47 protein-coding genes, 2 pseudogenes and 1 other annotated feature (2 of these 50 only partly in view) are annotated in these 57,671 nt (G+C 43.8%); of the genes and pseudogenes, 8 read left to right on the top strand and 41 right to left on the bottom strand.

Annotated features, from left to right (window positions below; all coding sequences use genetic code 11):
- Positions 1 to 554 carry the 5' portion of a YicC/YloC family endoribonuclease gene (locus FYJ57_RS01445; protein ID WP_154431250.1) on the bottom strand. Its footprint begins 325 nt before the window's first position, so only the first 554 of its 879 coding nucleotides appear in the window; it begins with the start codon at positions 552 to 554; its stop codon lies beyond the left edge, outside the window.
- Positions 555 to 690: 136 nt separating this feature from the next.
- Between FYJ57_RS01445 and FYJ57_RS01450 the strand changes: the two genes are divergently transcribed.
- Complete coding sequence (locus FYJ57_RS01450) at positions 691 to 2,430, top strand: Rqc2 family fibronectin-binding protein (protein ID WP_154431251.1); 1,740 nt, start codon at positions 691 to 693, stop codon at positions 2,428 to 2,430.
- Between the two features lie 123 nt (positions 2,431 to 2,553).
- Complete coding sequence (locus FYJ57_RS01455) at positions 2,554 to 4,890, top strand: cation-translocating P-type ATPase (RefSeq protein WP_154431326.1); 2,337 nt, start codon at positions 2,554 to 2,556, stop codon at positions 4,888 to 4,890.
- 297 nt (positions 4,891 to 5,187) lie between these two features.
- On the opposite strand, the gene FYJ57_RS01460 is transcribed toward FYJ57_RS01455, so the two are convergent.
- Complete coding sequence (locus FYJ57_RS01460) at positions 5,188 to 5,739, bottom strand: cysteine hydrolase family protein (RefSeq protein ID WP_154431252.1); 552 nt, start codon at positions 5,737 to 5,739, stop codon at positions 5,188 to 5,190.
- A gap of 255 nt (positions 5,740 to 5,994) precedes the next feature.
- Here FYJ57_RS01460 and FYJ57_RS01465 point away from each other — a divergent pair, with 255 nt between their 5' ends.
- From FYJ57_RS01465 to FYJ57_RS01480, 4 genes are all read left to right on the top strand, one after another.
- Entirely contained in the window at positions 5,995 to 6,735 is a 741-nt protein-coding gene (locus FYJ57_RS01465) for a nucleoside phosphorylase (RefSeq protein ID WP_154431253.1), read from the top strand.
- A 108-nt stretch (positions 6,736 to 6,843) separates the two neighbouring features.
- Positions 6,844 to 7,446 carry an ECF transporter S component gene (locus FYJ57_RS01470; RefSeq protein ID WP_154431254.1) on the top strand — a complete coding sequence of 201 codons (603 nt, stop codon included), beginning with the start codon at positions 6,844 to 6,846 and terminating at the stop codon, positions 7,444 to 7,446.
- A 3-nt stretch (positions 7,447 to 7,449) separates the two neighbouring features.
- The gene (locus FYJ57_RS01475) at positions 7,450 to 8,226 is read left to right on the top strand and encodes an energy-coupling factor transporter transmembrane component T family protein (protein WP_154431255.1); all 777 of its coding nucleotides are present in this window, start codon (positions 7,450 to 7,452) and stop codon (positions 8,224 to 8,226) included.
- Positions 8,214 to 9,860 (top strand): ABC transporter ATP-binding protein, encoded by a 1,647-nt coding sequence (locus FYJ57_RS01480; RefSeq protein WP_154431256.1) that lies wholly within the window; start codon positions 8,214 to 8,216, stop codon positions 9,858 to 9,860. Before FYJ57_RS01475 ends, FYJ57_RS01480 begins: the two co-directional genes overlap by 13 nt.
- An 89-nt stretch (positions 9,861 to 9,949) precedes the next feature.
- Here the strand turns inward: FYJ57_RS01480 and FYJ57_RS01485 are convergent, their stop codons facing one another.
- The 7 genes from FYJ57_RS01485 to FYJ57_RS01515 all read right to left on the bottom strand — a co-directional run bounded on the left by FYJ57_RS01485 (position 9,950) and on the right by FYJ57_RS01515 (position 19,416).
- Positions 9,950 to 11,581 (bottom strand): alpha-amylase family glycosyl hydrolase, encoded by a 1,632-nt coding sequence (locus tag FYJ57_RS01485; protein ID WP_154431257.1) that lies wholly within the window; start codon positions 11,579 to 11,581, stop codon positions 9,950 to 9,952.
- Between the two features lie 205 nt (positions 11,582 to 11,786).
- Complete coding sequence (locus tag FYJ57_RS01490) at positions 11,787 to 13,469, bottom strand: phospho-sugar mutase (protein ID WP_154431258.1); 1,683 nt, start codon at positions 13,467 to 13,469, stop codon at positions 11,787 to 11,789.
- Between the two features lie 206 nt (positions 13,470 to 13,675).
- Complete coding sequence (locus tag FYJ57_RS01495; protein ID WP_022172422.1) at positions 13,676 to 13,960, bottom strand: hypothetical protein; 285 nt, start codon at positions 13,958 to 13,960, stop codon at positions 13,676 to 13,678.
- Positions 13,961 to 14,042: 82 nt separating this feature from the next.
- Entirely contained in the window at positions 14,043 to 16,457 is a 2,415-nt protein-coding gene (gene leuS, locus FYJ57_RS01500) for a leucine--tRNA ligase (RefSeq protein ID WP_154431259.1), read from the bottom strand.
- 59 nt (positions 16,458 to 16,516) lie between these two features.
- Positions 16,517 to 16,761: a binding site (T-box leader), on the bottom strand.
- A gap of 173 nt (positions 16,762 to 16,934) precedes the next feature.
- Positions 16,935 to 17,534, bottom strand: coding sequence for a sugar O-acetyltransferase (locus tag FYJ57_RS01505; RefSeq protein ID WP_106492964.1), 600 nt, complete (start codon positions 17,532 to 17,534; stop codon positions 16,935 to 16,937).
- Between the two features lie 139 nt (positions 17,535 to 17,673).
- On the bottom strand, positions 17,674 to 18,471 hold the full coding sequence (locus FYJ57_RS01510) for a hypothetical protein (RefSeq protein ID WP_154431260.1): 798 nt from the start codon (positions 18,469 to 18,471) through the stop codon (positions 17,674 to 17,676).
- Between the two features lie 153 nt (positions 18,472 to 18,624).
- Positions 18,625 to 19,416, bottom strand: coding sequence for a helix-turn-helix transcriptional regulator (locus tag FYJ57_RS01515; RefSeq protein WP_154431261.1), 792 nt, complete (start codon positions 19,414 to 19,416; stop codon positions 18,625 to 18,627).
- A 170-nt stretch (positions 19,417 to 19,586) separates the two neighbouring features.
- On the opposite strand from FYJ57_RS01515, the gene arfA reads away from it, so the two are divergent.
- Complete coding sequence (gene arfA / locus FYJ57_RS01520) at positions 19,587 to 21,086, top strand: arabinosylfuranosidase ArfA (RefSeq protein ID WP_154431262.1); 1,500 nt, start codon at positions 19,587 to 19,589, stop codon at positions 21,084 to 21,086.
- 80 nt (positions 21,087 to 21,166) lie between these two features.
- On the opposite strand, the gene FYJ57_RS01525 is transcribed toward arfA, so the two are convergent.
- From FYJ57_RS01525 to FYJ57_RS01595, 15 genes and pseudogenes are all read right to left on the bottom strand, one after another.
- Complete coding sequence (locus FYJ57_RS01525) at positions 21,167 to 22,063, bottom strand: YitT family protein (RefSeq protein ID WP_154431263.1); 897 nt, start codon at positions 22,061 to 22,063, stop codon at positions 21,167 to 21,169.
- A gap of 274 nt (positions 22,064 to 22,337) precedes the next feature.
- Positions 22,338 to 22,778: pseudogene (locus FYJ57_RS01530) on the bottom strand (AAA family ATPase); the annotation flags it as partial.
- Between the two features lie 238 nt (positions 22,779 to 23,016).
- Entirely contained in the window at positions 23,017 to 24,399 is a 1,383-nt protein-coding gene (locus FYJ57_RS01535; RefSeq protein ID WP_154431265.1) for an alanine/glycine:cation symporter family protein, read from the bottom strand.
- A gap of 342 nt (positions 24,400 to 24,741) precedes the next feature.
- A complete protein-coding gene (locus FYJ57_RS01540) occupies positions 24,742 to 26,337 on the bottom strand; it encodes a CvpA family protein (protein WP_154431266.1) in 1,596 nt (531 codons plus the stop codon).
- Between the two features lie 190 nt (positions 26,338 to 26,527).
- Complete coding sequence (locus FYJ57_RS01545) at positions 26,528 to 27,127, bottom strand: hydrolase (RefSeq protein WP_154431267.1); 600 nt, start codon at positions 27,125 to 27,127, stop codon at positions 26,528 to 26,530.
- A 165-nt stretch (positions 27,128 to 27,292) separates the two neighbouring features.
- The gene (locus tag FYJ57_RS01550) at positions 27,293 to 27,523 is read right to left on the bottom strand and encodes a DUF6718 family protein (RefSeq protein WP_154431268.1); all 231 of its coding nucleotides are present in this window, start codon (positions 27,521 to 27,523) and stop codon (positions 27,293 to 27,295) included.
- Positions 27,498 to 28,121, bottom strand: coding sequence for a nucleotidyltransferase family protein (locus tag FYJ57_RS01555; protein ID WP_154431269.1), 624 nt, complete (start codon positions 28,119 to 28,121; stop codon positions 27,498 to 27,500). Before FYJ57_RS01555 ends, FYJ57_RS01550 begins: the two co-directional genes overlap by 26 nt.
- Positions 28,122 to 28,137: 16 nt before the next feature.
- Positions 28,138 to 28,398 (bottom strand): helix-turn-helix domain-containing protein, encoded by a 261-nt coding sequence (locus tag FYJ57_RS01560; RefSeq protein ID WP_022172410.1) that lies wholly within the window; start codon positions 28,396 to 28,398, stop codon positions 28,138 to 28,140.
- A gap of 169 nt (positions 28,399 to 28,567) precedes the next feature.
- Entirely contained in the window at positions 28,568 to 30,568 is a 2,001-nt protein-coding gene (locus FYJ57_RS01565; protein WP_154431270.1) for a right-handed parallel beta-helix repeat-containing protein, read from the bottom strand.
- 187 nt (positions 30,569 to 30,755) lie between these two features.
- Positions 30,756 to 33,896, bottom strand: coding sequence for a 3'-5' exonuclease (locus FYJ57_RS01570; RefSeq protein WP_154431271.1), 3,141 nt, complete (start codon positions 33,894 to 33,896; stop codon positions 30,756 to 30,758).
- A 102-nt stretch (positions 33,897 to 33,998) separates the two neighbouring features.
- Positions 33,999 to 34,646 carry an HAD family hydrolase gene (locus FYJ57_RS01575; protein WP_154431272.1) on the bottom strand — a complete coding sequence of 216 codons (648 nt, stop codon included), beginning with the start codon at positions 34,644 to 34,646 and terminating at the stop codon, positions 33,999 to 34,001.
- Between the two features lie 237 nt (positions 34,647 to 34,883).
- Complete coding sequence (locus FYJ57_RS01580) at positions 34,884 to 35,084, bottom strand: phage holin (RefSeq protein WP_022172406.1); 201 nt, start codon at positions 35,082 to 35,084, stop codon at positions 34,884 to 34,886.
- A gap of 169 nt (positions 35,085 to 35,253) precedes the next feature.
- A complete protein-coding gene (locus FYJ57_RS01585) occupies positions 35,254 to 36,564 on the bottom strand; it encodes a Na+/H+ antiporter NhaC family protein (RefSeq protein WP_154431273.1) in 1,311 nt (436 codons plus the stop codon).
- A 190-nt stretch (positions 36,565 to 36,754) separates the two neighbouring features.
- On the bottom strand, positions 36,755 to 37,165 hold the full coding sequence (locus tag FYJ57_RS01590) for a peptide deformylase (RefSeq protein WP_154431274.1): 411 nt from the start codon (positions 37,163 to 37,165) through the stop codon (positions 36,755 to 36,757).
- Between the two features lie 471 nt (positions 37,166 to 37,636).
- Complete coding sequence (locus FYJ57_RS01595; protein ID WP_235904322.1) at positions 37,637 to 38,878, bottom strand: adenine deaminase C-terminal domain-containing protein; 1,242 nt, start codon at positions 38,876 to 38,878, stop codon at positions 37,637 to 37,639.
- A gap of 60 nt (positions 38,879 to 38,938) precedes the next feature.
- Here FYJ57_RS01595 and FYJ57_RS01600 point away from each other — a divergent pair, with 60 nt between their 5' ends.
- Positions 38,939 to 39,718, top strand: a complete 780-nt coding sequence (locus tag FYJ57_RS01600; RefSeq protein ID WP_205839885.1) for a LysR family transcriptional regulator — start codon at positions 38,939 to 38,941, stop codon at positions 39,716 to 39,718.
- A gap of 42 nt (positions 39,719 to 39,760) precedes the next feature.
- Here FYJ57_RS01600 and FYJ57_RS01605 read toward each other — a convergent pair whose 3' ends face one another.
- The 17 genes and pseudogenes from FYJ57_RS01605 to FYJ57_RS01685 form a co-directional block, all read right to left on the bottom strand.
- Positions 39,761 to 40,363: a class I SAM-dependent methyltransferase gene (locus tag FYJ57_RS01605; RefSeq protein ID WP_154431277.1), complete on the bottom strand. Its 603-nt coding sequence runs from the start codon at positions 40,361 to 40,363 to the stop codon at positions 39,761 to 39,763.
- 92 nt (positions 40,364 to 40,455) lie between these two features.
- Positions 40,456 to 41,616: an MFS transporter gene (locus tag FYJ57_RS01610; protein WP_205839886.1), complete on the bottom strand. Its 1,161-nt coding sequence runs from the start codon at positions 41,614 to 41,616 to the stop codon at positions 40,456 to 40,458.
- A gap of 213 nt (positions 41,617 to 41,829) precedes the next feature.
- Positions 41,830 to 42,225 carry an 8-oxo-dGTP diphosphatase MutT gene (gene mutT, locus FYJ57_RS01615; protein WP_154431278.1) on the bottom strand — a complete coding sequence of 132 codons (396 nt, stop codon included), beginning with the start codon at positions 42,223 to 42,225 and terminating at the stop codon, positions 41,830 to 41,832.
- Between the two features lie 12 nt (positions 42,226 to 42,237).
- Positions 42,238 to 43,035 (bottom strand): annotated as a pseudogene (locus FYJ57_RS01620) (DUF3427 domain-containing protein); the annotation flags it as partial.
- A complete protein-coding gene (locus tag FYJ57_RS01625; RefSeq protein ID WP_154431280.1) occupies positions 43,036 to 43,341 on the bottom strand; it encodes an ATP-binding protein in 306 nt (101 codons plus the stop codon).
- A gap of 17 nt (positions 43,342 to 43,358) precedes the next feature.
- Positions 43,359 to 45,371 carry a restriction endonuclease gene (locus tag FYJ57_RS01630; RefSeq protein ID WP_154431281.1) on the bottom strand — a complete coding sequence of 671 codons (2,013 nt, stop codon included), beginning with the start codon at positions 45,369 to 45,371 and terminating at the stop codon, positions 43,359 to 43,361.
- 75 nt (positions 45,372 to 45,446) lie between these two features.
- Positions 45,447 to 47,573: a DEAD/DEAH box helicase gene (locus FYJ57_RS01635; protein ID WP_154431282.1), complete on the bottom strand. Its 2,127-nt coding sequence runs from the start codon at positions 47,571 to 47,573 to the stop codon at positions 45,447 to 45,449.
- A complete protein-coding gene (locus FYJ57_RS01640) occupies positions 47,570 to 47,965 on the bottom strand; it encodes a hypothetical protein (protein ID WP_154431283.1) in 396 nt (131 codons plus the stop codon). The genes FYJ57_RS01635 and FYJ57_RS01640 overlap by 4 nt, the downstream gene beginning before the upstream one ends.
- Positions 47,966 to 48,253: 288 nt before the next feature.
- A complete protein-coding gene (locus FYJ57_RS01645; RefSeq protein WP_154431284.1) occupies positions 48,254 to 48,874 on the bottom strand; it encodes a DUF3786 domain-containing protein in 621 nt (206 codons plus the stop codon).
- A gap of 283 nt (positions 48,875 to 49,157) precedes the next feature.
- Complete coding sequence (locus FYJ57_RS01650; protein WP_154431285.1) at positions 49,158 to 50,885, bottom strand: Na/Pi cotransporter family protein; 1,728 nt, start codon at positions 50,883 to 50,885, stop codon at positions 49,158 to 49,160.
- A 172-nt stretch (positions 50,886 to 51,057) separates the two neighbouring features.
- Positions 51,058 to 51,573 carry a GNAT family N-acetyltransferase gene (locus FYJ57_RS01655; RefSeq protein WP_154431286.1) on the bottom strand — a complete coding sequence of 172 codons (516 nt, stop codon included), beginning with the start codon at positions 51,571 to 51,573 and terminating at the stop codon, positions 51,058 to 51,060.
- Between the two features lie 135 nt (positions 51,574 to 51,708).
- Positions 51,709 to 52,485, bottom strand: coding sequence for a sulfite exporter TauE/SafE family protein (locus FYJ57_RS01660; protein WP_154431287.1), 777 nt, complete (start codon positions 52,483 to 52,485; stop codon positions 51,709 to 51,711).
- Positions 52,482 to 52,919, bottom strand: coding sequence for a MarR family winged helix-turn-helix transcriptional regulator (locus tag FYJ57_RS01665; protein WP_154431288.1), 438 nt, complete (start codon positions 52,917 to 52,919; stop codon positions 52,482 to 52,484). The genes FYJ57_RS01660 and FYJ57_RS01665 overlap by 4 nt, the downstream gene beginning before the upstream one ends.
- 196 nt (positions 52,920 to 53,115) lie before the next feature.
- Complete coding sequence (gene bsh / locus FYJ57_RS01670) at positions 53,116 to 54,090, bottom strand: choloylglycine hydrolase (protein WP_154431289.1); 975 nt, start codon at positions 54,088 to 54,090, stop codon at positions 53,116 to 53,118.
- 51 nt (positions 54,091 to 54,141) lie between these two features.
- On the bottom strand, positions 54,142 to 55,707 hold the full coding sequence (locus FYJ57_RS15745) for a 2-dehydropantoate 2-reductase (RefSeq protein WP_154431290.1): 1,566 nt from the start codon (positions 55,705 to 55,707) through the stop codon (positions 54,142 to 54,144).
- A gap of 84 nt (positions 55,708 to 55,791) precedes the next feature.
- Positions 55,792 to 56,475: a polysaccharide deacetylase family protein gene (locus tag FYJ57_RS01680; RefSeq protein WP_205839887.1), complete on the bottom strand. Its 684-nt coding sequence runs from the start codon at positions 56,473 to 56,475 to the stop codon at positions 55,792 to 55,794.
- Positions 56,476 to 56,540: 65 nt separating this feature from the next.
- Positions 56,541 to 57,671, bottom strand: partial view of an AAA family ATPase gene (locus tag FYJ57_RS01685; protein ID WP_022172372.1) — the 3' portion only. The gene runs 354 nt beyond the window's last position; only the last 1,131 of its 1,485 coding nucleotides appear in the window; its start codon lies off the right edge, out of view; it ends in the stop codon at positions 56,541 to 56,543.

The following is a 57,671-nucleotide window of genomic DNA, read 5'->3' on the forward strand; positions in this document are numbered from 1 at the left end:
CGGTACTCCTGGAGAATCTGCGGTGAACGCTCCTCCACCATTCCAACTTTTTCAAACATCTGATCAAGTTTCTGCAAAAGATCAGTCCGGAGGTTCTCCCCTTCCGTCTTCCGTGTCTCAACAAACTGTTCACAGGCTTTCCGGAGTACCTGTTCCAGAAGTCCCCATAATTCTTTTTCATCCGAATCCACTTCTTCCATTGTAAATACATCCTGGAACCTGCCAAGCTCCGCTGCGGTGATGTCGTTACAGATACCAAAGGTATCTGCCATCTTCTTAAAATATGCCATATACTGGCTGGCTACTTCATGATTATACTGCAAAATCATGTGAGACTGTGTAAAATCCTCGTAACTGATAAAGATATCGACCTTTCCTCTCAGCATGTACTCTTTTAACAGTGTACGGATTGCACTGTCGAAAAAGCTGAGCTTTTTCGGCATCTTGATGTTAAAATCCAGATACCGATGATTTACAGATTTGATTTCGACCGTAAATTTATGCTGCTCGTCCTGTGCCTCGGCTCTTCCAAATCCTGTCATACTTTTAATCATAATAGTTTTCTCACCTTAAATAATTTCTTAATTATTGCTTAATATGCATATGTTTTTATTATAAGTCATTACAAAACCCTAGTCAAATCCTTTTTTTCTGTTATAATAAAAATATTCAAAGAAGGAGTGTGTTTTTATGGCTTTTGACGGGATCACAATTGCAAATATTGTAACAGAATTAAATCAGACCATCACCGGCGGTAAGATCAACAAGATCGCCCAGCCGGAAAATGATGAGTTGATCATAACCATTAAAAATCAGCGGAAACAGTACCGTCTGTTTTTATCAGCCAGTGCTTCTCTCCCGCTGATTTATCTGACGGAAACTAATAAACCAAGTCCACTGACGGCACCCAACTTCTGTATGTTGTTAAGAAAACATATCGGGAGTGGCAAGATCATCGCGATTGAACAGCCGGGTATGGAGCGGATCATCCGTTTTACTATTGAACATCTGAATGAACTCGGTGATCTGTGTACCAAATATCTGATTGTGGAGATCATGGGAAAGCACAGCAACATTATCTTCTGTAACGAAGAGGATCAGATCATCGACAGTATCAAACATGTGTCAGCTCATATGAGTTCTGTGAGAGAAGTCCTTCCCGGGCGTCCGTATTTTATACCGGAAACACAGTCAAAACTGAATCCGTTTGTATTAACGGAAGAAATCTTTCAGGAAAAGATTTTTCCGCGTCCTGTGAATGTGGCAAAAGCAATCTACACTTCTATCACGGGAATCAGTCCTCTGATGGCAGAAGAAGTTTGCTATCGCGCCGGCATCGATGGCGGTATTCCAACCGACGGACTTGAGGATGTGGAGCGGGTACATCTGGCACATACTTTTCTTCGCATGGTAGATGACATCAGGGACGGGCATTTCGAACCAAACATTATATATAAAGGAAAAGAGCCGGTAGAATTTGCCTGCTTTCCACTGTCTCAGTATCAGGATTACCGTGCTGTCTCTTATCCATCGATCTTCCCGGTGTTAGAGACATATTATGCTGAAAAAAATATTGTCACAAAGATGCGTCAGAAAACAGTAGATCTGCGAAAAATCGTACAGAATGCACTGGAGCGAAATGTAAAAAAATATCAGTTACAGCAAAAACAGTTGAAGGATACAGAGAAAAAAGAAAAATACCGTGTCTGGGGAGAGCTGCTGAATACTTACGGCTATGAAGTGGAGCCCGGTGCAAAGTCCATGGAGGCGTTGAATTATTACACCAATGAAATGATTCAGATTCCACTGGATGAAACGATGACCCCACAGGAAAATGCCAAGAAATACTTCGATAAATACAGCAAGTTAAAGCGAACCAAGGGAGCACTGGATACACTGTTGCAGGAAACCGGAGATGAGATCAAGCATCTGGAATCCATTGCCGCTTCTCTTGATATTGCCTCATCGGAAGAAGATCTTGTACAGATCAAAGAAGAAATGATGGAATATGGATATGTAAAGCGGAAAAATACAGGAGGAAAAAAAGTAAAAGTCACCTCTCGTCCATATCATTATATTTCCAGCGATGGATATGATATCTATGTCGGCAAAAATAATTTTCAGAACGATGAGCTTTCTTTTAAGTTTGCTTCCGGCAATGACTGGTGGTTCCATGCCAAAGGGCAGCCGGGATCCCATGTGATCGTAAAATCAAAAAATGAAGAACTTCCGGATCGCACCTTTGAAGAAGCAGGAAAGCTGGCAGCTTACTATTCCAAGGGCAGACAGGCACCGAAGGTGGAAATTGATTATACACAGAAGAAAAATCTCCGGAAGCCAACCGGCGGGAAACCGGGATTTGTTGTATATTACACAAACTACTCCCTTCTGATCGAACCGGACATTACGGGACTTCAACAGATACAGTAAAAGGAGGCAACGCCATTGAAGAAAACAAAGGATTCTCAGGAAACAAAGATCCTGAGAAAACCGGTTGCACGGATTGAGACAACCGCGGATACCGGACTTACTCAGGCACAGGTGAAAGAACGGATGGAAAAAGGATGGAGCAATGCCCCGGTGGATTCTCCTTCCAAGACGACCAAGGAAATTATTATCAGCAATGTATTTACGTATTTCAACCTGATTTTTCTTGTGATTGCAGTTCTGCTGCTTCTGGTCGGTGCATTTCGTGATCTGACTTTTCTCCCGGTCATTATCTGTAACACTCTAATTGGTATTATTCAGGAGATCCGTTCCAAGAAAGTACTGGACAAGTTGAGTGTGTTGAATGCGCCTAAAGCTACTGTTGTGCGTGAAGGAAAGCTTCAGACGATTCCCGCAGAAAAGGCGGTGCTGGATGATGTTGTAAAATTTCAGGCGGGAAATCAGATCTGTGCCGATGCTACTTTGATTGACGGGGAGGTACAGGTCAACGAATCCCTTCTGACCGGTGAATCTGATGAGATCACCAAAAAACCCGGGGACACGTTGATGTCCGGAAGTTTTGTTGTTTCCGGCTCCTGTCTCGGACGACTGGAACAGGTAGGTGCAGACTCTTATATCTCAAAACTGACACTGGAAGCAAAGGCAACCAAAGAAGGGGAACAGTCTGAGATGATCCGTTCCCTGGATAAACTGGTTCAGATTGTTGGATTTCTGATCATTCCGATTGGTATTGTTCTTTTCGGACAGCAGTATCTGCTTGGTGACAGTTCCATCAAGACCAGTATGCAGGCTATGGTTGCGGCCATCATTGGTATGATTCCGGAAGGGTTATATCTGCTGGCCAGTGTAGCTCTGGTAGTCAGTGTAATGCGATTGGCCACGAAAAAAGTTCTTGTACATGATATGAAGTGTATCGAGACGCTTGCCAGGGTCAATGTGCTGTGTGTTGATAAAACCGGTACCATTACCGAAAATACCATGAAGGTTCATGATGTGGTTTCTCTGGAACCATATGATAAAGAAGAACTTCCCCCATTGAAAGAACTGCTGGGTGATTTTGCCCACGCTATGTCGAAAGATAACATTACAATGGCAGCAATGCAGGAATATTTTACACAGGGAAGCGGACAGGTAGCTACTTCAGTAACTTCATTCTCTTCCGCTTTCAAATACAGCAGTGCTACTTTTCATACGACTTCTTATGTGCTTGGTGCACCGGAATTTGTTCTTCGGGATGATTATGAAATATATAAAGAAACAATAGAATCTTATGGAAGCGAGGGTTATCGTGTCCTGGTTTTCGGTCGATACGAGGGAACTCCGGACGGAAAAGCACTGACAGAAGCAGTGATTCCTTATGGTCTTGTATTGCTGGCCAATCCGATCCGTAAAGAAGCCTGGGAGACATTTCAGTATTTTGCAGATCAGGGTGTGGATATCAAGGTTATATCCGGTGATAATCCGGTTACAGTATCAAAAGTAGCTTCTCAGGCGGGAATCGCCAATGCGGATAATTACATCGATGCCAGTCAGTTAAAAACACCGGATGATATCAAGCGAGCAGTGTTAAAATATACGGTTTTCGGTCGTGTGACACCGGATCAGAAGCGACAGTTTGTCCGTGCATTGAAAGAAGCAGGGAAAACCGTTGCAATGACCGGTGATGGTGTCAACGATGTACTTGCACTGAAAGACGCTGACTGCAGTATTGCGATGGCCTCGGGAAGTGACGCAGCAGCACAGGCTTCTCAGCTTGTATTGCTGGAATCTAATTTTTCGTGTATGCCTTCGGTTGTACTGGAAGGACGTCGGGTCGTTAATAATATCGAACGATCTGCAAGTTTGTTTCTGGTAAAAAATATTTTCAGCTTTCTGCTGTCGTTGTTTTCTATGGCGTTTATGATTACCTATCCGCTGGAACCATCTCAGATTTCCATGGTGGCCATGTTTACCATTGGTATTCCGGCATTCCTGTTGGCAATGGAACCGAACAAGAAGATGATTGAAGGCCATTTCCTTACGAATGTGCTTTTAAAAGCGCTTCCGGCCGGACTTACGGATGTACTGATTGTAGGATTCCTTACAGTATTCGGGCAGACGTTTGGAATGTCAAACGAGGAAATTTCCACGGCTGCTACTCTTCTGCTTGCAATTGTCGGACTGATGATTCTGTTTAAAATCAGCAAACCGATGAATGTATTCCGCTGGATTGTGTGGTCGGCTATGGTGGCTGGATTGTTGTTCTGTGTGATTTTTTTGAAGAATCTGTTTGGAATTGGAGTGATGACACGGAAGTGTTGTATGACGCTGATCGTGTTTGCGGTTGCTACGGAGCCGTTGTTGAGGTATATTTCGCAGATTGTGACGGGGATTCGGAAACGGGTGTTGCGCAGACGGGAAAAACGGCTGGATAAAAAGTATCCTAGGAAACGTGGAGAATAAAAAGGTATTAACAAACGGACGCAGTAAGGAGTCGAAGCCCGGTTGGAACAACGTTGGCAGGTGAATTTTGAACTATGTGCTAAGTGCGACTAGGCTCTTCGCGGAGAGCCGCTCAGCGCCAAGTCTTACTAAGCACAGGATTTCAAAATTTCACCTAACCGCCAACAAAGTGTTGTTCCAACCGGGCTTCGACTCCTTACTGCTGTTTATTAATAACCGGAAGAAATGAAATAGTTCCAATTTTATCACATATATCATCGCGATGATTAATGCGGAATTTCCTAGAGTGTGTCTGAATCAGGATTGTTGTGTCAGGTACTCTTCGGTTGTCATGAACTCTACGTGGAGCGGTGACAATCCCTGTAAGATGTGCAGGGTTTCTGCTTCAAGGATCGGGTTCAGGCCGGAGGTGGCATCGGTGAGCCAGATGAGTTTGCAGCCGAGGTCGATGCCTTCAAAGAAAGTGGAAAGGACACAGCATTCGGAGACAACGCCGGTGAGGATGATGCGGTCGGCTTTTCGGGCAGCCTGACGGATGGCGGGTACCTGAAAGGAGGAATATGTGCTTTTGTCGTAGATGAGGTACGTTTCGGCTGCTTCTTTGATTCCATCCATCAGTTCATTCATCCAGGGATCTTCATTAATTTTGCGATTCAGCTCGTTATAGGTTTTCCAAGTTCCAACCGGGTGATCGGCGGCGATATAGCGGGTGAAAATAGTCTGATTTTTTGGATGTTTTTCCAGAAGTTTCAGGATATTTGCCTTTGTGTGCGCTACAGTCTCACATGCCCATGGCTGGTCGGGAAGGTATACATTTTGCATATCGATTACTAATAATAAATCATTCATGATACAAATCTCCTTTTATTAGATATTCTGCTTTTCTATCTTATCAACAAAACAAAGAATCTAAATTTGTAACTGTTCAGTACACTTACAGTCACCTGAATTTCACTATAAAGATATCTATGGGAAAAGTCAATCCTGTTTTCTTATTCAGTAACCTGTTGCAGAACATTCCATTGCTTTATATTTACAATTGACAAGACAGTTGTAAAGTGTTAAGGTAAACAGGCAAATATTTTTAGAAAGAAGGTTTTGATTATGTCTGAAAACCTGATGCCGCATATCCGTCTTCCGAAGGATCTGGATGTGGACTGTGTACTGTTACCGGGAGATCCGGCACGGGCAGATACGGTAGCTTCTCATCTGGAAGACGCCAGACTGCTTGCATCAAACCGGGAATTTCGTAGCTGGCAAGGCACATATAAGGGCAAAAAAATGTTGGTTACTTCTACCGGAATAGGTGCTGCTTCCTGTGCGATTGCTGTGGAGGAACTGATCCAGTGTGGTGTTCATAACCTGATCCGTATTGGAAGCTGCGGAGCCCTGCAGCCGGAATGTGCTCTGGGCGATCTGATCTTTGTAACCGGGGCGATCCGGGACGATGGCACTTCTGCTGCTTATGTGGAAGCACAGTATCCTGCGATACCTGATTTTGATCTCCTGAGTGCCTGTCGGGAAAGTGCAGTTGCTGAAAATATTCCTTATCACCTGGGAATCTGTCGCAGTCACAGCTGCCTTTATAGTGATCGGAACCCGGAACTTTACAGTTATTGGGCCGGAAAACGAGCAATTGCTTCTGATATGGAAACCGCAGTGTTATTTGTACTCGGTTCCCTTCGTGGTGTGCGTACTGCATCGATTTTAAATGTTGTTGCCGCCTCTCAGTCCTCTGTCGCGGAAGATATTGGAAAATATGCCGCCAAAGAGGCAATTTCCATGAGTGGGGAAGAAAGAGAAATTCTTACAGCGCTGGAAGCATTCACCAGAATCCAGAAATAATCAAAACCAAAATATCTGAAAATCATCCGAAAAACAGATGGTATACAACTTTTGTATCCTGCATTTCTGATGATACAGATAAAAAATCACATCGAGGGAGGATGAATCATGAAAAAGATTTTTAAAACACAACTGAATGCCGCCGTCATCGTTCTGATACCGGCATGTATCGGAATCAACTATCTCGGAAAACTGTTCGCCAGTTTCCTGAAACTGCCGTTATGGCTGGACAGCATCGGAACCTGTATCGGTGCAGCACTTGGCGGACCTATCATCGGAGCCATCTGTGGTGCTGCAAACAACCTGATCTACGGATTTACCACCGGTGATAATATTACACTGATCTATGCACTGACCAGTCTTTTCATCGGTCTCGTTGTCGGTATCATGGCACGTATCGGATTTATGAAAACATTCCCAAAAGCTCTGTTAACTGCATGTGCGGGCGGACTGGCAGCTGTTGTGGTTTCCACACCACTGAACATTCTGTTCTGGGGCGGAACAACCGGAAACGTATGGGGTGATGCAGTATTTGCCGCAACACAGGCAGCAAAACTTCCACTGGCACTTGGTTCTCTGCTGGATGAGATCGTTGTAGATGTACCGGATAAGTTGATCACACTGATCATCGTATTCCTGATTCTCAAAGGTCTTCCAAAGAAACTTACCACCCTGTATGATACAGAAGAAACTATCGAAAGTCTGGATTAATTTATGAAAACCATCAGTTTATACACAAATAACGGAAGCTGGCTGACACAGCTTCATCCATTTACCAAATTATGGTATCTGGCAGCAGCAATCTGCATTCCCCTTCTGACTGGTTCAGTGTGGGGATTTGCAGTGATGATCATAATCAGTTTTGTACTGCTAAAAAGCGGCAGGCTTATTAAAAAAGCCCTGCCGCTGATTGCATTTTCTTTTACAATTATTCTTACAATTTTTCTGATTCATGGTCTGGTCAATCAACAGAACAAGAATGTACTGTTTGCCATCGGATTTCTCAGGTTTTATAAAGAAGGATTATTGTATGCAGCGCATATCGGATTAAATATTCTGAATATGCTTCTGTCTTTCGCAATTGTCGTTTTATCCACCCGCCCTTCCGAGCTTGTGGATGAGTTGGAGCGAAAGGGATTTTCTCCGCGATTTGGTTATATTATCAATTCTGTGTTTCAGATTATTCCGCAGATGATGGGGACGATGCATACCATCACCGATGCCCAGAGAAGCCGCGGTATGGAAACAGAAGGTAGTCTTCTGGTTCGTATCAAGGCGTTTCTCCCACTGATCTCGCCGGTTGTTATGAGTGCGCTGACAGCTACCAGAGAACGGGCAATCGCATTGGAAGTACGTGGATTTGGTGCAAAAGGATTAAAAACCTGGATGCATCCCCATCAGAAGACAAAAGCAGACCGGATCTTCAGCTGGCTGTGTATTGCAGGGTTGATTCTGGCACTGGCAGGGAGGATTTATTTATGGCTTTCTTAGAAGTAGAACATTTGAAATATCGCTATCCCCATACAAAAAAGCTGGCGTTGGATGATATCTCCTTTACTGCTGAGAAAGGAGAATTCATTGGAATTATCGGAGAGAATGGTGCGGGAAAAAGTACGCTCAGCCAGGCTTTCTGCGGACTGGTTCCTCAGTTTTACAAAGGTGCTTACGGAGGTAAAGTGACTGTTGATGGAATTGCTGCTGCTACCACACCTACTGCGGAACTTTGCAAAAAAGTCGGGCTGATCTTTCAGAACCCTTTTAACCAGCTTTCCGGAGCGAAAGATACTGTTTGGGATGAAGTAGCCTTTGGGTTGGAAAACTTTGGCGTACCGGCTGAACAGATCCATGAACGCCTGGATAAGGTTCTGCATCAACTGGACATCTGGCAGTTTCGGGAGAAGAACCCATTTGATCTGTCCGGTGGACAGATGCAGCGTGTGGCCATTGCTTCAGTTCTTGCCATGGAACCGGAGATTCTGCTTCTTGACGAGCCGACATCCCAGCTGGATCCACAGGGAAGCGAAGAGGTTTTCCATACAGTAGAGTTACTTGCCCAAACGGGTATTACTATTTTTATGATTGAACAGAAAATGGAGAAACTGGCATCTTACTGTGACAAAATATTACTCTTACATGAAGGTAAGCAGATTGCTTTTGACACACCGGAAAAGATCTTCTCAAGACCTGATCTTGCAGAATTAGGTATTTGTCCTCCCTATGTAACCCGTTATTGTGTCGAACAGCATATTTTTCGTCCGGATGGTACGTATCCTGTAGTTGTTGAGGATGTGAAAGAAGCTTTGAAAAGAGACAAAGAAAGAAAGGTTACACTACCGCAGCTGGCAGATACTGTCCTGGCAGAAGCACCAGAAAATCGATTTGATGTGAGAAATCTTAAGTTTTCCTATACAGAAGATCATCCTATTTTTGAAAACTTCCAGTTGTCTCTGGATCAGCGCCCTACGGCAATTATCGGACAAAATGGTGCCGGAAAAACCACACTGGTGCGTTTACTGAAAGGTCTGTTAAAGCCTTCTGCCGGAACAATCCTCTACCAGGGAGAAGATATTTCCAGGCGTACGGTGGCCTCTCTTGCCGGACAGGTGGGTTATGTTTTTCAGAACCCGGATGACCAGATTTTCAAGTACAAGGTCATTGATGAGGTTATGTTTGGTCCGTTAAATATCGGTATGCCAAAAGAAAAAGCTATGGAAAAAGCCATGGAAGCGTTGGCACTGACAGAATTGACTCCCTATGCGGGTGAAAACCCGTATGATCTGGAACTCTCTCAACGGAAACTGGTTGCGATTGCTTCTGTTCTTGCGATGGATACAGATGTAATTATTCTGGACGAACCGACGATTGCACAGGATTACAGTGGAAAAGAGATTATACGGAACATTATTGCCAGTCTTTCCGAGCAGGGAAAACTGGTATTGGCGATTCTTCATGATATGGATTTTGTAGCGCAGTGTTTTTCGAGAGTTGTAGTTCTTGCCCATGGACAATTACTGGCAGACGGTACACCTTCGGAGGTATTTGTACAAGAGGACGTATTGAAAAAGGCTGCTCTTGATATGCCACATCCGTTACAGCTTCGGAAAGCATTGGAACAGATACAATGACAGAGGTCTGTAACGATATATAAAAAGTCGAAACTGAAATTCACGAAAAGTGATTTCAGTTTCGACTTTTTGATTTACGCGTTACACATCTAATGAAAACTCTTCAGCCAGTTTACCAGTGAATCATGCCAGATGTTGTCAGCTACGGTCTTCTTCATCTGATCGGTCACCGGACCGTTTCCGGCCATCTTCTCAAGGATAGCCGCCTGAAGTTCGGATACCGTCATCTCGTCCGGTGTTTTACTCCAATCTGTTTTCAAAGCAGTTGCATGCTCTGTTTTCTCTTCAAAGACAATGGTTTCATTTTCTGATGTCTTCTGCTCTTTTACGGTTACCGGTTTTACTTTTTTCATTATTGCAACCGGGACCGGAGTTTCGTTCTTCAACTGTTCTTCCGGAATCCAGATATCGCCGCTGTTCGCAGGAATCGTCACATGGATTCTTCCACCCTGTACTTCTGCCCGGTTACCGGAAAGTGCACCGATATATATGGCAGTATTACCTGCAGGCAGATTCATATCTGTGGCATTGTCATCGTTGTTGACGGTGACAATCACACGTACATTGTCCAGATCCCGTGCAAAAGCATATTGCCGGTTGGTAAGCATCAGTTCATAATATTTTCCATAGCTTAATGCCGGTGTGCCCTGACGGATCTTTCCGAGTGCAGCAATCAGCGCTGTACAGGGATTTTCAGTGACGGCATTTTTGTAATTTTCCAGATCCAGTGCCGGACGAAGGCTTACATCTGAGAATTTTTCTTTCTTTCCTTCAATTCCAAATTCCGATCCGTAATAAATACTCGGAATACCAGGCAGAGTATACAACAATATATGGATCGGTGCAAAATGCGCTTTGTTGCTGAGTTTGGTATAGATCCGTTCTACATCATGATTGTCCACAAAATTGTAAAGATCCAGATCACCCATATTCTGCAGATATTTAACGGTATGTGCGATTTCAAAATAATTATGGTCGTTATGCCCGCTGTACAGGGCTTTATGCAGAGCATAGTTTGTTACACTGTGCAGAGTATCGCCGTTAACCCAACGGCTGTAATCACCGTGGATAACCTCTCCCATGAGCCAGAAATCCTCTTTTACTTCATCAGCAGTACGGCGCAGGGCATGCATAAAGTCAAAATCCAGGACATCTGCAGCATCCAGACGAATACCATCAATATCAAATTCAGACACCCAGAAACGTATCACATCACAGATATAATTCTGTACTTCCGGATTGCGCTGATTCAATTTTACCAGAAGATTATATCCTCCCCAGTTTTCGTAGGAAAAACCATCATTATACTCTGTGTTTCCGCAGAAATTTACATTGCAATACCAGTTGACATAGCGGGAATGTTCCCGGTGTTCCTGGATATCTTTAAAAGCAAAGAAATCACGTCCGGTGTGATTGAAGACACCATCGAAAATCACACGGATTCCTTTTTTATGGCAGGCAGCTACAAAGTTCGTAAGATCCTCATTGGTTCCCAGACGAGAATCCAGTTTCTTATAATCTGTAGTCTCATATCCATGTCCAACGCTTTCGAATAACGGACCGATATACAGTGCTGTACATCCAATCTTCTGGATATGATCGATCCATGGCAACAAGGTATTCAACCGATGTGCCGGAGCACCATAGTCATTCTGTGCCGGAGCACCTGTAAGACCCAGGGGATAAATATGATAAAATATAGCTTCATTGTACCAACTCATGTGAATGCACCTCTATTTCTACAATTTATTTAACTGTTCAGTACCTTTGTGATCATAGTATATTTACTTTTATTATAATACCACACCTTCTTACAGAAATCCAGCAATTTATTTACCGTTCGGTATATAAATTATCTAAACAGAAAAAATGGGCAATACAGATTTCTCTGTATTGCCCATTTGTACAGCGTATTTTTTCGTTGCCTTATGCCATGATCGGTTTTAAAGCTTCAGCCAGTTTTTCTTTCTCTGCTTCTGCTTCTGCCAGATCTTTACCCAGCGTGGTGTAATAGATCTTGATCTTTGGTTCTGTACCGGATGGACGAACGATAACGGTTTCGTTGTTCTCCAGTTTGTAGATCAGAACGTTGGCTGCCGGAAGACCGGTTTCTTCCGGTTTTTCATAGTCTGTTACGCTGGCAACTTTATTGCCTGCGATTTCGGTCAGAGGATTCTTTCTGAGTCCTTCCATGATACCTGCCATAGTATCCATACCACTCAGTCCCGGGAATTCAAAGCTGTCTACTTTGTTCAGGTAACGACCATATTCTTTGTAAATCTCTTCCAGTCTCGCTTTCAGAGAACTTCCGGTGCTTCTGTAGTAAGCAGCCATCTCACAGATCAACATGGAAGTGATGACTGCGTCTTTGTCACGTACATAAGGACCAGCCAGATAGCCATAACTTTCTTCGAATCCGAAGATGAAACGATCAACTTCACCTGCTGCTTCCAGCTGAGCAATCTGATCACCGATCCATTTGAAACCGGTCAGGACACTTCTCAATTCCACACCGTAATGTTTTGCAACGGCATCTGCCAGCGGTGTGGATACAATAGATTTTACTGCTACCGGATTCTGTGGCATCGTGTCTTTTTCAATACGTCCTGCACAGATATAATCCAGGAGCAGAACACCCACTTCATTTCCGCTGACCAGTTCATAAGAACCATCGGGACATTTCATAGCGATACCTACACGGTCAGCATCCGGGTCTGTTGCAAGCATCAGGTCAGCACCGGATTCTTTTGCAAGATTCAGTCCCAGTTCAAGAGCCGCAAAGATTTCCGGGTTCGGATAACTGCAAGTTGTAAAGTAACCGTTTGGATATTCCTGTTCCGGGACAATGGTGATATCAGTAATTCCGATGTCTTTCAGTACCTGTGTGACAGGAACCAGACCGGAACCGTTTAACGGACTGTATACCAGTTTCAGTCCTGCAGTTTTACACAGACCCGGACGAACCTGTCTGGACTCGATAGCATCATACAGGGCACGTTTGCAGTCATCTCCTACGAAACGGATCAGTCCTTCTTCTACACCTGCTGCAAAAGACATATATTTTGCACCGGTCAGAACATCAGTTTTCTGAATCTCATTGTAAACGATTGCTGCAGCATCATCTGTCATCTGGCATCCGTCCGGACCGTATGCTTTATAACCATTGTACTTTGCAGGGTTATGAGAAGCAGTTACCATGATACCTGCATTACAGTTGTAATATCTGGTTGCGAAAGAAAGGGCCGGAACCGGCATCAGAGCATCATAGATTCTGACTTTGATTCCGTTGGCTGCCAGTACACTTGCAGCAGTCTTTGCAAATACATCACTTTTCAGACGGCTGTCGTAGCTGATGGCTACAGTTTGTGTGCCGCCCTGTGTTTTTACCCAGTTGGCCAGTCCCTGTGTTGCCTGACGGACCACATAAATATTCATACGATTGGTACCTGCTCCCAGGACCCCACGAAGACCAGCAGTTCCGAATTTTAATGCGACCGCGAAACGTTCTTTGATCTCATCATCGTTTCCTTCGATCCTGGACAGTTCCGGGTTCAGATCGGCATCCTCAAGATCTGCTGCCAACCAGCGTTTGTATTCTTCCTGATACATTATTTACCACTCCTATTATCTTTATTTTTGTCACTTAAAAAGTTATATAGATTGTAACATGTTTTCACAAAAACAGCAACTGCTTTGTGAAACTTAAACGAATGTCAACAAATAATTTCGGTGAAAACGACAAATTCTACTATATTATCAGAAAAATTGCATGTCATTTTCCAATGACAAAACACGCCAGATATCATATCATGTTCTCAATTTTCCAGAGTGGCGAAAAATAATTCATAAAAATCGTCTTCGCCTTCCAGTTTTGGCGAATTTTCTCCCCCACCGTTGGTACTGCGACGCATGGAAGCATAAAACTCTTCCCCTGCCTGAATCAGATCCATCGTATAGATTGGATAACCTTCTTCCTGACATTTTTTACAGAAAGCATCGACAGGATTCTTCTCACTGCGGGTTGCAAAGAGTGCTTTTCGAAGTTCCGGGTCTTTCTTGGCTTTCAGCTGCAGTGCATCCAGTAGTTCAATCGTATTCATAAAACATCCTCCTTTATCCCGTGATATGCAAAAGAGGCCTGCCAAATACGATGCAGACCTCCTTGTCTTTTACTGTTTTTAATTATTTCTGAACAATGTTGATGATTTTCTTCGGTACATAGATCTCTTTTACGATTGTACCTGTCAGTTTGTCAGCAACGGCTTCTTTTCCTTTTGCGATTGCATCTTCTTTGGAAATGTCAACCGGGATACTGATGACTGCACGGGTTTTTCCGTTGATCTGTACCGGTACCTCTACTTCGTCATCTTTCATAGCGTCTTCATCATGTTCCGGCCATTTTGCTGCAAATACGGATGTGTCATGACCCAGAACCTGCCACAGTTCTTCGGCAATGTGCGGAGCGAACGGAGAAAGCAGAATTACATAGGTAGACAGTGTTTCTTTGTCAATACCACCGGTCTTCTTAACCATGTCAATCATCTTGTTGTTATATTCCATGAATTTGGAAACAACGGTATTCAGGCTGAAGCTTTCCAGACGTTCTGTGATATCGTGAATCAGGCAGTGACGCAGTTTTACCATCTCTTTAGTTTCTGAAACATTTGCTTCTGCGCTGTCCTGTACCAGTTTCCAGAAACGATTCAGGAAACGGTATACACCGTCGATTCCTCTGTCATCCCACTCTGCATCCAGTTCCGGCGGTCCTACGAACAGCTCATAGATACGCAGAGAGTCACATCCGTAATCTCTTACCAGATCATCAGGAGAAACAACGTTTCCTTTCGATTTACTCATCTTGATACCGTTCTTACCGGTGATCATACCCTGGTTGAACAGTTTGTGGAATGGTTCATCAAAGTCAATAGCTCCGATATCATACAGGAACTTGGTATAGAAACGGGAATACAGCAGATGCAGTACCGCATGTTCCACACCACCGATGTACATATCTACCGGCAGATATTTGTCAGCTTTTTCTTTGGATACCAGCTCTTTGTCATTTTTGTTATCTACATAACGCAGGAAATACCAGGAAGAACCTGCCCACTGTGGCATAGTGTTGGTCTCACGTTTTGCAGGTCCTCCGCAGGCCGGGCACTTGCAGTTAACCCATTCGTCAATAGCAGCCAGTGGAGATTCACCCGTTCCTGTCGGTTCGTAGGATTCTACATCCGGTAAACGAAGCGGAAGTTCTTCTTCCGGTACCGGAACGTTTCCACATTTCGGGCAGTGAACGATCGGAATCGGCTCGCCCCAGTAACGCTGACGGGAGAATACCCAGTCACGCAGTTTGAAGTTTACGGTTTTACGTCCGATACCCATCTTTTCGATCATCATCGGAGCTTCTTTCTTCAGTACAGAAGATTCCATACCGTTCCAGTCACCGGAGTTGATCATAGTTCCAGAAGCCTCGGTATATGCTTCTGTCATATTTTCGATTTCTTTTCCATCTTTTGCGATTACCTGAATGATTGGAATATTGAACTTGGTTGCAAATTCAAAGTCACGGTCATCATGGGCAGGTACACACATGATTGCTCCGGTACCGTAATCAGCCAATACATAGTCAGACAGCCAGATCGGTACTTTGGCACCATTTAACGGGTTGATTGCATAAGATCCGGTAAATACACCAGTCTTTTCTTTGTCCTGCAGACGATCCACGTTAGACTTCATGGATGCATCGTAGATATATTGCTCCACAGCTTCTCTTGTTTCATCGGTGGCCAGTTCTTTTGCCATGGCATGCTCAGGAGCCAGTACCATGAAGGTTGCACCGTGAAGGGTATCCGGGCGGGTGGTGTATACAGTGATCTTCTCGTCTCTTCCTTCAACCGGGAATTCAACTTCTGCACCATAGGATTTACCGATCCAGTCACTCTGCATCTTTTTAACTTTTTCCGGCCAGTCCAGTTTGTCCAGATCATTCAACAGACGGTCTGCATATTTTGTGATACGCAGCATCCACTGACGCAGGTTTTTCTTAGTTACTTCAGAACCACAACGTTCACATTTTCCGTTGACAACTTCTTCATTTGCCAGACCTGTCTTACAGGATGGACACCAGTTGATCGGGAATTCTTTTTCGTAAGCCAGACCTTCTTTAAACATCTTTACAAAGATCCACTGGGTCCATTTGTAGAACTCAGGATCTGTGGTGTTTACTTCGCGATCCCAGTCATACAGAGCTGCGATCTCGTTGATCTGACGTTTGATATTTGCTACGTTGTCTGCGGTTGATTTTGCAGGATGTACACCCATTTTGATCGCATAGTTTTCAGCCGGCAGACCGAAAGCATCCCATCCCATCGGGTGAATGATATAGTAACCGTTCAATAATTTGTAACGGCTCCATACATCAGAAATTACATATCCTCTCCAGTGTCCGACATGAAGACCATTTCCTGACGGATATGGGAACATGTCCAGACAATAATATTTTGGCTTTTTGCCATCATCCACATTCACCGGGTGTTCTTCCCAGATATCATGCCATTTCTTTTCTACTGCCCTATGATTATAAGGTACTGTCATGGTTTCTTCCTCCTAGGTATTGCTTGAAATATAAAAAGTCCTTTTGTTTCTGTTTTTCAACTAGAGACGAAAGGACTTTATTTCCGTGGTACCACTCTACTTCATGAAGCATAAGCCTCATGCACTTATGGATTCTGTAACGGGAACTCCCGCTTTTTCTTACTTGCATCTTCTACAAATTATGAAAATGTTTCGGAAAAAGGACTCCGGGGCCAGTTCAAAGCTTTCTTCTGCTGACTCGCACCAACCGACAGCTCTCTGAAAGAACGATACCGCTTTTACTCTTCCCCTTCCAGGTCGTATACTTTATAAAACATAAAATATTTTAACTGCAAAGACAGTGTTTGTCAAGGCTTTCCTGTTATTTACACGGGCGGCAAGCCAAAGTGTTACTGTTCACTCCATTCCCGGTAACACACCTCGCGATGCAAAGAATTTATACCAATCGTATAAATTCGCGAAGCATATTTTATCTCGTTAGGGCTGCTCATCAAAACGATGGTTTTTAAAATAGTATTCTTTATCGTGCTCATTGATTTCACGATATACCTTGCATGGACTTCCAAAAGCAATACAGTTTGCCGGAATGTCTTTTGTTACGATAGAACCGGCACCGATCACGGAATTTTCTCCGATAGTTACATCCGGAAGAACGACAACATTGGCTCCCAGCCATACATTATCACCAATGGTGATTGGGAATGAATACATTCCGTCCCCCCGGTGTTCCGGATCAATGGGATGTCCGGTGGTACACAAGGTTACATTCGGTCCGATCAACACATTTTTTCCGATGGTGATCTTCCAGTCATCGATCAGTGTCAGATTCATATTAGAATAGGTGCCGTCTCCGATGGATACATATTTTCCAACAGCTGCTGTAAGCGGTGGAGTGATCCATACATTTTTTCCTACTTTTCCGAAAATATCGTGAAGAAGTGCTTCTCTTCCTTCCATATCTTCCGGTGGCATACTGTTGAATTCTCTTACCAGTGCTTTTGTGTGAGCCTGCAGACTCATATTTTCATCATCATCCTGCCATACATACCCCTGTTTCATTCTCTCCTGCTCAGTCATAGTTTTTCTACCTCCCAGTTAATATTACTACAGGGTTAAGTGTAACATATTTGTGTGGAAAAAGCCATCTGCTCTCAAAGAAAAATATTGCCACGGTACATAACAGTAACATATAACAGTCAGGTGCTTTTTCATAGCATCAGTTGTCTATCGAATCGGAAAAAAACAGACGTGGGAAAAGATCTTGTCCGAGCTCTTCCGCGGTATAATCCGCATTGCAGGATACGCTGGGAGCATACAGGTACGTATATCCATCCCGTATGACCATAAATGCCAGCCAGAAATTGGTATCCTCGTTGTTTCCGCTGGTAAAGGAAACAATATACACCGGATAGGAAAGACTCTCAGTATAACCATCGTCCTGGTAAACGGAAAGAATGTTATATATGCCACCGTCGGTCAGTTTTTCTGCTGCAAGGGTTGCGTATGCCTCCGGAGTGTCTGGAAGATCTTCCGGGTTGACATAGCAATAGTCAACGATGCAAGACATCCCGTCTTCTAACATATCGTCATATCGGTGAGTCCCGTCTTCATAATTTTCATTTAGTATAGAAATCATACCGGTATAAGGAAGAGCACCTCCCATGAGAACCGGTATGTCCACAGAATTCTCCTGACCGGACGGCGCATCAACAGGGTCTTCATCTGGTTGTGACGGAGAAGGATCTGCCTCATCAGGTGTATGAGATCCATGATCATTATCTGATTGAGTGTTTTCCGTGGTGTCGATATTTTCAGGAACTTCAGGTTCGTCCGTTATTATCGGATCAGTGGTTTTTTCCGGGTCAGACGGACCCTCGTCGTTTTGTTTGGTGTTTCTATCTGCAGTAATGAATGGAATCTTGAAGGGTAATTCGACCGGAAGTTTAAAAGAACAGGATGTCATGGTCAATGCTGCTGTGAGGAGCAGTGAAGCAAAAAGCCATTTTCTTTTCATAAGCGTAGTCTCCTTTCTTCTGATTATAGCAAATAGAATGATATACAGAATTCCTTTTTTACATTGTACCATATATTGTGCGGTTTGTGTGACTTTGCCTTATAAAATGATCCACTGGTCTTTCGATTATTGTTATCGGTAAACAGTGATTTTTCATTGAGGAGAAACGCTGGAGATCCAGTCTTTTGGCGAACAACCGCACTGCTGTTTAAAATATCGGCTGAAATGAGACATGTTTCGAAATCCGCAGGAAAGAGCCACTTGTTGGATCGGCAGCGCTTCATTTGTCAGTAGATTTTTGGCCTTGTCAAGACGGACCTGTAGCAGGTCGTTGTGTGGGGTACTGTGAAAAAACTGCCGGTAATAAGCGTAGAACTGACTTTTTTCCAGGTTTATCTGATTGCAGAGTTGTTCGGTTGTCCAGTGTTTTTCATAATGGCGGAGCATCTCCATGCGAAGTGCCTGAAAATCCCGGTACAACCCTTCTTCTTCCGGGTTATGTCGCTGCCCTTTTTCAAGTCCACGGGCTGCCGTGACCAGAAGCTGGCAGATCAGTGCACTCTGCATTGCTTCCGTATGAGAACCGCGGGTGATGTATTCCTGCTGCAGCTTGCGGATGATTTCTTCTATTTCTTCCGGATTTTGCGGATAAAATATCTGGTTTTGCGGAAGCTGAAAATATTCTGCCGGATTCTCCTGTGCAACAAAATGAAGATAACTGTTCCGGAACTTCTGTACTGCCTGATAGTGCTGCATCTGTCCTGGTGTGTACAGGATGCAGGCATTTTCTCCGGTAATCAGTATACCATTCTCCTGATAAACTTTCATCGGAGTTTTCAGCAATAAAAACAAATAATCGCCGCTCCCCTGTGGACGGTAGATCCGGTCAGTATCTGGGTTGGAGCGGTTGTATTCGCAAAACTGTATGGAAATATCTGAAATCATTACTTCATCACCCTCTCGTATTTTCTACAAAAAGCATACCTGACACCGGAAAAAAAGTCAATTACTTCGGACAAAAACCTCTGGTATTCTTCCAATGTTCTGTTACAATCATAGACAGTACAGACAGTACATGTCGAGAGCACATTATATAACCACAGGAGGTTTTTACAATGAAAAAAGCTGAAATTATTGTAGACAAATATTTCCTCACCGGCGCGGTAGACAAAAGGATCTTCGGTTCTTTTATTGAACATCTGGGAAGAGCCGTGTACGAAGGAATCTATCAGGAAGGCAACCCGAACTCCGATGCACAGGGATTTCGGAAAGATACCCTGGATCTGGTCAAAGAACTGCAGGTTCCGATCGTTCGTTATCCGGGCGGTAACTTTGTATCCGGTTTCCGCTGGGAAGACAGCGTAGGACCAAAAGACAAACGGCCATCCAGACCAGAGCTTGCCTGGGGTGTGATCGAAACCAATCAGTTCGGATTAAATGAATTCGCCGACTGGTCAAAAAAAGCAGGAAGTGATATCATGATGGCTGTCAATCTGGGAACCCGCGGACCGGAAGATGCCAAGAATCTTCTGGAATACTGTAACTTCAAAGGCGGTACTTACTACAGTGATCTGCGAAAAGAACACGGTTACAAAGATCCGCACGATATCAAAGTATGGTGTCTGGGAAATGAAATGGATGGTCCGTGGCAGATGGGCCATAAAACGGCTACAGAATACGGAAGAATCGCAGCTGAGACTTCCCGTCTGATGAAATTCATGGATCCTACGATCGAGACCGTAGCCTGCGGAAGCTCCAATCTGGATATGCCAACCTTCGGTTCCTGGGAATACACCGTTCTGGATGAGGCTTATGATGAGGTTGATTATATGTCCCTGCATCAGTACTATGGAAACCGTGATGGCGATACCCCTGATTTTCTGGCAAGTTCCAAAGGAATGGATGATTTTATCTCAGGTGTCGTAAGTATCTGCGATGCTGTCAAAGCAAAGAAACACGGCAAAAAGAATATTAACCTGTCCTTCGATGAGTGGAATGTCTGGTATCACAGCAATGAAGCAGATGAAAAACTGGAAAAATGGATCCAGGCACCCCATCAGCTGGAAGATATCTACAATTTTGAAGATGCCCTGTTAGTCGGAAGTATGCTGATCACACTTCTTCGCCATGCAGACCGTGTAAAAATTGCCTGCATGGCACAGTTGGTCAATGTTATCGCACCGATCATGACCTCTGACACCGGTGCATGGAGACAGACTATTTTCTATCCGTATTTCCACGCAAGTGTATACGGAAGAGGTACTGTTCTGAACACCCAGGTACACACCCCGGTATATGAAAGCAAAACTTACGGAGAAGCTCCGTATCTGGATTCTGTATGCATCTGGAATGAGGAAGAAGATACTCTGACAATCTTTGCTGTGAATAAGAGCCTGGAAGAAGATATGGAAGTCAGCTGTGACCTGAGACAGTTTGAAGGTTACAAAGTAGCTGAACATATCGTTCTGACCAACGATGATCTGAAAGCGGTTAATACAGAAGCCGCTCCGAACACAGTAGCTCCGACACTCTCTTCTGCTACCAAACTGGAAAATGGCAAATTACAGACCGTCTTTGGGAAACACAGCTGGAATGTAATTCGACTGAGTAAATAATTTCTTTTAAAAATGCTCCTGGAATCCCAGGAGCATTTTTGATAACTGTTCTGTAACTATTCAAAGTTCTTGTTATTCTTTTATTCTAACGGTTCCTCATAGAATCTTCCCGCGATTCCCTCGGATTTGATAATGTTGATAAATGCTTCCGGATCCAGGCTGTGAACCAGTGCAGTCACTTCTTTCACTTCATCTTCTCCAAGTACTGTGTACAGCATGTCTTTGTCCTCTTTCAGATAGCAGCCCTGAACGGCAAGATGTGTGATTCCATGCCTGGTACATTCCATAATCTTCTGCTCCAGCATTGCTCCGTGACGGGTGACAATGAACATGGTTGCTTTTTGATCTCTTCTGTGAAGTGTGTTGATCGTCTGTGTGGAAACGAACTGGAAAATGATGGAATACATCGCAGCTTCAAATCCAAACAGAAAACCTGCGGTCGTAAGTATCACCACATTGATACCAAAAACAAAATTCCAGGACGGTTTATGCAATCTGGAGGAAAGATAAACCGCAATAAAATCCGTTCCACCGCTGGAAGATTTTCCGAACAAAGCAATCGAGATTGCTGTTCCGTTCAAAATCCCGCCAAATACAGACACCAGAAGCGGATCATATGTAATCGGCGTTACCGGGATCAGATCGACCAGAAAAGAGTTCAGTACGATCATCAGTACCGTATATGAGGTAAACTTTTTCCCGATCATCCGAAAACCGATGATCGCCGGTATCGCATTCAATGCAATATTGATCACCGAATATGGCAATGAAATTCCGAAAAATGTTTCCGCCGTACGCTGTAACAAAAGTGATAAACCGGTAAATCCTCCCGGAATCAGATTTCCCGCCCGGACGAAAGATTTGATGTTGACAGACATCAGTAACGATGCGAAAAGTACGCAGCCTGTCGATATCAGTGGCTGCTTCCATCTTGGGGATGTTCGTACAGTTGCCGGTTGTTGATTTGTAGTTTTCATTTTGTTCTCCATTATAAAAAATTATAAAAAACTATTGTTGCCTTCACTTAAGGAAGTTTTAGCAGCGTGTTCTATTATAGTATAGCTCTTTTGAGATGTTTCATCAATGGGAATTCATTGGACTTTATTTGTAGATATCTTCTAACATATCAAGTATATGGCTCTCAGGCAGTTCTGTGAACTAATTCCGCAAACTTTTTATATCGTTCGTACATCCTGTCATAAATTTCCATATACTCCGCATTTGGCAAATCACCGGGTTTTGGCTCTTGTTTAAAGAAATCAATTCGCGATACATTTCTTTATTGTCATCATCCAGTTTATTACTTTCCAGTAAGAATTTAAACCGTCTGGCTTCTGCTGCAATCAATTCTGCAAGATTGAGTCTGGCTTCTTCAAATGTGGTTCCGTCCACACCTTTTAATGTAAGAAACACAACCGGGAACTTGCCCATATATTCTTCGCAGAATTGCTTATTCTGTGAAATATAAAGACCATCAAACAATGTCTTATCTGCACCTATTTCAAAAAAGTAGCGGAGCATACTCATATTTAATGTCTTCCCGAAACGGCGCGGTCGTGTAAAAAGATTAACCTTTCCCCAGCTATCAAGTAGCTGTTCAATCAGTCTTGTCTTATCAACGTAGTAAAAACCCTGTCGGCGAATTTCCCTAAAATCTTCGATTCCAACAGGAAGCTTCAACACTATTGCCATTTTTTCATGCTCCTTTCCGAAGCTATACTACTGGAACGGAAGATACTCTGCCCCAATGTACTTTGATTTTACCATCTAACAGGCCAAATAACAAGTTGATACCCCGGCACTGTTTTACAGACTAATATTATTATTTTACAGTTAAGCGACAACCTCTATCATACAAGCAAAAAAGTGAGCATACACCACGACAAAATAATCGGTATATGCTCGCTTATTTACTCATCATCATCTTTTGCTATTTTTTAATCACCGGAATCTCCGTATCATCTTTCGCGTCCAGGTCATCCAGGTATTTTTTCGTTTCTTTCACAATAACCGGGGAAAGGAGCAGTACGGCGATCAGGTTCGGGATTGCCATCAGGGCGTTCAGGATATCGGCGATGTCCCATACTACATCAAGGGCTACTACCGGGGCGATCACAGCTACGGCGATATATAACACACGATAAGGAATCAGTCCCTTTTTCCCTGCAAAGTATTCCACACAACGTTCCCCATAATATGCCCATCCAAGGATCGTAGAGAATGCGAAGGAAACGATTCCAACGACAAGGATCAAAGGTCCGATGATCGGAATCTGATCGAAGGCAAGGGAGGTCAGTACACCGCCATCGGTGATCTCATTGGCATTGATAGCCGGGTTTTTCATAATCGTAGAAACCAGTACCAGACCGGTCATCAGACATACGACTACAGTATCCCAGAAAGTTCCGGTGGAGGATACCAGTGCCTGGCGTACAGGGTTTCGAGTCTGTGCTGCCGCTGCGGCAATCGGTGCAGAACCCATACCGGATTCATTGGAAAACAGTCCACGGGCAACTCCGTAACGCATCGCCATCATGATACCGCTTCCTACCAGACCGCCGGCTGCTGCCCCCGGTTGGAATGCCAGGCGACAGATAGTTGTGATTGCAGGTATGATATAGTCATAATTAATTCCAAGAATCACGATACAGCCAAGCACATAGAAAAGTGCCATAAACGGAACCAGTCGTTCACAGACCCTTGCGATGCTTTTGATTCCACCAAAGATGACAACTGCTGTCAGAACGCCAATGATGATTCCGACAACTGCTTTATTGATGTGTAGATTCTCATTGCAGACAGTAGCGATGGCGTTAACCTGTGTGGCACATCCGATACCGAACGAAGCAAACCCGGCAAATACAGCAAAGATCAGCCCCAGCCACCGCATATGCAAACCGCGTTCCAGTGCGTACATGGCACCACCCTGCATTCGTCCATCTTCGGTTTTGACACGATATTTTACTGCCATCAGTGATTCACTGTATTTCGTCGCGATACCGAACACACCGGTAAGCCAGCACCATAAAACGGCACCAGGACCACCTAAGGCAACGGCAGTTCCCACACCGATAATATTTCCGGTTCCGATCGTAGATGCCAGCGCAGTGGCAAGTGCTCCGAACTGACTGACTTCACCGTCTGCATCCGGTTCTTTGGATACAGAAAGCTTGATTCCTTTTGTGATTGTTTTTCTCTGGATAAACCCGGTTCGGACGGTCATGAAAAGATGAGTTCCGAGAAGTAACAGAATCATCCCCCAGCCCCAGACTTTTCCGTCCACCCAGGTTACCAGTTGACTGAACTTTTCCATATGTTTGTTCTCCCTTCTGTGGTGTAGATATGTAAATCTCATAAATATTTCGTATCTTCATAGTTGCTGAGCGTTTAAAAGGATTCTGTATGTTTTCCAGGTGCTCTGATTCCTGTACAGGATATATCAGTTTATGGCATATAGCGGAATATTATGCCGGCAATAAGATAACATAGGCTTCGCGATCTTGATATGCAGGAAGATACTTTCCTGTATATCGAAAAAAGGCAGACACCCTCTCGGATGTCCGCCCTTGGACTTACATATCTCATCTGTATTTTGTTTATCAGTTGATTTTTCTTATTATATCATGAAACTCTTTTGCTGCCAAGTGAAAATTTTCTACTCCAGGTTCAATACCGTACAAACCGGAGTTCCTTCCAGGTATTCTACGGTAACCGTGTCTCCCTCCTGCAATGTTACGACCTGCAGATAATCCTGAACCGGGACATCGAAGATCTCGGAATGTCCATTTAATACCAGGTAGAAATGGGAATTGCCGTCGATAACGCTCTGCGCGATCCGCTGGATCGTTCCGGTGACAGTTTTGAAATCGCTCTCATTTCCGGCAGTAATTCCACTGGTATTCAGGAGTTTCACATAAGCGTCCTGGCAGGCGGATACGGTATCTCCGATGGCAACATTCTGGTATTTCTGGATATTTACCATCGCGTATTTTTTTACCAGTCCGGCACCGTCTTTCAATGCCATAAAGTATGTTGGTTCATTGGAAATATTCAGAAGGATCGGGAAAGTTGCCTTGTACCCAAGGTTCTGAACCTGCCCTTCCGCGGATCCCATCGCCGAATACTCTTCTGCTCCGTTTACCTTATAATATCGTGTCTCTCTGGTACGTTGATTGATCAGAACAAATCCTACGTTGGACTGATCTCCGCTGACAGAAGTTACACCGGTGTATACCCATACATCGTCTTCCATCGCCATGTAATTATATCCGTCTGTAGATTTCAGACAGCCTTTCTGTCCGAAGATGCTGTTGATATAACCGTTCACCAGTGTTCCATAGTAATTATACTGTTGAATCAGAAGATCTGCCGGATTGGCACGGTCTACCCATTCCGGACAGTCTTTTAACGTGTAATCCTGGCACTCTCCTGTCTGGGCATTACACAGGACAACTCTGCCGATTGTTGCACCACCAAAAAGTCCAATTGTATACTTCCGCACTGGGCAGACCCAGTAAGGAGTGCCATTATCGTCAATCTCGAAACTTAACTGATCGAAGATGTAGGTTGGATAATGAAAACGCAGATGGCGATAAATATTCCGGTTCAGATATTCTGCCTCGGAATAACGGATTGGTTTGTCCAGTTTTACCAGCGAGGTATCCTGTGTCGTCATATCGATCATAATATACGCCGGGATTCCCTGTGACTGGTTGGTCAGCCATTTGATCGGGCTTGCGTAGACCAGTGGAGTCACGCGAACCGGTTTTTCCTGATAATTGATCTGCGAATACAGATCGCTGACCTCAAACTGAGAAACCATATCTACCATACTTCCCATTTTTCGGTTTCCAAGAATCATCGCACTGTCTTTGTCAAGCAACGGAATCTGACTGAAATTCACCGGCTGGATATCTTCCGAAAAGTCGCGTTCCTCGATGGTCAGCAGATTTCGATACTGTTTTGCGTTTACGATGGGGGAAGATAAGATGCTTCCTGCTGCAAATACAAGCAGTACAGCCATCATTACGATGCCTCCGATTTTCAGAAACTTGCTGCTTTTCACCTCACGGATGCTGGTAAACTTCTTTTTAGCTGCATAAGCTGCCAGAATCAATACGAGTACAAACAGGATAAAAATCCAGATTCCCGTAGAATGAATGTTGATCGCCGGGATTGTTGCATAATAATAAATCCCCGCAAGAACGATCACCAGCAGCACTAGAAGCGCTTTGATTTTTCCTTTTTTCATATTGTCTGCTCTCCTCTTTGGAACTGTTGTTTTTTGTACTATATCAGTATACGCTGTTTTTCGCAAGTATAACCCACAAGAATTCACGAATTCTTAAGAAAACCGCGGTCACAGGAAGTATAAAAATATCCGAAAGTAAACCAGTTGTCAAATAGCCGATTCACTTTCGGATTAAGTATCTCGATTTGTTTTACAGAGATTCACACTCCGCATTAATCGTATCTTCGGTTGATTTCATTGCTTCCATTGTCATCGTCAGCAGTTTTTCCAGTTCCCAGCCGAGCTGATCGGCTCCGCGCTGGATGACTTCTCTGGAGCATCCTGCAGCGAATCCTTTGCTTTTATATTTTTTCTTTAAGGATTTCAGTTCCATGTCTTTTGTACTTTTGGAAGGACGCATCAGCGCTGCCGCCCAGATCAGTCCGGTCAGTTCATCGGCTGCAAACAGTACTTTTTCCATCTCATGTTCCGGTGCTACATCAAGAGTAGCACCACATCCGATCGTGATACCATATCCATGGGAAACTACACTGTGGATGATATCTTCACCAACGCCTCCCTCTCTTAAAAGTTCCGGTGCTTTCAGGCAGTGCTCTTCCGGATACTGTTCAAAATCAATATCATGCAGAAGTCCTACGATACCCCAGTATTCTGCGTCTTCAGCATATCCAAGTTCGTTAGCATACCATTTCATTACAGCTTCCACGGTAAATGCATGCTGCAGATGAAACGGATCCTGATTGTATCTTTTTAATAATGCCAGTGCATCTTCTCTTGCTATATATTCCATATTTCTTTCTCCTGTCCGGTGTGCACTGCGCCTGAAACACACCATTTGTAATTCATAGATTTCTTAAAAATATTTTTGAAATGATTTCACGCATAAATGCATTATAACACGAAATCGCTTCAAAAACAGAAGCTTTTTCACACAATACCTTTGTGGGTATATATATCAGGAAAAACTGTTTTTCACTTCCTGTGCAAAATGATCCGGCGTATCCATAAAGCAAAACGGTTCATACTCCGTATATGCAGATGGACGGCTGACAGTAAGCAGCTGTATTTCTTCACCGGGAAGATCCGAGAGAAGTTTCTGCTTTAATTTTGCCAGTTCTTTTCCATGCATCATTTGGATCGCCAGACTGCTACCACCCTTATTATTTTTCGCAATCAGATAACACATCCCGAAGTACCTCCTCACATTCACATTCTGTTCGGATTCTTCCTCTCTCATACTCTCTTCGCAGGGTGATTCCTACATTTGCCGGATGATGTTTACTCCATACATATTTATGCAGCCAGTTGTTCATCTGACGGTCATAGTAGGTATTATATTGAATCTCGATCGGGTAATGTCGGTGGCCATACTGATAATAGATATACACACCACGGTATCCGTCATCGTGTGTTTTCCCGTTGGACATGTCTGCAACGGAAATATTCTTTGCTTCTCTCAGACGTAAAATTTCCTCGTAATTATCGCATAATGTCCGAAAACCGAGGATATCGTTAAATACCCGCTCTACCCGGCTTTCCCCGGATGCCCGTTGATATTTCCGCAGGATCGCCTGAAGACTTTTAATGCGGTAATCAATCGGAAGTCCGGATAAAATATCACTGGAATCATACCAGACGACGATATTTTTCAGTTCTTCTGTAAGAAACGCTTCATCCAGACAGCTGATTGCCTGAGCCAGGTTCTCTTCCAGTCTGGTTCGAAAGGACAACTTTCGCAGCAGGGCAAAAGACAGTCCGTCTTTCTTCAAAATATCTTCTACCATTGCTACTGCCCCCTGATTAATCTTCCAGAGTAACTTTCACTTTTTTACCCATAGCTCCGGCAATCTTTACCAGGAATTCCAGACTGGGGTTGTAATTTCCGCTTTCAAAACGGGTGATGTTCGGCTGAGAGATACCGGCACGTTTTCCAAGTTCACTCTGTGTCAGTCCCAGTTCTTTGCGGTACTGTTTGTAAATGTCGACGGTTCGCTGAATCGTCACTTTCTGCTGAGTTTCCAAAAGAATTTTTTCTCCGTTTTCCATAATGATATAATCCATTTTTTCACTTTCCTTTCATGTTTTTATCAATACCGTATGTGATATTCATATGATAACCTATACGGTATGAAATGTCAATAGTAATACGATACAAAATAAAAAAAGTACAGAAATCCCGGAAAAAATATTTTCCAGGATTCCGTACAGTTCTTAATCGTAGAAATATTTGCTATTTTACATAAAGCATTTTTTCAGCATCTTCTGCTTCGGCAAATGGTCCGGGCACAGTTGCCACACTGCGGTGATTTCCGAAATAATCTTCGTCAAACCGGATCGGTGTTCCATCTGCATTTTCGAACGGCTGTTCCGGTTCGAAGGCATTTCCAAGCACTTCAGTGTTGATCATTCTTCCGGTAAAGCCCTTCAGGAACTCATAGATATTGGTTTCCAGATGATATCCGTCTTCTTTTTCCACCAGTTCAACCTTCACATCCTCCCTGTTCTCTGCTGCGGTCAGACCATTTCTTTCCTTTTTCCATGCTTTTGCTCCTCCGAGATACACATTGCCCTCGCTCCATACCGGCAGATGACCAAAGTGTACCGGTTCCAGTTTTACCATATCCACCGGTTTAGTAAAGTCAAACTGTGAGATCCATTCCTCATATGTCGGATACTCGTCGAATGTCCAGGTACCAGCCAGACGATTTTCCGTGTCATATCCATCATCGGAATCGTGAGGGGTAATCACATCTTCTTTCGGCCATTTCTGTACAAAAATATTGTTATAGAAACGGTCATCCCCGTGAAGAATCGTCATGAATCCCATCACCTCTGTACGGTGCGGAATATGATACGGTGTATATCTCCAGCCGGTTCCTTCACCAACACAGGTCAGAGAACCACAGATCAGGTTATGTACCATTGCTACACCCTGTGTTGCGAAACGAAGGGCAGCATCAGACAGAAGAATATTGTTGTCGATCAGTGTCGGTCCATGTCCCACTTCCACAAACAGATCCTGAGACATCATACCGCCCTTCAGATTCTTTGCAAAGGACGGACGCTGGTTGTCATGAAGCAGATTCTGCGTGATTCGTGTTCCCTGTGCTTCCCAGTCACACCAGATACCCATGGTACAGTGATGAATATGATTACGCTGATACAGAACATCAATCGCTGCATGCATCTTGATACCTGCAATCTCTGCACCGCCCTGTTCCATCATGTTGTTGATGTGATGAATATGGTTGTCTTCGATCACACTGAACACACCGCCCATACGACCGATGATACCGCCCTGTTCACAGTGATGAATATTATTTCTGCGGATAATATGACTTCCTACCTTTTCTTTCAGCCAGCCATGATACTGTCCGCGGCATACGGCATCACGTTCCATCTGTGTCGGACTCTTAACATACTTATATGTAAAATAATGATCGTTATCCGGATCCAGATATTTACCTACGGAAATACCTGCGCATTTGCTGTTGGAGATATCGCAGTCCTCGATGATCCATCCCTTGCTCCAGTGTGGACCGATCATACCGTCCTGAAATGCTGCCGGCGGTGCCCAGGTGGTTGCGGCCTTGCAGATGGTAAAGCCGCTGACAGTAATATAACTTACTCCTGTTTTGGAAGGGAAGAAGCATTCACGACGCACATTGATTTCCACATTTTCCGCGTTCGGATCTTTTCCCTGGAAATTAGCGTAAATGATTGTTTCATCCGTTTTGGAATCCTGTTCGGCATACCATTTGTAGACAGAATCTTCCGGAACCCAGCTGCATGGATACACTTCTCCGCGAAGACACTCATCCAAAGTTACTGCCTCATACATGGCGCGACCGTTCAGATATACGCAGCCGGTATGTTTGTCTGCCTTTGCAAAATACCAGTCACCATATACTGCAGTCGTATATGGGTTATAAGAACCGAACACACTATTTGCCACACGACATACCCAGGTGTTGTCCTGATACGGTGTCCAGGTTTTAATCTCCTCCGCACCGGTAATCACAGCACCCAGTGGCTTTACACTGCGATAGGTGATCCGGGCATCTTCACGTCCGGCATAGATTGGATCTACATATTCACGGTAAGTTCCCGGGAACACTAAAACCTCATCACCCGGTTGTGCGATCTTTGCAGCATCATTGATTTTTCGAAAAGGAGTTTGTTCGGTTCCGTTTCCGTTACGTGCAGCATTCACATCTACATAGATTTTCATGTTCATAACCTCCATTGTACTTCATCTTTTATAAAAATCAGTTATTATGTAGATTTCTCAATTATGTTTTGAGAAATATGGCCATTTATGGTTATTATACTATAGACTCTGATCTGATAAAAGATAAATCTGACAGTTTCAGAGAATTAGTTTTCCGTACATGAATTCAAAACGGCTGGGAAAGAAACTACACCGGGAGATTGCGGTATTGCTCGATGTTTCTCTCCTGATTTTCATCGTAAATGAAATAATAATCGATTTGACCGGTTCCCTGGGTATAAATATATTGTCCATAGGTTCTCACGTTACAGAATAATACGGTACTTCCCGCCGCAACACCGATGGCATATCCCTTATTGGACAGTACCAGTGGCATCCGAAGTTTTTTCTGTCCAAAAGAGATATACCGCGCTTTCGTACTCAGATCCATAAAATCATCTGCAAGAACACCTTTGGATTTCAGGCGCTCATTTTTATCCCAGACGAAAAAGTTCCAGGTCTGACTATCCAGAAGCAATCGAGGTTCCGAAGGATTTTCCGCAAGCAGTTTTTTACCGTCTCTGCTTAAAAACTGCACAGCGCCATTGGCTTTTTCCACCCGAATCAGGATACGATCAGTCAGAAGCTGTACTTCAGAACGGGACTCTTTTGCGCCCCATATTACTGCGGTATCTGCCTGTGCTTTCCAGTTCGTATCCTGGATCGTGCCGGTAACACCTTTTACAAAGCTGATACGGATCGTCGACAGTGTGATCGGTGTCAGCCGAAGAAGTCCGGCTGCACTGGCGATCTCCAGATACTGCTTTGTCTTTTTCACCCATTTTACAGAAAAATTCCCTCTGGAATGTCCTTTGACCTGAAGATGACTCTCCGGTGGGAAGGTTCCATATGTATACGGGGATGGATTCACCAGTCCGTCGATGGCGGAAGATTTTAATTTTTTATCCGTTGATTTTTTTAACTGATTTCTGTTTTTTGGAATCAGTGCCTGATGTACTTCAAACGGTTTTGGAATTAGCACCGGTGTCTCTGTTCCGGCAATTTCCTGTTCCTTTTTCAACTGGATCTTTCGAGGACCCAGATAGCCTCTTGCCTGCCGTTCCCTGTCACCCTCTTCTCTCCGCTGCTGTTCGATCTCTTTCTGTGTGTGTACCGGTTTTGCGTATTCTTTCGCTTTTTGCAGACTTTCGGTCTGAAATTCCTGCATATGTTTTTCTTTCGGCACTTCGGTTCCTATAATGTCCGTAAGAGAATCCTGATACAGTACGGTCAGTTCATGGAGCGCACGGGTAGCGGCAACATACAACAGTTTGATATGCCCGTTATCCTGTGGATATTGTTCTTTTGTCGGATTCCACAGAAGTACCGCGTCAAATTCCAGCCCCTTGGTATACACCACCGGGAGAATCATGATTCCCTCTCCGAACTGACTGCGTTCCGGTGTGTAACTCATCAGATTCGGAGTATCCTGTAACAGATCCGACACCTCTTTGGCTTCCGTCTCATCGCGGCAGATTACAGCGATCGTTTCGTATCCGTTTTTTTGCCATTCCTGAATCTGGTTTGCTGCTGCATCTTTCATAGCAACTGTATCTGCACTGGCTTGCACCTTCACCTGCTTTCCGTGGCGAATGATCGGTTCCACCGGATAGATCGGGAAATCTCCATGCCGAAGGATCTCTGTGGCAAATTCTGAGATTTCCACCGTGTTTCGATAGCTTTTCCGAAGCAGTCCGAATGCATCGTATGTTCCCCGCAGGATCAGTCTGCGAAGTTCTTCCCAGTCATTTAACCCCTGTCCAAAATGGATATTCTGAGAAGTATCTCCCATAACAGTATAGGTGCATCCCCGCATACAGTAGTGCAGGCAGCGATATACCATCATACCAAAGTCCTGTGCTTCATCGATGACCACATGGCTTGCTTCCCTCACCGGATCGGTTTCCTTGATCCGTTTATAGATATATGCCATCGCCGCAAGGTCGTACACATCAAACGATGTATCTGGTATTTCGATAGGAATTCCCTCTTGCTGCTGTGCACGGAGAAAATCCTGATAAAAAGTTCGCACGGAACCATTCCATTTTCCGTTGCCAAAGTAAGTGCTGTATTTTTTGTCCAGTTTTTTCCGCTCTTTTTCTGTGAAAGAGATCACTTTTCCCGTGATCACATTTTCATAGCGGGCATACAGCATTTTATTCAGCATCAGGATCTTGCTTTCCATCGAAAGGAGCGGATTGTCACGCAGATACTCCCGGATCATCGCAGGACGCATCAGACGCACACCCGTTTTTTCCATCACGATCGCCTCCTGTGGAATCTCCTGATTTTCGTATGCCTGACAGTACGCTTCCAGTTTTTCGAACCAGGCAGTACTTCCTTTCTGTTCCTGCCAAGCCTCCTGAGATACCGGATGAACTCTGTATATTTTTCCATTCCATTCCTCATACAGAAGGCGGATAAACAGCTCTTCCATCGTCATCTGACGAATCCCGTATACATCCAGCTCCGGCAGAACACCGGTGATATAATTCAGCAAAATTTTATTGCTCCCGATAACATAAAAATCTTCCGGGCGGAAATCCTCTTTGTAATTATAAAGAATATAGGAAATCCGGTGCATCGCCACTGTGGTCTTTCCGGAACCCGCCACACCCTGAACAATCAGATTAGTCCTGGGGGAGCGACGGATCAGCAGATTCTGTTCTTTCTGAATGGTTGCAATGATCTCTCCAAGTACGTTTTTTTTGCTTTTGGCAAGGTATTTGGTCAGAAGTTCATCATTGGCTACCACATCCGAGTCAAAGTAGTCTTTCAACCGATCATTTTCAATCTCATACGTCCGTTTTCTTTCCAGATCGATCGTATGCGTCCCCTCGGAAAGAACGGTATACGAACAGGGACCAAGACCGCTTTCATAATAAACAGAAGCAATCGGTGCACGCCAGTCCAATACTAACGGCTGCGCATCATCCCCGGAGATTCCAACACGACCGATATAATACGCTTCTTTTTGTTGTTTTTCTTCTGCAAGAAAATCAATTCTGCCAAAATACGGTTTCTTTCTGGCTTTTTCCAGGCGCACCATATTCTGCTTATATTCTTTCAGACGCGCCGTAGCATTGTTCCAGAGTGTCAGACCTTCTTTATCTTTTGCATCGTAAACTTCCATCAGATCGGCAAGATCTTCATTTGCCTCCCGGATGGCTTTACGCGCCTGTACCAGATGTTCCTGGGCAACCCCGATCACATATGCCAGCTGGTGTTCTTCTGCTTCTCTGCTGATACCGGGAAGTTCTGCTGCATCCTTTTCCATTTTTTCTGCCATAGCTCTTCTCCATATTTTTATATTTTTCACATACGACAGTGCCCATCCCCTGCAGATCTCTCGTATTTTCTGTATTACATTTACATTAGTGTGTTATTGCCTTTATTGAAACAGTGCTTTCATCTGATCCAGCGAATCCACACATGCGGTTAACATGTTCTTAAGTTCCGCGTCCGGTTTTGTCTGATCCGGTACCATGACAACCTGACAGCCTGCACGGTACGCACTGGTCACTCCGTTCGGTGAATCCTCTACCGCCATGCATGCAGACGGATCCAGTCCCAGCTGTTGGCAGGCATAGATATAAATATCCGGTGACGGTTTTCCACACTTGACCATATTTGCACAGATGATCCGGTCAAAGTACTCGTACAGTCCGATCTGTTTCAGATATCGTGCCGCGCGTTCCGTATCAGTTGCCGTAGCGATCGCACGCTGGATCTTCTTTTCTTTCAGATATTCAAGAAGTTCTACAGCTCCCGGTTTGATCTGGATTCCATCCCGTTCCAGATATTCTTCCATCAGCTGTTTCCGATATACACGAATCGCCGGATAGTCCAGATCGGGATCCTGAAACATTTCTTTCAGATGCTCCGGCGCATATGGCTGTCCCAGCGAACGCATGGAAAGTGCCTGCTCATCACTCATCGTATAACCAAAATGCGCCAGTGCCTGTGGCCAGCAGATCCGGTAATATTTTTCTGTGTCAATCAGTGTTCCATCCATATCAAAAATTACTGCCTGTATCATTCTTTATACTCCTTGCTGTTCTTTTCCTGTAGTCGCAAATATACCAGTTTGCATCGACAATCGTTCTTATATTTTACTACACACCTGCACGAAAAGGAATATGAAGATCGTTGATTTGACTGAAAAACCAGTGACTGCCAGCTTTTTCAGATACATCGCAGCATAAAAAGAACTCCTGCCAGCTCTGTCCGCCTGCAAGAGTTCCCGTGTTTTCAGACACGCTCTGGTATGAAGTTGTTAGTGACTGCATTTGTTATATTTTGATTTGCTGATTCCAAGAATCACACCGAGAAACGTATCGATTGCCGTGATGGTTCCCACCAGCTGTTCTCCATAGGGAAGTCCCCAGATTCCAGCCAGTGCAAAATACAACGTTCCCAGAGCCGGCAGAAAATACATGGCGAGCCATTTTAATCGATCATATGTTTTGTTACTCATATTGCATTCCCCGCTTCCTGATATGTCCCACCGCATCTGTGAGACGATACCCAGCTATCTATCTGATTTACCATATGCGTGAAATGCGTTTTCTGTCACTCTTCTTATTTTGCAAGTGCAACTTTTTTGCGCTGTCCTCTTTCCGATGCTCTGCCGGTTATATCGGATGTTACCTCTGTTTTTTCTCGACTCCAAAGATAGCGATCAAAGAACACAGAAGCAGAAACATCGGATAAAACAGCCGTGGCATGATCTGGAAGGCGGAAATCTCGTATCCAAGTTCATGTGCCGCCGAGATGGCTACCAGCATCTGTGCACCGTAAGGGATGACTCCCTGGAAGATACAGGAAAAAGTATCCAGTAACGAAGCTGTTTTCTTCGGTGTCACGCGGTATTCCTGGGCCATTTCTTTTGCAATCGGATTCGCCATTACGATTGCAACAGTATTGTTGGCAGTTGCAATGTCCATCGCTCCGACCAGCAGTCCCATACCCAGCTGCCCTCCTCGTTTTCCCTTAAAGATCCGGTGGATCCAGCCGAGCAACGCATCAAATCCGCCATATTCCCGGATCAGCGCACACATGGCTGCAACAAGGATCGCCACCATACAGGTCTCAAACATGCCCGAGACGCCGGAACCCATATTTGCCAGCAGATCGGTCGGTGTGGTATGTCCGCCAAGCAGCATGATCAGTGCACCGGAGGCAATGCCGGTTAGAAGTACCACAAATACATTGATACCGATGATTCCACCGATCAGAACCAGCACATAGGGAAGTACCTGCAGCAGATGGTACGACTGATCGACTCTTCCGTGAATCTCTGTCTGAAAAGACAGAATCAGGATCAGAGCCAGTGTGATCACCGCCGCCGGAAATGCGATCCAGAAGTTTTCCCGGAATTTATCTTTCATCTCGCAGCCCTGTCCGTTACAGGCTGCGATTGTTGTATCGGAAATAAAGGAAAGATTGTCCCCGAACATTGCACCCCCCATGACCGCTCCGACACAAAACGGAAGATCAAACCCGGATGCTGCAGATACCGCAACTGCGATCGGTGTCAGCAGGGTGATCGTTCCCACGGAGGTTCCCATTGCCACCGACACGAAACAGGCCACTACAAACAGCACTGCAACCGAAAACCGCGCCGGAATCAGCGCCAGCATAAAATAGGCCACACTCTCCGCACTGCTTCTTCCGACAACGCCGACAAAGCAGCCGGCGGTCAGAAAGATCAATAACATCGTAATGATATTCTTATCGCCCACACCCTGCGCCATCAGCTCCAGTTTTTTATCAAAATTTACTTTCCGATTCTGTACACACGCCACCAGAATCGCCGCCAGAAAAGCAACGACGATCGGCACGTTATAAAATCCCATCGGAATCTTTAACACATATTCAAACAAAATCCCAAGCCCCAGATACAATACCAGGAACACGCCGATAGGGAGTAACGCAATTCCATTTCCTTTTTTCATGTTTGTTTTTCCTTTTCTACTATCATTCATTTATTTTGATTTTGTAACTGTTCCATACTTTCACAAGTACCCGTTTTAATCCATTAGTTAATTTCACTTTAATGCTCATATGAAAAATCAGATTTTTCACATAGCTGGAAACGTAATTACTCTTTTACCATGTATATGGTACAGATTTTAGTCTTTTTATTTATATCAATATTCCGCGGCAATGATCTATTTCATGTTGTATGATCTGCGCGATCCAGCCGGAATACGTCTGTCGCTGCTGTTTGAAATTGACATCCTGATACTGCACTTCAATCTCCTGATACCGCATGCATTTTCTCACCCCTGCCAGAGAAAGACACCCTTCTTCCGTCTCATACGCCCCTGACTTTTTGATGATCTTCGGATTATACATCAGAACATTCATAAATCCCATGTGCACGGCAATGATATTTTTCCGTACCCCGATCATATTCGCCGCCATACCAACACACTCTTCTTCATGTGCCTTCAAAGTATCCAGCAGATCCATCCCTGTCTTCCGGTCCGACTCAGTTGCCGGCTCGGATAGCTGATTCAGGAAAAAGATATCTCTCATAATTGGTTTTACCATAATACGCCTCCATAATACAAAATGTCTCCCCATGGGACACATCACTTGCGTGAGAGGTGCGGGGAGTCCTGTTACAGATATAATACAATATTAATTTTAAAAAATCAATGGTACAAAATTTTCTTTAACGTTTCATATATTTCCTGAATCATGACGAACCTGGTCATGCCGATACCGTTGTAGAAACCGATGTAACAGAAAAACACCGCCGTGAAAATACAGTCAATCGCATATGCTTTCAGATAATCGATCGCTGCCAGGATCACTTTGGAATCGGAAGAAAGGATACCCGCCAGAAGATCTCCATGGAAAAAGCCGGATAAGAAACAGGTGTCTCAACCTGACATCTTATCCGGCTTTTGCTTCCAATGAATCCGGGATCCGTTTTTTTGAAATGATCCCAGATATGCAATGCAACAAATCACCCTCCGATGAACTATGAAATAGTATATAGCAAATCCTGTAAAAAAATCAAGAACAGGATAACACCAGAGGCACGATTTCTCCTCTTTTTACGTCGATCAATCCATGATCGGTCAGTTTCAATGCAGGACTTACAGGGAGTCCAAGCGTTCCCACAGACATGATCGGATTATGATGTTCATATCCCAGATCGATCAGACTTTCCCGCACTTCTTTCAGCGCGCTTCCTGTTGCTTCAATGGATGCCTCCGAAAGAATTCCACAGACAGGTAATGCAAGTTCCGAGAGAATCTGCCCATCTTTTACTGTAAGAAAACCGCCCTGCAATTCCCCGATTCTCTGTACGGCACACAACATATCTTTCGGGTCATTTCCCGCAACAAACAGATTGTGGTGATCATGAAAAAATGTAGTTGCTACGGTTCCCTCTCTCTGACACGAACCTGTCAGAAATCCATAACCGATATTTCCATTTTTTCCATGCCGCTCCAGTACCATCGCCAGCAGACATCCACTTTCCTGCCAGCAGATCTTATGCTCTTTTACCTGCATGGTTACCAGTTTCTCCGTGGTCTGGGTGCGATCCGGATGTACTTCCATTGCACGGACCGTTACTTCCCCTTCTTCGACCGGAACTTTAACATCAAAATCCGAAAGTGTTACTTCCGGAATGGAAACACTGTGATAAAAATCTTCCGGGAATGCATATGGTTCTACGGGGAATGCATGTCTGTCCTCTTTTTTATAGATGGAAATTCCATTTTTGAACACCGTTTCAGGCTCCAGTAATTTTGCCGGATCCTTCAGAAGGATAAAATCTGCCAGTTTTCCCGGAGCAATCACACCCCGGTCATAAAAATGCATTCTCTGACACGGTGTATAGGTCGCACAGTAAATCGCCTGTTCCTTTGGAAATCCCATCTCTATCGCCTTTTGTACTACAGTATTCAGATGCCCCTGTTCATATAAAACATCTGCCATCGTATCATCTGTCACAAAAGAACAATATTCAAATAAATGATTTTCACAGATATACGATAACACTTCCGGCTTCAACATCTTATCCTGGATCTCAAAGAACATTCCATTTTCGATCCGCTGTTTTACCTCTTCCAGGGTATGTTCTGTATGATCTCCATTAATGCCAAGATACAGGAATTTTGCAAGATCCAGATCCACCAGAGACGGACAATGTCCTTCAATCACATATCCCGGATGTTCCTGCCGCAGATAATCCAGAAATTTTGTGATCTCCAGATGATTTTCCCGGATAATTTCCCGATAATTCATAATCTCGCCAACGCAGACCACATCTTTTTCACCAAGCATCTGCAAAAACTGGAACGGGAAATGGGGGCGAAACTCTTCAGCCGAAATGGAAATACTTATGTGCCGACCTATACCGGAAGAAAATACATGGAATACGCCCGTAAAATTCTTCAGGTAAAACAAGACTGGGAAAAAGAACTGAAAGATCTGACGGAAAATAACGAAGGGGAATTGAATATTGCTGTTCCACTGATGCGAAGCAGCTGTATGATTCCACAGATTATGGCAGAATTTTCAGAAAAATATCCGAATGTCAATGCCAGCATCTGGGAAGAGGCATACTCTATTCAGGAAAAACTCCTGTTGAATGATCAGCTTGATTTTGGGATTTTTAATGAGACGAGGGAACATCCAAAATTGGAATACGAACTGCTGAAAAGAGAGGAAATTCTTCTGGTTATGCCACCGGATCATCCGTTGGCATCTTTCGGATATCCATCTCCCTCCGACCGGTATCCGAGAATCGATCTGTCCACGCTTGCCAGCGAACCTTTTATTCTCCATTTTCCGGAACAGACCACCGGAAAACTGGTTCTTGAAGCCCTGGATCGCGCCGGTGTCCAGCCCCGTGTACCGGTTCGAAGCCGGAACACGGAGACCTGTGTAAAACTTTGTATGCAGGGAATGGGCATGTGTTTTACGCCGGAAACATATTTACAAAATATGGATTTTTCCAGAAAACCGGCTTGTTTTTCTGTCGGTGAAAAAGGAATCTTTACAACACTGAGCATCGCTTTTCGCAGGGGAACTTATCTTCCCAAATACGCCAGGGATTTTATTGAAATTGCACGGAATAAATAAGGATTTCACTGATACAACGGATGGTTTTTGTGCCATTCTCTATTATCGCTTCTGCAACAGCAGATTCAACCATTTTTCTTCTTCCCTTCCAGAACGCACATCACCGGTCACCCAGGATTCTGCTATGGAAAGTGATTCGGTATCACGGATGAATCTCTGGAAACTGCTCCAGGTGAAATCCGTGAAATATCTGCCGTTTCGCATCCCTTCATACTCTCCATATTTGAAAGAAGTGTAGATCCATCCATCGGGACGCAGGGCATCCGCCATTTTTTTCAGCACAGATCTTAATTCTGTTTTTTCCAGATGCAGAATCGAAGAACACGCCCAGATACCGTCATACTGCTCCCGGACATCCAGATCCTGAAAATACATCTGGCGTACCGGAATTTCTGTATAGGCACTGGCGATTTTACACAGTTCTTCGGATCCGTCTATGGCCTCCACCTGATAGCCATGTTCCAGAAAATATTTGGTATCTCTGCCGGAACCGCAGCCAAAGTCAAGAATTGCCGCTCCCGGTTCCAGTCGGCTTAAAAACCGATTCAGTGTATCTGTCAGATCTGCGTGAACTGTACCGCTGACAAAAGAAGCGGCATTTTGATTATAATATTGTAATGTTATATCCTTGTTTTCTTTATACATAGTTATATCCTTTTCTATTACAAATAAAATTATGCAAATCAAAAACAGCTTTCAGGAAACTGACACGTAACCCGGAAGCTGTTTGATTATTACTATTTCACCAGTTTAAATGTCTTTTCCAGCATAAAGAACATCAGAATCAGGAAGAACAATACATAAACCGGAAGTAAACCGACAGAAATATGGTTTGCGATCAGTCCGAACAGCGGCGGCATAAAAGTAGATCCCACATAAGCACTTGCCATCTGGATACCGATGATCGCCTGGGAGTTCTTCTCTCCGAAATTGGACGGTGTTGCATGGATGATAGATGGATAAATCGGTGCACAGCCAAGTCCCATAATAACCAGACCAAACAGTGCAAATTCATCGATGGATACCGGTAACAGCATACCGATACATCCAACAAGAATGATAGCGATGCCCAGACGAATCATCTTGTGGTCTCCCATTTTCTCTGTAATAAAACCTGCCAGAAATCTTCCAAGTGTGATACCGATGCAAAACAGGGACGCAAAGGCTGCTGCACGTTCCGCAGAGATTCCCTTTGCTCCTACCAGATAGCTGCTTCCCCACAGAATCACTGCTGATTCCAGTGCACAATAGGAGAAAAATCCAAGAAGAAGATTCGGAACGCCTTTGATCTTCAGTGCACCTTTGATGCCTACCATCTCTTCTTCTGCCTTTTCTTCCTGCGCAGTTTCTTTTTTATTCACCTTCCATATCGGCAGTGTCACGAAAAGAATCAATGCTATCCCGATCTGGATAAAAGATACCATGCGATATCCGTTCTGCCACACCGATGTGGTCAGTGCATAACTCATCACATACGGACTGATAATGGTTCCCAGTCCCCAGAAACAATGAAGCCAGCTCATATGCCTGGAATTATAATGAAGCGCTACATAGTTGTTCAGTGCAGCATCAATCGCTCCCGCACCCAGTCCATAGGGAATGGCCCATAGACAGAGCATCCAGAAGGCGCTAGCCGTAGAAAATCCGAATAATGCGATTGCAGTAAGCATCACGCTGAACACAGTTACAATCTGTGTACCGAATTTCTTTGTCAGACGCTCAGACATCAAACTGGAACAAATGGTTCCTCCGGAAATAATCATAGTTACCAGACCCGCATAAGACAGTGGAACCTGAAAAGCCTTGTGCATCACCGGCCAGGCAGAACCAAGAAGAGAATCTGGCAGTCCGAGACTGATAAATGCCAGATAAATCAACAGTAGTAATAGTGTATACATCTTTTTCTCCTTCTCTTTCATAGTACAACCGACGATGGAAAAGGGCGTCCCAAAGGTTTCCATCGCCGGTTGACATTTGTTTTCTATCTATTACTATACGTTAAAATATATGACTTGTCACGGGAAAATTTGTGATTCTCAGAGAAATTATTGATATTGTTGCCGGTTATTCTGCTTAACTATTCATTATATTATCATGTGCGGAAGATATTTTCAATTTTTCTGGATATACTCCCTGATCTTCTCAATCAACCCTTCATCCGCCGGCAGCCATTCCACACTCCCCAGCGTCTCCTTTGTCAGCCACTTTGCTGCCTCATGCTCTTTCAGCACCAAATCTCCAGACTTCACAGTGCAGATGAAGCAATCCATCGACAAATGAAACTTCGGATAATCATACTCCACGGTGTCCAGAAGTTCTTCTACCTGGATCTCCGTATCCAGTTCTTCCCGGATTTCTCTAATGATTGCTTCTCTGGCTGTTTCCCCTTCTTCAATCTTACCTCCCGGAAATTCCCAACCATCCTTGAATTCACCGTAGCCTCTCTGCGTTGCAAATACCTTTCCGTTGTCTATAATAATCGCTGCCACTACCTTAATTGTCTTCATCCTGCGTCTCCTTTATCCATTAATAATATACTCATAAATATCTTCTCTGACCGGCGTATCCAACGCCCACTCAATCTCTACCGCTGTCTTGTCCGTATTAGCCATGACAAATTCTTCGCTTCGACCGGTAGCTGTCATCCGGCCAAGATAATAGAATTCTTTGGAAATCTTATCATCCTTATTCTTTCTCACAAAAAGCTGTACATCAATCCCCCGTTCCTTTGCTTTCAGGAAATTCTGCACATCCTCTGAATCCCTGCTTCGCCCACTTTTCGAAATAGCAATCAGACGATCCGCTGTGAGAAAATGATCTTCGTATTTTGTTGTATCACTGATATCCTCCTGTTTATCATAATTGATAAATACAGGAAATGTTTTTGTCTTCTTATCATATTTATACCCACCGATATTCAACGGAACTTCATTACGCTCCCAGTTTAATAACCGGCAGGCATCCTCATACGTATATTTCTGATATAATACCAGATCCGTATCCTGATATGTCTTACTATAGTTCATCTGATACCGGGCGATACCAAACTCCACAACTTCTTCCAGTATCTCATAAAACTCCCGATTTCCCAACATCTTTTCAAAATTTTCGGAAACCCGATAATCTTTCCCTTCTTTTTCAAGAAAAACACAGGAAGCATACGTTTTCTTTGCCGCACTGGTTGGAAATTCATTCGTCATGATATTTACTACATTTTCCGCGCAGTTTTCTGTCATAGCACGATGATATTTTTTCTCCAGCGCTTGCTGCAAAATATTCAACAGTCCATGATGATACTTTAGCATACGATTCAGAATTTATGGGTTCATTATATTTTGAACAATTGTTTGACTAAAATCACTTCTTTGTTTTTCGATTCCTACATAATTTCCCGTACCGTCTTCTATACCTACTAATAACCAACCACCTTCTGCATTCGCAAAAGATGCAATAGTTTGACATAAATGTTTCTTCTTGAAGTTTTCATCCCATTGACTTTTAAATTCTATCTTATAGTCTTCCTCAATACCTTGTTCTCTTATATTACAAATATCAGAATAGGTTAAATCGTTTAATCTTATTTTATTTCCATCTTTGTCTGTAAAAGGTAAATATTCTTTCATATAATAATTCCTTTCTCTTAACTCGTCCTCTTACAACTCTTCGCATAAAACTGAAACTTCTTCGCCACTTCATTCAACGATCCAATCGCATAATATCCATCCTTATTTTTCCCCACACACCCTATCAACGGCGATGCCAGGAATTTAAGGATATCTTCAATTTCATCCAGATTAGGATTTATCGAAAATCTCTCGTCATCTCTCACGGTTCGATAAATCTCACGGGAAGTAAGGATGCCTTCTGTCACTTCGTCTTTGCTTTCATTTACAAGGCACCCCACAATTGCATCTACTAATAGACCGTAGCGTTCGGTTCGATTTCTTGCTTCGTCCAGGACACTGATATCTACGATTCCTGTCTGTTCAAAGATCTTTTTGTAATCTTCTCCGGTCAATGGGATTTCTACCTGATTGCGGATCAGCTGTTCCAGTGTATCTACATCAATCAGTGCAACTTTATGTTCTTTGCATCGGTTTAAAAGGCGTTCACCTCGAAAAGAACATCCAACGATTGCAGAATAATCCGCATGGTGAAGTTTTCGGTGGTCTTTCAGAGTATCAAAGTCAATCTGATCCTCTGTAACATTTCCAGATTGCGTAGATTTTGCATCTACTGCGACAGCATAAGATAATTTCGGAGCTGTTCTTGCTTTGATCAGGACATCGGTTTTTCCGGAACCGCCAAGCCAGGTTGCATCATAGCCGATAAAATCAAATGCTGCTCTTATGGCTTTTTCAAATCTGTTGGGATTGTAGGAATCTTTACTGGACAGTCTTAATTCTGTAATAAGGCTTTCACAGGAATCATTGTAACAATCGCCTGCATTTTCCTCTTTCTTTATTTCGAATGATTTAATACTCTCTTTCGCCACAATGCCAAAAGTATCCAGAAGTTTTTCTCCTCTGGCGGTGAGTCCATATTTATCGTTTGTCACACTGTAAATCAGCTTGGCAGCAGATAAAAGAATCAGTCTTTTACGCGTTTCCTCGATACTTTCCCTGTCGAATCCGTAAGATACCTTAGCTATTATAGAAAGTGTTTTTGCATTTTTCGGTTCTTTTCTCAGCTCTGCCAGCAATTCATAGACAAATAAATATCTCGCATCCAGACATGCGATCAGATCAACCGGTGATTGTTTTTCAAGCCATGTATTTCCAAGTTCAGAGGTCACATACATATTCTTACTGATACGATCAACGAATCCTATTTTCTCCAAAAATGAAAGAAACATATTCGACGATGACACTGCAATCTGATAATTAACTTTCGAATACTCCCGAATCTCTTCGATAGAAATCGACTGATTCATCAATTGCAGATATGCACTGATTGTTATACATGCATCGGCTGTTTTTCCCGGCATGTATCCGATCGCCATTCTTTTTTTCTCTGTTGTTGCAGGCTTTAAGGCACTTGCCCATTCTGACATTGGAAGCAGGGTTTCCAGAAGTGTTTCGTCCGGTTCTTCCTCTGTCTCTGACGGCATGGTAATCTCTATTTGCTGCAGAAATTCCTGTCCTTTTTGTGTCAGACTATACTCCAGTTTATATTCTTCGAACCGAACCATATCCACATCCCGAAACCATTTGATCCGATTATGAATTTCAGAATTTGTTTTCCAGTTCAGATGATATTCTTCCGCGATTTTCAGGAGTTCCTGTGTGTTTTTTGGTTCTTGCAGATAAAATAGGATTTCTCCCATAAATACAATCGTGGAACAAAAAACAGCCGTAGAAAAGCAACTATCCTGTCGTTCCAAAACCATTTCTCCTAATTCTGTCAGCGTCCACACCTGTTTTTCTTTATTAACCAGCCCAATCGGACGGATCCATTCACACATTCGACCTAAGGTGGCTGTACTGTTGCTTCCTTCAATATTAAGCATTGTATTTGCTGATTTACCGTCTTTGACCATTTTCAGAATATAATACAGGACTTTATCCTGTCCTATATCTCCACTTGGCAGCTTGGGCATTCCAAAAGCTTTTTGTTTCCATTCTCTGTTTTCCGGATATTCATTATTTTTCATTTGTTTTCCCCACTATATCACATACATTGACAACCTGCGTAATGAACTTACACCTATTTTTTCATAAAACTTTCTTTACACTCCACCCATCCCATCATAATATTTCCTCAAATCTTCCCTCATCTGTCTCCGCACTCTTTCCCAGTCTTCCGCCTTCATTTGCCCAAACAGTGCATGGTTCATCGAAATTACGCTCAAATCTTTCGAATAATACAGAGATCTCTTTCTCTCAAATTTTTCGAATCGATTCGTAAGCATGTTTTTCTGCACTGCTTTTTTGTCTTTCAGCATTTTTTCATCATACGGGCAGGTGCTTCGATCCACCTGGAGGCCTCTGGATAATCGGTCCTGATAAAAGGCAATATAATCATCCAGTACATCTTCTATTTTCGCATCTCCGATAGCATCTATATGTTTCACAATCGCCAGCAGGAACGGCATTTTATACGAAAGTGAGTAATCTCTTTCTTCCAGGAATTCAAAGAAATCTTCTTTGATTGTACTGTCGTTATGTTCTTTGATGTTTAATTCTTTCCGGTATTTTTCGACATCATCCGGACTGAACAGGTAAATGGATTTGTTGCCGAACCGGTATTCTACACTTGGCGCAATTTTTTTCTTTTTGATCCAGCTTGTCACGGTTCCGGTACTGACGAAATATTCTCTGGCAACCTGTTCCTGGCTGAGATAATCGCCATATTTTTCTTCAAAAGAATTGATATCGACTTCCATAATGCGTTCAATTCTTTCTTTCAGCCCATCGATAACAACCATATCTCCCGGTGTATAATCTGTTTTTATAATATCTCCAAACGGCACATAATATGGATTGGCAAAGATCGTGTGCATATTACAGGCTTTGATCATTGCACCATACTCGTCCACCACATCGATAACGATAATATTTTTCTTTGTATCTGTTTTCCGCAGTCCTCTTCCAATCTGCTGCAGATAGAGCACTTTGGAGAGCGTAGGTCTTGCCATAACGAGAATTCCCAGTTCCGGATAGTCCCAGCCCTCGGAAATCATATTACAGGCACACAAAAACCGGATTTTCTTCTGCTTAAAATCTGTCATAACAGACGCAGGATTCTTTGTCTGTCTGGTGTAGCTGGCTGCAGTGATATTAGCTCTGTTGAGTAGTTTTGCCATCTCATTTGCATGGGCAACATTGACGCAAAAGATGACTCCCTGCCGTCTGGCAGCTTCTCCGTCTCCTAAATATTCCTGAAGGACATTGACAATCAGCTCATTTCTTGAAGTAACCCGTATTCTTTTTTCAAGATCTGCATTGATATAGTCTTTTCCGTTGAATCGGACTTTTGATAGATCAATATTTGTTTCGATCCTGTAAACATTTGCCCGGGCAACGATTCCTTTTTCCATGGCTTCTTTTAAGGATAACGAAGTGGAGTATGTTCCGAAAACTGTTTCCAGTTTTTTCTTATCCGGACGCTGATCCGTTGCGGTAAGTCCAACCGTAAAATCCGCCTCATAATACTGAATCACTCTTTTCAGCATCGGTGCAACCGCGTGATGTGCCTCATCCACTACGATATAATTGTAATAATCTGCTGGAAATTCCGTATAATGTCTGCACATATAGGCATAGGTTCTGATCTCAATTTTCTCTGCCAGTTCCGGTACGGATTCCTGTACTCTTTCCCTCCAGTCCGCAAGAATATTGATTCCCGGAACCAGTATCAGCTCTCTGAATCCCGGTTTTTCTTTTGCAAATTCGCGCAGGTCTTCCTCTACAATCCTGGATTTTCCGGATGCCGTTGGTAATACGATCAAAAATGCTTTGATACCTGCCATTCTACGTTTTTGTATTTCCTGTAAACCGATCGTCTGGTGTTCATATAATTCCACTTTTCTGTCGATTTTCAATCCGTCATCGACAAATGCTGTGGTATCTTTTCCGAAATATTGCTTGATATCATCTTCGATTCGATTTTGAAACGCACAATCTTCTTTTGAAAATCGGAACAGTTTGATTCCCCATAAAACACAGGTATTTTGTTTATTTAATTGTTTCCTGTATTTTTCTTCTCCGATAATCTGCGGATGATGAAAATTAAGTCCATTTTCTTCTACAGCGTATCTTTCGTTCTGTGTTCTGATAAAATAATCGAGAAAATAATTGTTTCCGTTTTCATCACTGATTCCATATTCGCGTGTCAGATATCTGAGCGCATTCATACCGTAGGCATTTGAAAAGCTATCCTCAAAATGGATTCCAGAGGTGATGCATCCGCCTGTTCTGCCCGGTCCCCAACGGTTATCCTGTAATCTTCAGGTAATGTCATTTCATCGTTAGCAAGATAGCTGTCAACTTCAGACTGTATATAACCTAAGAAACGAAAAACTCTTTTAAACTGATGGATATAACTGTTCTGTTTGTCTGTAATAAGCATATAAGAAAAAACAGGCTCACCCGGGTTATGGTCACAAATATTTTCATCAATAATGACCATATCGATGCCATTATCATAAAATCTTGATATTCCACCATTCGGGTAGTTCACCTGTTCTCTCAAAGAAAAATCTGTATGTTGTATCAGAAAATTATCGCTATCTGCTGCTCTCACCATATTCTCTGTCTCCATTATTTTAAATCCGTATTAAAAATGATGCATTATTTTATATTATAGCATATAACAGGTAATGTTTCCAAAGTTTTTCGACATTTTATAGTGTATTTTGCTATTTTACTCGACATTTCCCGATAAATTTTTATTTATTTTTCCCAATTCATATTGTTTTCCAGATGTTTCTTTCCATAATCAAAATTGCTCCACTGGATCAATTATTGATATGCAATGCAATAAAACCGCTATTACCGTTCTTCCGGATAATAGCGGTTTATAGCAACCTGTTCTCTACTTTCGCTCCATCTCTTCTTCCACTCTCTCCAGCAAATGTCCAATCGCAAACATCACCGTCTCATAATGCATATACTCCAGAATGTTCCGGTCCACCAGCACCTGCAAACTCGCAGGGAATTCGTCATCGGATTCCCAGAATCTCAGTATAACGGGAAGAAACGAAAACAGTTCCAGCTGGTAAGCCACATCGCCTTTTTCCAGCCTGATCCCATGCAGCCGCTCGCAAGCTTTTGCCAGTTCTGCAGTCTTTCCATCGAATTTCTTTCCCGCATCCTTGAAAAAGTTACTGTCATTTGCCAGATTTCCTCCCCGCACCGTAGAAAGGCTGCCGATATGAACCCATTCATGGGCGGGATGACAGTATTCTTTGGAATTACACAGGACATCGTAGATTGTCATGGCTTCGTTGTAATTTGCATTTTCTTCCGTCTGGAATTCATCCACAGACCAGGTGATTCCTCCGGTGATGCGGTTAATCCGGTATTTTCTTCCTACAAAGAAAATATAGAGATACTTTTCATCATGCTCCAGAGCAAATTTCCGGACCATTTTTTTCTGATCGTATTCCAGGAAATGGGAGGACATACGGTCTTTCATCGTTTCATAGTTTGACATGTCGATTTTTCCTTTCTATGGATCATATATTATCCAAAATCTGGATTTTTTACTTGTTTTGGATAATATGTTATCTATAAAAATCATATCACATCAAATAAAATTTGCAATTTTAATTCCATCTTCAGCCACCGCGTTAATCACCAGTTTCTTATGAAGGAAAAGATTTTCGTTCATTGCTCGAACAACCAAAAACAGAGTATTTTCAAATTTTGTTGTATCTCAAAATCAAAAATACTCTGTTCCTCTTAAATTATATATTTCTTATCACTGTTATTATCTTTTACACAGCCTCCACAACCGCAGCCGGTGCCGCAAAGTTTCTGGCGGCTTCGCCTAATTTTACGAATCCCTGGTTATCCAGTGCTTCTTCTGCGATACTTACGCAGTTGTCGGCAGCTCGGTCCAGGTTGTAGAGGATGCCGGAGAAGCAGCCGGTCATCGCCGGATCGCATTTCTGATTCTTTACGCGGTTCAAGTGGGCTTTGTTAAATTTCTTTTCTGCTTTATGCAGTTTCTTTTTATTTTTGAATACCAGTTCCGCTTCCTCTTCACTGCCCTCTTTTACGGCTGTCATAGCCCGGCGCAGCAGATCCAGAAGGACATTGATACAATTTTCAATTTCCTTGCCGGCTTCCTCGGAAAAGCTCATGCCATCGCCCTGGATTTTTATCCAGATGCTGTCGATATCCTGACACCGGTCGGCGATACGTTCGATATTGTTGGTTACATACAGAAGTCCTGCTGTTTGTTCAGACTGAAGCTCTGTCAGATTACCGCTGGAAAACAATTTGGTGATATAGTCCGTGATTTCTTCTTGCAGGTGCTGGACGATATCCAGCTGATTTTTGAATTTTTCATATGCAGCTGAGGTCTTTTTCTGATTCAGAGAACCTTTCAGGCTGTTCAGCATATGTACGGCAAATCCTGTCAGATTTTCCAGTTCCTGAGATACCAGATACATAGCAGCCACCGGCTGATCAATTACCTTGTTATCCAGATATTTCGGTTCATAAACCACACCGGTATTCTTATCTCTTCCACGGATAATCGTGGTAACAATCTTCACCATGAGCGGGATTAGCGGCAACCATACCAGTGTACAGACCACGTTGAATGTCGTATGTGCATTGGCAATCTGGCGGGAGATCACATCGATCTCATTTCCTTTTGGAGAGATATAACGTACAAATTGTGCAAACCACGGAATGATCCAGATAAATACGCAGGTACCCGTGATATTGAAAAAGCTGTGTGCAATTGCGGTACGTTTTGCATCTTTGGACTGTCCGATGGATGCCAGAAGTGCTGTGATCGTCGTACCGATATTATCGCCAAGTAAAATCGGAATCGCTCCTGTCAGTCCGATCACGCTGCTGACACCGTCCGGTCCTGCTTGGGAAGCAAAGCTCTGAAGGACTGCGATCGTTGCAGAGGAACTCTGTACCACCAGAGTCATCACCGCACCGAGGACAACACCCAGCACCGGAACAGAAGATACTTTTCCCATCAGATCTACAAAGATAGGGCTTCCTGCCAGTGGTTTCATAACGCTGCCCATGATCTCGATTCCTTCAAACAAAAGTCCGAAAGAAAAGATAACCATACCAATATTTTTAACCTTTTCTTTTTTCCCTATGAAGTTCAGCATGAATCCGATGAAGATCAACGGATAAATGTAATCACTGATTTTGAATGCCATCAGCTGGGCAGTCATCGTCGTACCGATATTAGCACCAAAGATAACGGAAATCGCCTGTGGCAGACTCATCAGTCCGGCACTTACAAAGCCGATGACCATAACGGTAGTTGCCGAACTGCTCTGTAACACAGCCGTAACCAGGGCTCCGGCCAACGCTCCCATGATCGGATTCTTCGTGAGAAATTCCAGAATCTTCTTCATCTTTTCTCCGGCTGCCTTTTGCAGCGCATCACTCATACTGTTCATTCCATAAAGGAACAGCGCCAACCCACCAATCAGCCCAAATACTACTTTTACATTTTCATTCATTTTGTGTTCTCCCTTTTCCGGCAGCTGTCTGCTGCTCGATTCTTGAAATCATCTGTAAAATCTCTGTTATGAATCTGTATAATTCATTTACGGTTTACAGTATAGTGGGAGAACGCATATGGCTCTATCATGGTATTGTATGATTTTCGTTAAATCTGTGTAAAGCTGGTAGTTAGTTCCTGTTAACTCCAGTTATAAAGGTCAGGCGCATCTGATTCCAGACGGCATCGCCGTGGACAGATTTGTCTGTTACTCCTTCATTTTGGAAACCGAATTTTGCATAATAATGGATCAATGCATCTTTGCAGGTCAGCACCAAACCCTTCCTTCCCTGTTTTCTGGCATCTTCGATTGCCCGCTCCAGCAGTTCTCCTGCCAGCCCGCGTCTTCGATAGGACGGGATTGTATTCACCCCGAAAATCATCTGCCAGGCACCGCTTTCGTCGTGCATGGAAGCTTTTTCATACATTTCATCCGTCAGATCCGGTCCGTTGGTGACAAAACCGTCGACGAACGCAACCAGTTTGTTGTCATTTTGCTCGTCGAACATCAGCCAGAAATGGTTGGCGTAATGGACAAGGCGGTCAGCGAATTCCTCTTTTGTGGCGGCTTCGGCCGGTGGGAAGCACTCGGACTCTACGGCAGCGATCTGTGGCAGATCATCTATGGTTGCAGTTCTGATTATCATGATATTGTATCCTCCAATTTATTATCTATTAACTTTTTTCTTTCCATTTCGCAGCTGATATCATTTTCGGGTATAGTCTGAGTGGTTATGCATGATATTTTCAAAGAGCCATCCGACCAGCAGACATTTGTTACTCTATCCCAACACCGAAAATGCCATAACCGCAACTCCCAGCACCACCAGGATCACTCCTGTAGCACGGTTCAGAGTCTTTGGCGTTGCTTTATTGGCAAATACGGCTGCGATTCTTGCCCAGAGGAAGGTAAAGACCACACACAGGATCCATACTGTCCAGTCTGGTGTGCCGCCGATGGCAAAGTGGGATACGGCTCCGGTGAGGGCGGTGAAGGTCATGATAAATACACTGGTTCCCACGGCTGTTTTCAATTCATATCCGAGAACGGATGTCAGGATCAGAAGCATCATCATACCGCCACCGGCACCGATAAATCCGCAGATAAAGCCGATCATCACTCCGCAGATCACAGACTGAATCGCACGTTTTTTCGCAGACACCTGTGCCATGGCTTCTTTCGTAGTCATGACCGGACGGACAATGAATTTGATGCCGAGAAGGAAGGTCATAAAGACGGAGAAATTTCCCATCGTTGTGGACGGTACCAGGCTGGAAACGTAACTTCCCACTATGGTAAACAACAACACGGTAACCATCATGATCAGACCATTTTTTATATCAAGATTCTTATTCTTCCCATAAGTATATGCGGATACGGCACTTGCCAGCACATCCGAGGACAATGCGATTCCCACTGCCATGTAGGGATCCATTCCCAAGAATGTGATCAGCATCGGGCTGATGACTGCCGCCGCACTCATACCGGCAAATCCGGTCCCGAGACCTGCACCCATACCTGCAAAAAATGTAACAATTACTGTCAGTAAAATACTCATTTCTTTTTGTTCTCCTTTTGATATGTATTCAGATTTTCCTCTGTCTGTTCCATCACCTGTTCAAAAATCTTTCTGGACTCCGAAGGCACACCGGAAAATAAGGTTTCGATAAATGTTTTCTGAATCTCACATCCCTGTCTCCAGACATGCTCCGCTTTCCGGGTACAGATCAGTTCTGTCTTTCTCCGGTCGCCCGGAACCTCCCGGCGTTCGAGATATCCTTCCTGCACCAGCCGTTCCACATGGATGGATACCAGATTCGCCTTGATCCCGCGGATCTTTACAATATCTGCGGCATTTTTATACTGCGGATTATTTTTCAGGAACATCAGGATATCCAGGGATGTCTGCGGGATGCCGGTCTGCTGGCATAACGGTCGACAAAACTGATTGTAAACTTCCAGCAGCTTATGCACATACTCGATGCTTATCATACCTTTCTCACTTCCATTTCATTTTTAGAATGTTCATTTTTGAAGTATTTTAGCATAAAATCCTTCTTACAGCAAGTTTATATTTTCATTGACTCTACAATCTGTCAACAATACATCATAGCAATCATTGCTGTAAAAAAACAGGAATCTGTCGGATATATTCCATACAGATTCCTGCTCATTTACATCATTTCCATTAGTTCTGCCACCGGATCTCGCCCTTCTGGATCAATGGGTATCTTGCCAGTGTGGTTCCGTCCAGATTCTCGCGGTGCATGTCAACTGCAGTAATCTGGTGGTTTTCATAGGTATTATAATAGTAGATTCCTTTCTGTGCGTTCCAGCAGGAGGTATAGATCGTAATCTCATATTTGTCCTCTGCCACCTCACAGCATCCTCTCTGTTGGTCCACCGATCCCAGAATGTGGAAAAACTGGCTGACGCTTTCCGCCTCGGAATCTCCCGATACTGCATGTGCTCTGGTAAATGCCACTTTTGCAAAGCGGGAAGTAGAAGAAAGATCTCCCGGAAGTCCAAGTGCACCCATGCCGCGGCTGTAGGTCTGTAATGGCAACTGCTCGGAAAAATGATTCTCCGGCTGTTTCGGTGACAGATGCATATACTGATTCAATAAAAACATCTGCTGTTCAAATGGCGGATTATTGGTCAGTACACCTGCCGGATTATCATAAACCTTCAGTCCCTCCCGGACACATTCGATGGTGATACACGCATATTTGTCCGCCAGAATCCAGTGCAGCTGTGCCGCCGGAAACTGTGGAGCGAATACGGTTCCCACCAGATTCATCTCCGCCAGCATTTTCTTCGCCTCTTCTACCGATGCGCACTGGGAAAGAATCCATGGAATGAACTCAAACTGAGCCACGTTTTCCCGCCCCTCCTGGATTTCCTGGTAGACAGCGTTTCCTACGAAGTTCAACCCTGCCATTCCAAGTCCTTTTTCATTGACCGCATCGTAATACAGCGGGTAATCATCCGCTACATGTGCCATACCGATGATCGCATAATGATTTTCCAGTTCTTCCATATGGCGAAAATGAAACGGATAATTTCTTGGTGTTACTGTAATCTCATCTCCATAGGAGAATTCATAATCCAGCGTCCTTCCCATATAAAAATCTTTTGTCTTATAAGTAGCTGCTGTACACATTTCCATCTGCTCCTTTTATTCAAAATACTTGCATGGCTGTTCTGTTTTTTCTCATTGTTCTGATACTTTCATAATTTTCTCTGCACTGGAAGGATCCCAGGAAGAAATCTCCAAAACTGCATCCGGAATCTGCTGATCTCCGGAATCCGGATTATGGAACCAGACGCAGGACATTCCTGCTGCTTTTGCCGCCTTTCCTCCATTAGTGGAATCTTCTACTACCATACATGCGGAAGGATCCAGTAATAATGCTTCTGCTGCGGCAAGAAACGTATCCGGTGCCGGCTTTGGATGTGCCATATTTTCTCCACTGATAAAAGCAGAAAAATACTGAGCCAGGTCAAGATCCTTCAACACTTTTTGGATCACATCCTCCGGAGAAGAAGATCCGACTGCCAGCAGATATCCTTCCTGATGTAGTTTTTCCAGAACTTCCCGGATTCCCTCACATTGCGGGAATCCTTCTTTTTCCACGATTTCCTTTTTCTTTTCTTCCATTCTCCGGTTCATCGTCGGATAATCCTCGAAAATATCACCGTAAGCATCCACCATCAGCTGCCGGAAAACTTCTCTGGTAGAACCGATGCACGGTTTGTAAATCTCATAGTTCAGCGTGATTCCGTCCTCTTTCAGCACTTCCTGCCAACACCGAAAATGCAACGGTTCCGTATTGACCAGAACACCATCCATATCAAAAATGATCCCTTTTTTCTCAGCCAGTCGATTAGCTACTTTCGTATACGAGGGAACCGGCACACCATACAGTTTTCCCATACGAACCACTTCGTATACCAGTCCGTCGATTTCTGATGGTTTCCCAGCCATTACATCCCTCTGCATAGAAGTAGTTGTTTCCGGTGCAAGATTAGACAAAATATGTAAATTAACATCTACCATGTCTTTTTGAAACGGAACGCCCATAGCATCTGCAAGTGCTGCGATTTCCCGGATCATCGAACAAAACAGTTCCCGCGGAGCGCCCTCTTTCTGAAAATCCCCCGCTACTGCGTTACAGTACAGTCCTGCTGCTCCGATCGGAGACACATAGGAGAATTTTTCAAGTGCTTCTCTGCGAATATTTTCGGATAAAATTCCATCAATAGCACTGTCCGTAAAATCCTGCCGGATCTGTTCCAGTTCCGGTCTCCAGTCTGTCTTTTCCCGAACTCCAAAGACGATCCGCAGAATCTTTCCATGCTGCAATAACACACCCGGTTCTTTGATGTTGGCAGATACATAGATGCATCCGTCTGTTACCAAAAGTTCCGGCAGTTCTTTTTGCAGTTTTGCACCGGTTCCATAGATATTCAGAATCGGAATCACGATCGTATCCGGTTTTGCCACGCGGCGGATAAACGGGACGGTATCTTCCAGTGAATACCCTTTTACACACACCAGGATCACATCCGGTTGTTCCTTGTAGTGTTCCATATCCGTTGCTTTCACAGCAATTGTCTCAGGATTCGGATCCCAGAGACGCTCCAGAGTCAATCCATGCTCTTTCATAGCTTCCAGATGACGGCCACGGGCAATCAGTGTCACATCTTTTCCTGCCTTTGTCATAAAATATCCCATAACTCCGCCGGTTCCTCCGGCTCCTATGATTGCATATTGCATTTGTGTTCTCCTTTTTTCTTTGCATCTGTCACAGATTCTGATAGTATTCAGAACATAATCATAATATTATGTACGAGATAGTTATTATTCACCAAATAACACTTCTCTGTTTGTTCCGTAAAAGATTTCATCATGACCGGACAATTTTTTCAGGATCTCTTCCATCCGATCCCAGTTCTGATCCACGTCAAACTCATAACTGTGTCCCCACAGATAGAAAAGCTGTGGTTCCTCACTGTCAGATGCCAGAAAACGGTCAATCAGATCCATCACATCCGCATCATTATGATGGCAGGTTGGATTCAGTGTCAGCGGCTCTTCCGGAAGTCCAAAATTTCCGGTCCGCTCTACCGTACGGGAATAACGGATACCACAGGCACGCGCAATATCCACTACTGTATCGTTATAAGTACCAAACGGATACGCCATTCCCACAACAGGCTGCCAAAACCGTTCTTCCAGATTTTTCTTGTCTTCCAGAATCTCATTGCGGATCGTCTCTTCATCATATTTGGGAAGATCTGCATGTGTCAGACAATGTGCTGCAATCTCATGTCCCTGATACAGTTCTTTTAAACCTTCAGTGTTCATTCGATGAATCAGAAGCCCCTTGGGATGTTCCCATACATTTGCATAAGACTGCATACCGCTGTTTAAGTTAAAGGTGCCTTTTACACCATAAGTATTCATCATTTCCACCAGACGGCGATCCTGCGTCACACCATCATCGTAACTGAATGTTACTGCTTTTTTCTTTCCATTCCACATAACAATTATCCTCCTTTGACAATTTTCGTGTACCCAGTCATCTGTCGCACTTTCTTTCATATTTATTACTCAAGCACTTTCTCTACCATCTGTGCATCGATCGTTACAGATTGCATATGATTGACTTCAATCTGATACAGAGCATTGGCTGCGATATGCTCTGCGGCCTGTTCCAGATCACGGATACCGCTGGTATTCGCATGTTTCTGAATGATTCTGTCCAGCCCCTCATCTGTCAGAATAATTTCATTTTCTTTCAGACTCATTCGCTTCAGTACTTTCGGCAGTGCATATTTTGAGAAAATAATTTTCTTCTCTTCATCTGTATAATCCGGAATGTCGATCACCGCAAAACGGGACATCAGCGGTGCACTGATCTGGGATTTGTCGTTGGCGGTGGCGATCGGATAGACACCTACCGTAGGGATCATACATTCCATATAGTTATCGGTGAATCCCAGGTTATCAAGCAGGGTCAGCAGAACATCCGCCGGGTTTCCGTTTCCTTTGCCGGAGGCTGCTTTGTCCAGCTCGTTGATGATAAATACCAGATTGGACTCTCCTGCCATCGAAAATGCATCCATGATGATACCGGGTTTTGCATTGGCATAGACACGGGAACTTCCGGTCAGCTGTTCCGGATCGTTGATGGAACTCATATCCAGAGTTGTCCACGGCAGTTTCAGGATTCGTGCAACCGCATAGGCAATCTGTGATTTTCCGGTTCCTGCAGGTCCTACCAGAAGCAGACCGTATGCCGGTAAGGTATGGGTACGGTTGATCTGGATGATCGTCTCGATAATTCTCTGTTTTACCTTCTCCATACCGTACAGTTCTTCATCGAGGATTCTTCTCGCTTCCTGCGGGTCGATAGACTCAAAGTAATTGCTCTTCCACTGTACATTCATCATAATCGACAGTGCTCTCTGTGCATGCCGTCTCTCTTCCGGAGATACCTCATGGGATTTTGCAACCGCCAGGTTTCTTCTCGCCCAGAGACGAATATTATCCGGCAGTGTTTTTCCGGCGCAGGTCATAAAATCGGTGATGCTCTGTATACTGGTCAGTTTCATATCATCGCCGATTTCTTCTGCATCCTCATCTTCCTCGATCTCTTCCGGTGCATTGCTTGCCAGAAGACGTTCGATCATAAACTGTAAAAAACCATCCTCCGCCGAAAGTTTGGTGCCGCCACC

The sequence above is a fragment of the Oliverpabstia intestinalis genome, assembly GCF_009696065.1.
GTDB lineage: Bacteria > Bacillota > Clostridia > Lachnospirales > Lachnospiraceae > Oliverpabstia > Oliverpabstia intestinalis.

Coding starts and splice junctions, on each gene's coding strand:
- FYJ57_RS01450 (WP_154431251.1), top strand. CDS start 691: ATGGCTTTTGACGGGATCACAATTGCAAATATTGTAACAGAATTAAAT.
- FYJ57_RS01455 (WP_154431326.1), top strand. CDS start 2,554: ATGGAAAAAGGATGGAGCAATGCCCCGGTGGATTCTCCTTCCAAGACG.
- FYJ57_RS01460 (WP_154431252.1), bottom strand. CDS start 5,739: ATGAATGATTTATTATTAGTAATCGATATGCAAAATGTATACCTTCCC.
- FYJ57_RS01465 (WP_154431253.1), top strand. CDS start 5,995: ATGTCTGAAAACCTGATGCCGCATATCCGTCTTCCGAAGGATCTGGAT.
- FYJ57_RS01470 (WP_154431254.1), top strand. CDS start 6,844: ATGAAAAAGATTTTTAAAACACAACTGAATGCCGCCGTCATCGTTCTG.
- FYJ57_RS01475 (WP_154431255.1), top strand. CDS start 7,450: ATGAAAACCATCAGTTTATACACAAATAACGGAAGCTGGCTGACACAG.
- FYJ57_RS01480 (WP_154431256.1), top strand. CDS start 8,214: ATGGCTTTCTTAGAAGTAGAACATTTGAAATATCGCTATCCCCATACA.
- FYJ57_RS01485 (WP_154431257.1), bottom strand. CDS start 11,581: ATGAGTTGGTACAATGAAGCTATATTTTATCATATTTATCCCCTGGGT.
- FYJ57_RS01490 (WP_154431258.1), bottom strand. CDS start 13,469: ATGTATCAGGAAGAATACAAACGCTGGTTGGCAGCAGATCTTGAGGAT.
- FYJ57_RS01495 (WP_022172422.1), bottom strand. CDS start 13,960: ATGAATACGATTGAACTACTGGATGCACTGCAGCTGAAAGCCAAGAAA.
- leuS (WP_154431259.1), bottom strand. CDS start 16,457: ATGACAGTACCTTATAATCATAGGGCAGTAGAAAAGAAATGGCATGAT.
- FYJ57_RS01505 (WP_106492964.1), bottom strand. CDS start 17,534: ATGACTGAGCAGGAGAGAATGAAACAGGGGTATGTATGGCAGGATGAT.
- FYJ57_RS01510 (WP_154431260.1), bottom strand. CDS start 18,471: ATGAAAAGAAAATGGCTTTTTGCTTCACTGCTCCTCACAGCAGCATTG.
- FYJ57_RS01515 (WP_154431261.1), bottom strand. CDS start 19,416: ATGATTTCAGATATTTCCATACAGTTTTGCGAATACAACCGCTCCAAC.
- arfA (WP_154431262.1), top strand. CDS start 19,587: ATGAAAAAAGCTGAAATTATTGTAGACAAATATTTCCTCACCGGCGCG.
- FYJ57_RS01525 (WP_154431263.1), bottom strand. CDS start 22,063: ATGAAAACTACAAATCAACAACCGGCAACTGTACGAACATCCCCAAGA.
- FYJ57_RS01535 (WP_154431265.1), bottom strand. CDS start 24,399: ATGGAAAAGTTCAGTCAACTGGTAACCTGGGTGGACGGAAAAGTCTGG.
- FYJ57_RS01540 (WP_154431266.1), bottom strand. CDS start 26,337: ATGAAAAAAGGAAAAATCAAAGCGCTTCTAGTGCTGCTGGTGATCGTT.
- FYJ57_RS01545 (WP_154431267.1), bottom strand. CDS start 27,127: ATGGAATATATAGCAAGAGAAGATGCACTGGCATTATTAAAAAGATAC.
- FYJ57_RS01550 (WP_154431268.1), bottom strand. CDS start 27,523: ATGTGTTATCTGATTGCGAAAAATAATAAGGGTGGTAGCAGTCTGGCG.
- FYJ57_RS01555 (WP_154431269.1), bottom strand. CDS start 28,121: ATGGTAGAAGATATTTTGAAGAAAGACGGACTGTCTTTTGCCCTGCTG.
- FYJ57_RS01560 (WP_022172410.1), bottom strand. CDS start 28,398: ATGGATTATATCATTATGGAAAACGGAGAAAAAATTCTTTTGGAAACT.
- FYJ57_RS01565 (WP_154431270.1), bottom strand. CDS start 30,568: ATGAAAATCTATGTAGATGTGAATGCTGCACGTAACGGAAACGGAACC.
- FYJ57_RS01570 (WP_154431271.1), bottom strand. CDS start 33,896: ATGGCAGAAAAAATGGAAAAGGATGCAGCAGAACTTCCCGGTATCAGC.
- FYJ57_RS01575 (WP_154431272.1), bottom strand. CDS start 34,646: ATGATACAGGCAGTAATTTTTGATATGGATGGAACACTGATTGACACA.
- FYJ57_RS01580 (WP_022172406.1), bottom strand. CDS start 35,084: ATGAGTAACAAAACATATGATCGATTAAAATGGCTCGCCATGTATTTT.
- FYJ57_RS01585 (WP_154431273.1), bottom strand. CDS start 36,564: ATGAAAAAAGGAAATGGAATTGCGTTACTCCCTATCGGCGTGTTCCTG.
- FYJ57_RS01590 (WP_154431274.1), bottom strand. CDS start 37,165: ATGGTAAAACCAATTATGAGAGATATCTTTTTCCTGAATCAGCTATCC.
- FYJ57_RS01595 (WP_235904322.1), bottom strand. CDS start 38,878: ATGAATTATCGGGAAATTATCCGGGAAAATCATCTGGAGATCACAAAA.
- FYJ57_RS01600 (WP_205839885.1), top strand. CDS start 38,939: ATGGGGGCGAAACTCTTCAGCCGAAATGGAAATACTTATGTGCCGACC.
- FYJ57_RS01605 (WP_154431277.1), bottom strand. CDS start 40,363: ATGTATAAAGAAAACAAGGATATAACATTACAATATTATAATCAAAAT.
- FYJ57_RS01610 (WP_205839886.1), bottom strand. CDS start 41,616: ATGTATACACTATTACTACTGTTGATTTATCTGGCATTTATCAGTCTC.
- mutT (WP_154431278.1), bottom strand. CDS start 42,225: ATGAAGACAATTAAGGTAGTGGCAGCGATTATTATAGACAACGGAAAG.
- FYJ57_RS01625 (WP_154431280.1), bottom strand. CDS start 43,341: ATGAAAGAATATTTACCTTTTACAGACAAAGATGGAAATAAAATAAGA.
- FYJ57_RS01630 (WP_154431281.1), bottom strand. CDS start 45,371: ATGAAAAATAATGAATATCCGGAAAACAGAGAATGGAAACAAAAAGCT.
- FYJ57_RS01635 (WP_154431282.1), bottom strand. CDS start 47,573: ATGAATGCGCTCAGATATCTGACACGCGAATATGGAATCAGTGATGAA.
- FYJ57_RS01640 (WP_154431283.1), bottom strand. CDS start 47,965: ATGGTGAGAGCAGCAGATAGCGATAATTTTCTGATACAACATACAGAT.
- FYJ57_RS01645 (WP_154431284.1), bottom strand. CDS start 48,874: ATGTCAAACTATGAAACGATGAAAGACCGTATGTCCTCCCATTTCCTG.
- FYJ57_RS01650 (WP_154431285.1), bottom strand. CDS start 50,885: ATGAATGAAAATGTAAAAGTAGTATTTGGGCTGATTGGTGGGTTGGCG.
- FYJ57_RS01655 (WP_154431286.1), bottom strand. CDS start 51,573: ATGATAATCAGAACTGCAACCATAGATGATCTGCCACAGATCGCTGCC.
- FYJ57_RS01660 (WP_154431287.1), bottom strand. CDS start 52,485: ATGAGTATTTTACTGACAGTAATTGTTACATTTTTTGCAGGTATGGGT.
- FYJ57_RS01665 (WP_154431288.1), bottom strand. CDS start 52,919: ATGATAAGCATCGAGTATGTGCATAAGCTGCTGGAAGTTTACAATCAG.
- bsh (WP_154431289.1), bottom strand. CDS start 54,090: ATGTGTACAGCAGCTACTTATAAGACAAAAGATTTTTATATGGGAAGG.
- FYJ57_RS15745 (WP_154431290.1), bottom strand. CDS start 55,707: ATGCAATATGCAATCATAGGAGCCGGAGGAACCGGCGGAGTTATGGGA.
- FYJ57_RS01680 (WP_205839887.1), bottom strand. CDS start 56,475: ATGTGGAATGGAAAGAAAAAAGCAGTAACATTCAGTTACGATGATGGT.